At 60.6% G+C, this 57671-nt stretch carries 50 protein-coding genes and 1 pseudogene (1 of these 51 running past the window's edge); 15 read left to right on the top strand and 36 right to left on the bottom strand.

Features of this window, described 5'->3' with window-relative positions:
• On the top strand, positions 1-1356 hold the 3' portion of the coding sequence (locus P3T18_RS11950) for a collagen-like triple helix repeat-containing protein (protein WP_429300139.1). It extends 234 nt beyond the left edge of the window; only the last 1356 of its 1590 coding nucleotides appear in the window; the start codon falls outside the window, past its left edge; its stop codon occupies positions 1354-1356.
• A 233-nt stretch (positions 1357-1589) separates the two neighbouring features.
• Positions 1590-2858, top strand: a complete 1269-nt coding sequence (locus P3T18_RS11945) for an isoprenylcysteine carboxylmethyltransferase family protein (protein WP_429300138.1) — start codon at positions 1590-1592, stop codon at positions 2856-2858.
• Between the two features lie 71 nt (positions 2859-2929).
• Here the strand turns inward: P3T18_RS11945 and P3T18_RS11940 are convergent, their stop codons facing one another.
• Entirely contained in the window at positions 2930-3814 is an 885-nt protein-coding gene (locus tag P3T18_RS11940) for an EAL domain-containing protein (RefSeq protein ID WP_429300137.1), read from the bottom strand.
• A gap of 427 nt (positions 3815-4241) precedes the next feature.
• Between P3T18_RS11940 and P3T18_RS11935 the strand changes: the two genes are divergently transcribed.
• On the top strand, positions 4242-4526 hold the full coding sequence (locus P3T18_RS11935; protein WP_429300136.1) for a transposase: 285 nt from the start codon (positions 4242-4244) through the stop codon (positions 4524-4526).
• Between the two features lie 128 nt (positions 4527-4654).
• Here the strand turns inward: P3T18_RS11935 and P3T18_RS11930 are convergent, their stop codons facing one another.
• Both P3T18_RS11930 and P3T18_RS11925 read right to left on the bottom strand, forming a co-directional pair.
• Positions 4655-4903: a hypothetical protein gene (locus P3T18_RS11930; RefSeq protein ID WP_429300135.1), complete on the bottom strand. Its 249-nt coding sequence runs from the start codon at positions 4901-4903 to the stop codon at positions 4655-4657.
• Positions 4904-5050: 147 nt separating this feature from the next.
• Complete coding sequence (locus P3T18_RS11925) at positions 5051-6097, bottom strand: phytoene/squalene synthase family protein (RefSeq protein WP_429300134.1); 1047 nt, start codon at positions 6095-6097, stop codon at positions 5051-5053.
• A 447-nt stretch (positions 6098-6544) separates the two neighbouring features.
• Here P3T18_RS11925 and P3T18_RS11920 point away from each other — a divergent pair, with 447 nt between their 5' ends.
• The 3 genes from P3T18_RS11920 (at position 6545) to tehA (ending at position 9578) form a co-directional block, all read left to right on the top strand.
• Positions 6545-8023 carry an RAD55 family ATPase gene (locus P3T18_RS11920; RefSeq protein WP_429300133.1) on the top strand — a complete coding sequence of 493 codons (1479 nt, stop codon included), beginning with the start codon at positions 6545-6547 and terminating at the stop codon, positions 8021-8023.
• A 10-nt stretch (positions 8024-8033) separates the two neighbouring features.
• Positions 8034-8384 (top strand): response regulator, encoded by a 351-nt coding sequence (locus P3T18_RS11915; RefSeq protein ID WP_429300132.1) that lies wholly within the window; start codon positions 8034-8036, stop codon positions 8382-8384.
• A 162-nt stretch (positions 8385-8546) separates the two neighbouring features.
• Positions 8547-9578 carry a dicarboxylate transporter/tellurite-resistance protein TehA gene (tehA, locus tag P3T18_RS11910; RefSeq protein WP_429301071.1) on the top strand — a complete coding sequence of 344 codons (1032 nt, stop codon included), beginning with the start codon at positions 8547-8549 and terminating at the stop codon, positions 9576-9578.
• A 1-nt stretch (position 9579) separates the two neighbouring features.
• Here tehA and bla read toward each other — a convergent pair whose 3' ends face one another.
• Entirely contained in the window at positions 9580-10482 is a 903-nt protein-coding gene (gene bla, locus P3T18_RS11905) for a class A beta-lactamase (RefSeq protein ID WP_429301070.1), read from the bottom strand.
• A gap of 132 nt (positions 10483-10614) precedes the next feature.
• On the opposite strand from bla, the gene P3T18_RS11900 reads away from it, so the two are divergent.
• A complete protein-coding gene (locus tag P3T18_RS11900; RefSeq protein WP_429300131.1) occupies positions 10615-11481 on the top strand; it encodes a LysR family transcriptional regulator in 867 nt (288 codons plus the stop codon).
• Positions 11482-11517: 36 nt separating this feature from the next.
• Here P3T18_RS11900 and P3T18_RS11895 read toward each other — a convergent pair whose 3' ends face one another.
• On the bottom strand, positions 11518-11766 hold the full coding sequence (locus P3T18_RS11895) for a hypothetical protein (protein ID WP_429300130.1): 249 nt from the start codon (positions 11764-11766) through the stop codon (positions 11518-11520).
• 60 nt (positions 11767-11826) lie between these two features.
• The gene (locus tag P3T18_RS11890) at positions 11827-12330 is read right to left on the bottom strand and encodes a lecithin retinol acyltransferase family protein (protein WP_429300129.1); all 504 of its coding nucleotides are present in this window, start codon (positions 12328-12330) and stop codon (positions 11827-11829) included.
• A gap of 438 nt (positions 12331-12768) precedes the next feature.
• Between P3T18_RS11890 and P3T18_RS11885 the strand changes: the two genes are divergently transcribed.
• Together P3T18_RS11885 and P3T18_RS11880 are read left to right on the top strand one after the other, a co-directional pair.
• Positions 12769-13056 carry a hypothetical protein gene (locus P3T18_RS11885; protein ID WP_429300128.1) on the top strand — a complete coding sequence of 96 codons (288 nt, stop codon included), beginning with the start codon at positions 12769-12771 and terminating at the stop codon, positions 13054-13056.
• 5 nt (positions 13057-13061) lie between these two features.
• Positions 13062-13832 carry a PP2C family protein-serine/threonine phosphatase gene (locus tag P3T18_RS11880; protein WP_429300127.1) on the top strand — a complete coding sequence of 257 codons (771 nt, stop codon included), beginning with the start codon at positions 13062-13064 and terminating at the stop codon, positions 13830-13832.
• Positions 13833-13846: 14 nt separating this feature from the next.
• Here the strand turns inward: P3T18_RS11880 and P3T18_RS11875 are convergent, their stop codons facing one another.
• From P3T18_RS11875 to P3T18_RS11835, 9 genes are all read right to left on the bottom strand, one after another.
• The gene (locus tag P3T18_RS11875) at positions 13847-15196 is read right to left on the bottom strand and encodes a sigma-54 interaction domain-containing protein (RefSeq protein WP_429301069.1); all 1350 of its coding nucleotides are present in this window, start codon (positions 15194-15196) and stop codon (positions 13847-13849) included.
• Positions 15193-18249, bottom strand: coding sequence for a peptidase domain-containing ABC transporter (locus P3T18_RS11870; RefSeq protein ID WP_429300126.1), 3057 nt, complete (start codon positions 18247-18249; stop codon positions 15193-15195). Before P3T18_RS11870 ends, P3T18_RS11875 begins: the two co-directional genes overlap by 4 nt.
• A 54-nt stretch (positions 18250-18303) precedes the next feature.
• Positions 18304-19056 (bottom strand): peptidylprolyl isomerase, encoded by a 753-nt coding sequence (locus P3T18_RS11865; protein ID WP_429300125.1) that lies wholly within the window; start codon positions 19054-19056, stop codon positions 18304-18306.
• A gap of 43 nt (positions 19057-19099) precedes the next feature.
• On the bottom strand, positions 19100-20473 hold the full coding sequence (locus P3T18_RS11860) for an HlyD family efflux transporter periplasmic adaptor subunit (RefSeq protein ID WP_429300124.1): 1374 nt from the start codon (positions 20471-20473) through the stop codon (positions 19100-19102).
• Positions 20451-23054 carry an FHA domain-containing protein gene (locus P3T18_RS11855; protein ID WP_429300123.1) on the bottom strand — a complete coding sequence of 868 codons (2604 nt, stop codon included), beginning with the start codon at positions 23052-23054 and terminating at the stop codon, positions 20451-20453. Before P3T18_RS11855 ends, P3T18_RS11860 begins: the two co-directional genes overlap by 23 nt.
• Before the next feature lie 253 nt (positions 23055-23307).
• Positions 23308-24687, bottom strand: coding sequence for an efflux transporter outer membrane subunit (locus P3T18_RS11850; RefSeq protein WP_429301068.1), 1380 nt, complete (start codon positions 24685-24687; stop codon positions 23308-23310).
• A gap of 348 nt (positions 24688-25035) precedes the next feature.
• Positions 25036-25317 (bottom strand): hypothetical protein, encoded by a 282-nt coding sequence (locus P3T18_RS11845; RefSeq protein ID WP_429300122.1) that lies wholly within the window; start codon positions 25315-25317, stop codon positions 25036-25038.
• A gap of 284 nt (positions 25318-25601) precedes the next feature.
• Complete coding sequence (locus P3T18_RS11840) at positions 25602-26036, bottom strand: DUF4399 domain-containing protein (RefSeq protein WP_429300121.1); 435 nt, start codon at positions 26034-26036, stop codon at positions 25602-25604.
• A gap of 57 nt (positions 26037-26093) precedes the next feature.
• On the bottom strand, positions 26094-26501 hold the full coding sequence (locus P3T18_RS11835) for a DUF4399 domain-containing protein (protein WP_429301067.1): 408 nt from the start codon (positions 26499-26501) through the stop codon (positions 26094-26096).
• A 422-nt stretch (positions 26502-26923) separates the two neighbouring features.
• Between P3T18_RS11835 and P3T18_RS11830 the strand changes: the two are divergent.
• Both P3T18_RS11830 and P3T18_RS11825 read left to right on the top strand, forming a co-directional pair.
• A pseudogene (locus P3T18_RS11830) lies at positions 26924-27712 on the top strand (caspase family protein); the annotation flags it as partial.
• Entirely contained in the window at positions 27698-28888 is a 1191-nt protein-coding gene (locus tag P3T18_RS11825) for a formylglycine-generating enzyme family protein (RefSeq protein ID WP_429301066.1), read from the top strand. The pseudogene P3T18_RS11830 and the gene P3T18_RS11825, both read left to right, overlap by 15 nt.
• Positions 28889-28897: 9 nt before the next feature.
• On the opposite strand, the gene P3T18_RS11820 is transcribed toward P3T18_RS11825, so the two are convergent.
• Positions 28898-31036, bottom strand: a complete 2139-nt coding sequence (locus P3T18_RS11820) for a protein kinase domain-containing protein (protein WP_429300120.1) — start codon at positions 31034-31036, stop codon at positions 28898-28900.
• A gap of 415 nt (positions 31037-31451) precedes the next feature.
• Here P3T18_RS11820 and P3T18_RS11815 point away from each other — a divergent pair, with 415 nt between their 5' ends.
• From P3T18_RS11815 to P3T18_RS11805, 3 genes are all read left to right on the top strand, one after another.
• Complete coding sequence (locus P3T18_RS11815; RefSeq protein ID WP_429300119.1) at positions 31452-31742, top strand: hypothetical protein; 291 nt, start codon at positions 31452-31454, stop codon at positions 31740-31742.
• Positions 31743-31830: 88 nt separating this feature from the next.
• The gene (locus P3T18_RS11810; protein ID WP_429300118.1) at positions 31831-32121 is read left to right on the top strand and encodes a hypothetical protein; all 291 of its coding nucleotides are present in this window, start codon (positions 31831-31833) and stop codon (positions 32119-32121) included.
• A gap of 207 nt (positions 32122-32328) precedes the next feature.
• Positions 32329-32547: a hypothetical protein gene (locus tag P3T18_RS11805; protein ID WP_429300117.1), complete on the top strand. Its 219-nt coding sequence runs from the start codon at positions 32329-32331 to the stop codon at positions 32545-32547.
• A gap of 192 nt (positions 32548-32739) precedes the next feature.
• Here P3T18_RS11805 and P3T18_RS11800 read toward each other — a convergent pair whose 3' ends face one another.
• The 10 genes from P3T18_RS11800 to P3T18_RS11755 form a co-directional block, all read right to left on the bottom strand.
• Complete coding sequence (locus tag P3T18_RS11800) at positions 32740-33645, bottom strand: isocitrate lyase/PEP mutase family protein (RefSeq protein ID WP_429300116.1); 906 nt, start codon at positions 33643-33645, stop codon at positions 32740-32742.
• Between the two features lie 93 nt (positions 33646-33738).
• Positions 33739-34359 carry a 3-isopropylmalate dehydratase small subunit gene (gene leuD / locus P3T18_RS11795; RefSeq protein WP_429300115.1) on the bottom strand — a complete coding sequence of 207 codons (621 nt, stop codon included), beginning with the start codon at positions 34357-34359 and terminating at the stop codon, positions 33739-33741.
• Positions 34356-35780 carry a 3-isopropylmalate dehydratase large subunit gene (gene leuC, locus P3T18_RS11790; RefSeq protein ID WP_429300114.1) on the bottom strand — a complete coding sequence of 475 codons (1425 nt, stop codon included), beginning with the start codon at positions 35778-35780 and terminating at the stop codon, positions 34356-34358. The genes leuD and leuC overlap by 4 nt, the downstream gene beginning before the upstream one ends.
• Positions 35777-36667, bottom strand: a complete 891-nt coding sequence (locus P3T18_RS11785; protein ID WP_429300113.1) for an isocitrate lyase/PEP mutase family protein — start codon at positions 36665-36667, stop codon at positions 35777-35779. The genes leuC and P3T18_RS11785 overlap by 4 nt, the downstream gene beginning before the upstream one ends.
• 13 nt (positions 36668-36680) lie before the next feature.
• Positions 36681-37457, bottom strand: coding sequence for an ABC transporter permease (locus P3T18_RS11780; RefSeq protein WP_429300112.1), 777 nt, complete (start codon positions 37455-37457; stop codon positions 36681-36683).
• Complete coding sequence (locus tag P3T18_RS11775) at positions 37454-38212, bottom strand: ABC transporter permease (RefSeq protein WP_429300111.1); 759 nt, start codon at positions 38210-38212, stop codon at positions 37454-37456. The genes P3T18_RS11780 and P3T18_RS11775 overlap by 4 nt, the downstream gene beginning before the upstream one ends.
• On the bottom strand, positions 38209-39072 hold the full coding sequence (locus tag P3T18_RS11770; RefSeq protein WP_429300110.1) for an ABC transporter ATP-binding protein: 864 nt from the start codon (positions 39070-39072) through the stop codon (positions 38209-38211). Before P3T18_RS11770 ends, P3T18_RS11775 begins: the two co-directional genes overlap by 4 nt.
• A 7-nt stretch (positions 39073-39079) precedes the next feature.
• Entirely contained in the window at positions 39080-40063 is a 984-nt protein-coding gene (locus tag P3T18_RS11765; RefSeq protein ID WP_429300109.1) for an ABC transporter substrate-binding protein, read from the bottom strand.
• A 220-nt stretch (positions 40064-40283) separates the two neighbouring features.
• A complete protein-coding gene (locus P3T18_RS11760; protein ID WP_429300108.1) occupies positions 40284-40979 on the bottom strand; it encodes a GntR family transcriptional regulator in 696 nt (231 codons plus the stop codon).
• A gap of 175 nt (positions 40980-41154) precedes the next feature.
• Positions 41155-42042, bottom strand: coding sequence for a LysR substrate-binding domain-containing protein (locus tag P3T18_RS11755; RefSeq protein WP_429300107.1), 888 nt, complete (start codon positions 42040-42042; stop codon positions 41155-41157).
• A gap of 151 nt (positions 42043-42193) precedes the next feature.
• Here P3T18_RS11755 and P3T18_RS11750 point away from each other — a divergent pair, with 151 nt between their 5' ends.
• On the top strand, positions 42194-42961 hold the full coding sequence (locus tag P3T18_RS11750) for a glutaredoxin domain-containing protein (RefSeq protein ID WP_429300106.1): 768 nt from the start codon (positions 42194-42196) through the stop codon (positions 42959-42961).
• Between the two features lie 72 nt (positions 42962-43033).
• On the opposite strand, the gene P3T18_RS11745 is transcribed toward P3T18_RS11750, so the two are convergent.
• From P3T18_RS11745 to P3T18_RS11700, 10 genes are all read right to left on the bottom strand, one after another.
• Positions 43034-43423: a hypothetical protein gene (locus tag P3T18_RS11745; protein ID WP_429300105.1), complete on the bottom strand. Its 390-nt coding sequence runs from the start codon at positions 43421-43423 to the stop codon at positions 43034-43036.
• Positions 43424-44338: 915 nt separating this feature from the next.
• Positions 44339-45415 (bottom strand): glycosyltransferase family 4 protein, encoded by a 1077-nt coding sequence (locus P3T18_RS11740; RefSeq protein WP_429300104.1) that lies wholly within the window; start codon positions 45413-45415, stop codon positions 44339-44341.
• A 399-nt stretch (positions 45416-45814) separates the two neighbouring features.
• Positions 45815-48556 carry an oligosaccharide flippase family protein gene (locus P3T18_RS11735; protein ID WP_429300103.1) on the bottom strand — a complete coding sequence of 914 codons (2742 nt, stop codon included), beginning with the start codon at positions 48554-48556 and terminating at the stop codon, positions 45815-45817.
• A 111-nt stretch (positions 48557-48667) separates the two neighbouring features.
• Positions 48668-49759: a hypothetical protein gene (locus P3T18_RS11730; RefSeq protein ID WP_429300102.1), complete on the bottom strand. Its 1092-nt coding sequence runs from the start codon at positions 49757-49759 to the stop codon at positions 48668-48670.
• Between the two features lie 82 nt (positions 49760-49841).
• On the bottom strand, positions 49842-50837 hold the full coding sequence (locus P3T18_RS11725; protein WP_429300101.1) for a glycosyltransferase family 2 protein: 996 nt from the start codon (positions 50835-50837) through the stop codon (positions 49842-49844).
• A 77-nt stretch (positions 50838-50914) separates the two neighbouring features.
• Entirely contained in the window at positions 50915-51970 is a 1056-nt protein-coding gene (locus P3T18_RS11720) for a glycosyltransferase (protein ID WP_429300100.1), read from the bottom strand.
• Between the two features lie 27 nt (positions 51971-51997).
• Entirely contained in the window at positions 51998-54202 is a 2205-nt protein-coding gene (locus tag P3T18_RS11715; RefSeq protein ID WP_429300099.1) for a polysaccharide biosynthesis tyrosine autokinase, read from the bottom strand.
• A gap of 14 nt (positions 54203-54216) precedes the next feature.
• Positions 54217-54717 carry a low molecular weight protein-tyrosine-phosphatase gene (locus P3T18_RS11710; protein ID WP_429300098.1) on the bottom strand — a complete coding sequence of 167 codons (501 nt, stop codon included), beginning with the start codon at positions 54715-54717 and terminating at the stop codon, positions 54217-54219.
• A 1-nt stretch (position 54718) separates the two neighbouring features.
• On the bottom strand, positions 54719-55888 hold the full coding sequence (locus P3T18_RS11705; protein WP_429300097.1) for a polysaccharide biosynthesis/export family protein: 1170 nt from the start codon (positions 55886-55888) through the stop codon (positions 54719-54721).
• Between the two features lie 757 nt (positions 55889-56645).
• A partial coding sequence (locus P3T18_RS11700; RefSeq protein WP_429300096.1) for a UDP-glucose dehydrogenase family protein occupies positions 56646-57671 on the bottom strand: 1026 nt, incomplete at its 5' end.

Genomic DNA, 57671 nt, shown 5'->3' with positions numbered 1-57671 from the left:
TCGTCTTCCGGTTCTTCGTCGGGTTCGTCTTCCGGTTCTTCGTCGGGTTCGTCGTCCGGCTCATCGTCAGGCTCGTCGTCCGGTTCGTCTTCCGGTTCGTCCTCCGGCTCATCGTCGGGTTCGTCCTCCGGCTCGTCGTCGGGTTCGTCGAGCTCCGGCACGTCGGGCGTTTCGTCGACGCCGATCGGCACCGTCGTCACCCAGGCGAGCAACCTCGTCACCGCGGTCGGCACGACGGTCTCCGACACGGGCAGCAAGATCGGCGGCACGTCGATTCCTGGTGTCAACAGCGCGACGACCACCAACCTCGGCGCGGCCGTCACCGACCTCGGCAACGGCGTTCAGGTGCTCGGCAACGGTGCGGCGGCAGGTCTCGGCACCTTGGGCACCTCGGCCAATCCGCTCGGACCGACCCTCACGTCCACCTCGGGTCTCGTGAAGAACACGGGCTCGGCCGTGTCCGCGGTCGGCGGCGTGGTGACCAGCCTCGGCAGCGGTCCGCTCGCGCCGCTCGCCCCGGTGACGTCGGCACTCGGCGGTGCAGTCGATACGGTCGGCAAGGGTGTGGTCGCCGTGGGTTCGGGCCTGAATACCGCGCTCACGAGCGCACCGGTCCAGCAGATCGAAACGCAACTGAGTTCGGCGATCAACCCGATCACCACCACCATCTCGAACACGACCCAAACCATCGGCAACACCACCGGTCTGGGCTCGCCGCTCAACACGCTGCTCAGCACGCTCGGCAACGGCATCGACGCAGCCGGCGTCAAGGTCTCCGGCGCGACCGGCGACCAGGTCGGCAAGGACGTCGGCGGCGTGGTCAGCCAGTTGGGCAAGACGGTCACGAGCACCGGCGGCCTCTTCACCGGCGCGACCACCAACCCGCTCGCGCCGATCACGGGCCTGCTCGGACCGCTCGGCTCGCTCGGCGGCGGCACGGGTAGCGGCGGCGTCGCCATCCCGCCGTTGACGGGACTGCTCGGCAACCTCGGTTCGCTCGGCGGCTCCAGCGGCACGGGCACGGGCGCGGCAGGCGGCCTCGGCACGCTGCTGACACCGCTCACCGGTCTGCTCGGCAAGGCCGGTTCGCTCGGCGGCACGTCGGGTTCGGGCAACCCGCTCGCGCCGGTCACCACTGTCGTCGGCACGCTCACCGGCACGTTGACTACCGTCGTCAGCGGCGCGGCCTCGCAAGGCTCGACGGCCGGCAACCCGGTCACGGGTCTCATCAGCGGCCTGACCGGCGGCACGACCAGCACCGGCACCGGTTCGGCCGGCAAGAATCCGCTGGCTCCCGTGACGAGCCTCGTCGGCGGATTGCTGGGCGGCGTGACGAGCGGCGTGAGCGGCAAGTAAGCAGTCGATCGGCGGCACGTGAACGTGCAAGCGGGCGGTCAGTGAGCGGCATCCAAGCGTCGGTTGCGCCAGGTGTGATCTGCGAATGAGCCGCCAGCGAGCCGCCACGACGCATGCAGAACGCGGCCTGTGCCGCGAATCGGCGACACGCCGATGCAGCAATCAGGCGCGGCGGCCGGGCACAAAAAAATCAGAAGCCCGGCCGCCTTCAATGTCATGACGACGAGGCTGACATGAATTCCACGATCCATAGCGTCGCGCAGGTGCAGGACCCACGGCCCGCGTCGGCGACACCGTTTTCGGTTGGCCTCTTCGGCATCGCCGCGGGACTGCTGACCCTCTGGCTGCTGCGCGACAGCAGCACGATGAACGGCGCGGCGCGCAGCACGGCCGCCTGCCTCGCGATCATCGCGACCATCGCCATCTACGAGCTGTTCGTGGCGCGCGTGTATCTGCGCCCGAGCGCGGGACTCGCCGGCAATGCGGCGCGGCCGCTGAACATCGCGCGCGTCGCGTTGCGGCTCACCGCGCTGGCTTCGGTGTACGGCGCAATCAGTTTGCTTTACTGGCTGTTGCCGGAGTATCACGGCGCGTTCTACAACCCGTTCTGGAATCTGATCGCGACACTCGCGCCATTTCTGCTGGTGGCGACACCGTTCTACTTCGCGTGGATGGACACCCATCAACGCGACGTGGACGACGCCTATCTGCAATGGGGACGCCTGCTGTTACGCGGCGAGCGGCCGGCCAACTGGCGCCCGATTCGCGAAATGCTGGCCGCCTGGATGGTGAAGGCATTTTTCCTGCCGCTGATGATCGCCTATCTCTCCACCGACGCGGATCATCTGGGCGCCTCGCTGGCGAACGCACTGAATGCGCCGTTCTCGCTGTCCACGTTCCGCTTCATGTACGACCTCTCGTACACGATGGATCTGATGTTCGGCACGGTCGGCTATCTCTGCACGCTGCGCATTCTCGATAGCCACGTGCGCAGCGCAGAGCCGACCACGCTCGGCTGGCTGGTCGCGCTGATCTGCTATCAGCCGTTCTGGTCGTTGATCTCGAGTCAGTACATCCATTACGAAGGTTCGATGTTCTGGGACAACTGGCTGATTTCGATGCCCGTTCTTCGCATCGTCTGGGGCACGGTCATCATCGCGCTGCTGATCTGCTACGCGCTCTCGACGATCTCGTTCGGCCTGCGTTTTTCGAACCTGACCAACCGCGGCATCATCACGTCGGGACCGTATCGCTTCACCAAGCATCCCGCCTATATCGCCAAGAATCTGTCGTACTGGATGATCTCGGTGCCGTTCATCGAACCGCTCGGCTGGAAACTGGCGCTCGCCCATTGCGCGGCCCTGATCGCGGTGAATCTGCTGTACTTTCTGCGCGCGAAAACCGAAGAGCGGCATCTGATGAACGATCCCGACTATCGGGCCTACGCCGAGTGGATCGCGCGTAACGGCATCTTCGCCAGGCTCACGCGGAGCGTCCGGTGAGACGCATCGAACGGCATGCACGGCACGACCTTGCGTCGCGCCGTGCTTCTGTTTTTATTTCTTTTTTTGCTTTACTTCGTCGAGCGGCCCGCGAACAAAGTCGCGAGGTCCGCGTTGGCACGCGGGAAGGCGAAACCCTGCACGAGCAGATCGGGCCACGCGCGCAGCCACTGCAACTGCGCTTCGGTTTCGACGCCGCTCACTACCACGCGCACGTCGAGCGCGCGCAACATGTCGAGCAAGGCGGTCATCACGACGCAGGCGCGCGGATCGCGCGGCACCGACGCCATCAACTCGCGCGCGACACCGACAGTGTCCACGTCGAGCACCCCGAGCATGGCCAGCGACGACGCACCGTTGCCCCAGTTGCCGATCGAAATGCCGACACCTGCATCGCGCAAACCGGCCGTCAACGTACGCAGCGAAAGCAGACGCGCGGCGTCCGCGCTGTCGGCGACTTCGATGTCGATCAGCGTGGCCGGCACGCCGTATTCGCGTGCCAGTCGCATCAACTCTGTCGCGAACGCATCGAGAATTGCGATCGGCGCCGGCACGGTGATCGCGATGGGTTGCACCGGCAATCCTGCCGCCAGGCAATCGCGCAACTCGCGGCACACGCCCTCGACCACGAAGGTTGCTACCTCGAGTGCAACCTCGGCGTCGTCGATCGGCATCAGAAAGATGCCGGGCAACAAAAGGCCGTATTCCGGATGCGTCCAGCGGACTTGCGCCTCTACGCGCGCAAGTGTGCTGTCGTTCGCGCGATACGTCCCCTGAAACACGAGATGAAATTCGCCTGCGCGCAGGCCGTCGCGAACACGCGTTTCGAGGTCGCTCAACGGCACGGCGTTGTTGTCGTGAGCATCGTTGGCTCCAACGGCCCAGTCGGCGCACAAGGCAGTGTTGCCGAGCGTCCTGGCGAGCGAGAGCGTTTTGTCATAGTCGAGCGTGTGCATGGCGTCAATTTCTGTTTAAGCGCACATAGGTATGCACAGGTCGTGCCAGTCAAAACTGCCGAATGCCACCAAACGCAGTGTTGCGCCACTAAACCTTGCACACAATGCGGTTCGCGGATCGATTCGAACACTCGACGAAACAATTTGTGTCGTCAAACGTTTGCGAACATGCGGACGTTACGTAGCGTCGAACAGGGCGTTACGTTGCGTGATTCATGGCGCATAAACTAATTTGGACTAACTAGTACGAACGTTCGTGGTGAAAACTAAGATTCGCCGCGCGAGCAGAAAAACCCATGAAATAAGCACTATTTACCGTGTCGCATAGCAACACGAATATTTGACCGAGATTAAAAGTTTCACTAAAGTGTCGGCAGAACTGCAGCGAAGACTGCCGAGTGTCTTCCACAATTTCTGAGAGTCGCAGATGTTAGCCATTCCACTGAGTGATGCCGATTGGGCTCGTGTCCAGAGCCTCTTTCCCGATGTTCAATCTACCCGCGGCCGACCACGCCGGAGCGACCGCGAGATTCTCAATGCGATCTTGTGGCTACAGCAGCGAAACGAGAAGTGGCACCGATTGCCCGCCACTTTTCCGCCGCAGCAGACCTGTTATCTGCGCTACATGACGTGGAAAAAATCGGGGGTGCTGGAACAGGTGAACGAGCGCTTACCTGTTTGCGACGTCGAGGTCGAAGCAGCAACCTGCTGAAGCGCGACTGCTTCGGAGGCCGTACCGAAACACCCATAAAAAAAAGCGCCGAAGCGCCCTTTTTTCTCGCTGCGCCGCACCAGAATGCTAGGTGCAGTGCAGCATAAAATTGTCGACCGGTTCGGCGATCAGTCTCGCGCGACGAGTTCGCCAATCTGCCCACGGCCAGTCACGAGACAACTCGACAGGAAATTTTCGCCCTGGCTGCTCGCGGCCATATCGCCGAAACCTTTCTTCAGCGCGTCGAGTTTAGTCAGCTGCGCGCCTTTCTGGCACGTTATCGTCCCCATCTCGCCTGCTTGCGCGCGCATGAGCGCCCTATCCGCCAGCAGATAGCCCAGCAAAAGCACCACGGCAATATTGAACACTTGTCGCATGGTTCGTCTCCTGTTTTGAACAGACTAACGCGAACCATGGAAGGGTGGATGCTAGGGGTTTCCCGATTTTCCGCCAGAGCTAGTACGAACCCCAGGTGTCGACTTCGCAGCGCGCCGCCGGCGCGCCACGGGTGAAACGCGGCGCCGTCAGAAGCGCGCTTCGATCAGCCGGATGCGCTTTTCGACAGCCGCCCGCACCAGTCCATTCGACGGCACCAGCACCAGCGACGACGCGATGATCCGGTAGACGTCGTTGCGACGAACCTTGGACACCTGAGCCGGATCGAGCCACGCGCGGTTGTCCACGAGCAGCAGCAGCGTGTCGAGACCGATCAGAATCGGCCATAGACACGCAAGACGCAATCGTACGGACCACGCGGGAATGGCGAGCGTGTAATCGAGCGCCTCGCGGAAATGCGCCAGCGTCTTGCGCACGAGTTCGATCATGAGCGGCCGCGCCCGCACGGAATTCGCGGGCAACAGCAGATCCTGCGCGCTCAGGTTCAGTTCGACCAGCATCGATTGCGGCAGGTAGCAGCGGCCGATTCGCAAGTCCTTGCCGCAATCGCGCAGTACGTTGGTGAGTTGCAGCGCTTTACCGAAACGCACGCCGCGACGCTGCATCGTGGCGGGTTGCTCCTTGAGCGTGCCGGGCATATGCGCGTAGGTCATGGTCGTCCAGAATTCGCCGACGCAACCCGCCACCAGATACGTGTAGCGATCCAGTTCGTCGTAGACGTTCAGCGCAGCGATTTCACCGGACTGCTCGTCGGGGAAAGTGCGAAGGTCGAATTCCATGCCCTCGGTCAGCGTCGTGACGATGTCGCGCACGGCCTGGCGATCCGAGTCGCTGAGTTGCGCGAGAACATCGAGCGCGGGTTCGAGCGATTCGAGCAGCAGCTTTTCGTCCGACTGCTCCTGCTGGGCCGCAACCTCGGCCGCCATGCGCTGGAACAGGGCGGAGTCGCGTGGCGCGCCGTTGACCTGCTCGCGCAGCGACAGCAGCAATGCAAGGCGCTGTTGCGGCGAGATCAGCGAAGTATCGGCAATCGTATCGGCGGCGCGCGCAAGCAGATACGCGAGTCCGATTGGATCACGCATGCCGGCGGGCAGCACGCGCAGCGTGAGATAAAAGGAGCGTGAAACGCCTTTCAGGAGCGGGCCGAGAAGAAAGGCCCGGGTCGGATTCGGCATGAATGGGATCAGGTAAGAATGGGCGAAAACTGGCGCTGCCGAATTGTATACGGTGAAGCACACTGCCCGTGCGGCCCTGGTCCAATGCGCATGGCGTCGCGCGGCTGCTCGCACTCCTCCCGGCTTTACATTGCGATCCACATTTTTCCTGACGGATGACTCGCTTCGATCACTCGCTTCGCTGTGCCGGCTTTGCCGTTTAGCGAAACATCGTCCGCTTCAGGAGCTTGCCCGTCGCCACTTCATCTACGCTCATCCCGCGTAAGCGCCGCGCGGCGGCACGCCGTTCGCCAACCGCGGCGCCGACCGCTAGAATGCCGGATCATCCGTCGCCGTCTGCGGGCCGCCGAATCGCGACGGGAACGCGGATTGCTGCCTCGAATGGGTTAGGCGTACACGGCCGGCGCGCGTTGCGTCGAATGCCGGCACTTTGAACGACACACCACAATGACTATCCACGAATCTCAGACGTCTTCTTCCCGCTCCAACGTGGAAACGGGCGTGCCGGGTCTCGACGAGATCCTCGGCGGAGGTCTGGTCAGCGGCGGCGTCTATCTGCTCGAGGGCATGGCGGGCGCCGGCAAGACGATTCTGTCGAGCCAGATCGGCTTTCATCGCGTGAGTCGCGGAGAAAAGGTGCTGTACATGACCTTGATTGCCGAATCGCACGACAAGCTGCTGGGCCACCTGAAAAACCTCAGTTTCTTCGACGAAGCCGCGGTCGCGCAGCAGATGCTGTTCGTCTCGGGCTATCACGAGTTGATGCAGGACGGCCTCGACGGTTTCCTCAAGCTGATCGCGTCGAGCATCTACGACTACCGTCCGAGCCTGATGATCATCGACGGCTTTCGCAGCGCGCGTGAGTTCAGCGAAACCGAGTTGTCGCTGTCGAAGTTCATTCACGAACTGAACGCGCTGGTCGCGGCGCTCGATTGCACCACCTTGCTGCTCGCGCCGCTGTCGGGCAACGAGCCGCATCCCGAGCACACGCTCGTCGACGGCCTGATCGAACTGAACCGCTACAACGACGGCATGCGCCGCGCTCGCGAAATCGAAGTCCACAAGATGCGCGCGCGCAATCATCTGATGGGCAAGCATTTCTTCCGTATCGCCGAAAGCGGTTTGCTGATGTTCCCGCGCATCGAGGCGCAAGGCGCTTCCATGCCGGGCCCCGTGGACCTCAAAACGCGCCTCGGGTTTGGCCTTCCGCATCTGGACAATCTCCTCGGCGGCGGCTTCGCGCAAGGCTCCACGACGACGCTGATCGGGCCGTCGGGTGTCGGTAAGACACTGCTCTGTCTGCAGTTTCTCGCGGCCGGCGTGGCGCGGGGCGAACGCTGCGTCTATCTCGGCTTCTACGAAGGACCGCAACGGTTGATCGGCAAAGCCGAGGCCGTCTCGATCGGTCTCACCGAAGCCTACGAAAACGGCAGCCTCTCGATTCAGTGGCAACCCGCCATCGAACTGGCGATCGACGAACTCGCGGCAACCGCGCTCGCCACCGTCAAGCGAACCGGCGCGTCGCGCATCGTGATCGACGGCGTGGAAGGATTCCGCGATTCCGCGCTGCGTCCCGAACGCTTCGGGCTATTCCTGAACGCATTGCTGCATCAGTTGCGCGAAGCCTGCGTGACCACGCTGATCACCGAAGAATTGCCGCTTTACGCCGATCCTGGCCATGGAAAAAGCGTGCGGGTTTCGGCGTTGACCGAGAACCTCGTCCTGCTGCGCTACGCGGAAACGGATGCGGGTCTGCGTCGCATGATTTCGGTGGTCAAGCAGCGCGAAAGCGCGCACGACACATCGCTGCGCGAACTCGTGATTTCCTCGCAAGGGCTGGACGTGACGGAAGTTTCGGGGCATCCGGCAAGCATGGTGGCGGAGCCGGGTCTGTCGGCCATGTTGACTCCGCAACGAAAGGTATAGCCGGGCGCCCATGAAAACCATTCTGGTCGTGGACGACGAGTTCGACATTCTCACAGTCTGGCGGCTGCTGCTGGAGCGGCACGGCTATGTGGTCCTCACCGCCTCCAACGGACGCGCCGCGCTCGAGCAGATCCGCATGACGCGGCCGGACATCATCGTGTCGGATTGCATGATGCCGGTCATGTCGGGGCTGCAATTGTGCGCGGCACTGTTCGCCGATCCCGATCTGTGCGCGATTCCGATCATCCTGTGCAGCGCTGCCGCGGACATCCCGCGTCAGCCGAATCCGCACATTCAATACGCGCGCAAACCGCTTTCGTTCGACGCCCTGCTCGACCTGATCGCCGGTTTCGAGCACTGACCGGTCGCCGGTTCGTCCCTCGTCGAACCGGGGAACATTGAACGATTGCGCCATTATTCGAGACGCGCCCACATTCCCGCTTTCTCTCCTGGCCGTTAAAGTCACGCATGGCTCGCGCAGCGTTGACATCGCAAAGCGCGAATCGGCTTGTGGAGATTCATGATGAACAGCAAACGTGGGGCCGTTCCGGCCTCTTTTTTCGGCATCGCGGTGGGTGCCACGGCGTTCGCCAACCTGTGGCGCGTGGCAATCCGGGTGTGGCATCTGCCCGCGTCCGTGGGCGACGTGCTGACGGTCGCGGCGCTCGCAATCTGGCTCGCAATGCTGGCCGCCTACGCCCACAAATGGCTGACCCGCGCGGACGAAGCGCGCGCCGAAATGCAGCATCCGTTGCAATCGTCGTACGCCGCGCTGGGTCCGGTGTCGAGTCTGCTCGTGGCACAACTGATCCTGCCGTACGCCCACACCTTCGCACTCGCCCTGTTCTGGATCGCGACCGTCGCGCAACTGGCGCTCGGCGCGTATCTGCACGGCCGTTTCTGGCAGGGCGGACGCAAGCCCGAACTGGTCACGCCCGCGATTTATCTGCCAACCGTCGCGCCCGGCTTCGTCGCGGGCACCACGGCGGCGGCACTCGGCTTTCATCAGCTCGGCGGACTGTTCTTCGGCGCCGGCCTGCTGTCCTGGCTCGCCATCGAATCGCTCATCCTGCATCGCGCCGCCGTGCACGAACCGTTGCCGGAACCGCTGCGTCCGCTGCTCGGCGTGCAGCTCGCGCCGCCGGTCGTGGGCGGCATCTCCTATCTCAGCCTGACGACCGGCGTACCCGACCTGTTCGCGCTGGCCCTGCTCGGCTACGGCCTGTATCAGATGCTGATCCTGCTGCGCCTGCTGCCGTGGATTCGTCAGCAGCCGTTCACGCCCGTCTACTGGGCGTTCAGTTTCGGTGTCGCGGCTTTGCCGACCATGGCGGCTCGCATGGTCGAACGCGGCGCGGGCAGCCCGCTCGACTGGATCGCGCCGGTTCTGTTCGTGGCCTCGAATCTGGTGATCGGCATCCTTGCCGTGAAGACGCTCGGGCTGCTGATACGCGGCAAGCTGATTGCGCCCGCTGACGTGCAAACCGCAGTACAGCCCACAGCGCAAGCGCCCCAACCGATCGCGACCGACCCGCGCGGCACCAGCGCCGGCTGATTCACGCCAGCGAAGCGGCCAGCGCCCCGACGTTCGCAATCGCCGCATTGCTGCGGGCCGCATCCGAACCCGCTCCCGTCAGATAAACCGACACGAGGATCGGCGCGCGCTGGGGCGGCCAGAGAATCGCGACGTCGTTGGCCGTGCCGTGCTCGCCTGTGCCGGTTTTGTCGCCGACGCGCCAGTCTTTCGGCAGCTTCGCGCGAATCCGCGCGCCGCCGGTTTCGTTCGCGACGAGCCACGCGGCCAGTTGTGCCCGCGAGGCGGTCGACAAACGCTCGCCCAGTAACAGCTCGCGCAGATTGGCGAGCATCGCGTCGGGCGACGTGGTGTCGCGCGGGTCGCCGGGAATCGCTTCATTCAGCGTCGGTTCGTTGCGGTCCAGACGCGTGACGGTGTCGCCGAGCTGACGCACGAAAGCGGTCAAACCCGCCGGTCCGTTCAGGGTCGCCAGCAGCAGATTGGCCGCCGTGTTGTCGCTGAGCGTGATGGCCGCCTTGCACAATTGCGCCACGCTCATGCCGGCGCTGCCCGTGCGCTCACGTGTGTGCTGACTCGTGGCCGGCGAATTCGCCACCAGCTGGCTTTTCGAAAACACCACGCGACGCGCGAGGTTTTCCTCGCCACGGTCCGTGCGCGTCAGCACGGCACCGGCCAACAGCAGCTTGAACGTGCTGCACATCGGAAAACGTTCGTCGCGGCGCGAGCCGGCGCGAAAACCCGTGGCGGTGTCCAGTATCGACACACCGAGCCGACCGCCGCTGTCCGTCTCGATCTGCATGATTTGCCGGCGCATCTGCTGCGCCTTCGCGGAGTCGGCCGGGCTTGCGCCGGCGGCATTCGACGCCGTCGCGCCAAACGCGCCGGCCGCGCCTGACGCAACTCCAGCTATCGCCCCACCCATCACCGTCCCTACGAATTTCCGTCTCGTGATCATCGCCGCTCCTTGTGTCGAGCCGCTACTATCGAATTTTCGCGAGACGCTGACAAACGATGATAAGTTAGTCAGTCCAATAGAAAAACTTATACCTGAATCATGAGACCTTATCTGCCGCTGAACGCGCTGCGCGCCTTCGAATCGTCCGCGCGGCATTTGAGTTTCACGCGTGCCGCGCTCGAACTGAACGTGACCCAGGCGGCCGTCAGCCAGCAGGTCCGCAGCCTCGAAGAGCGCCTCGGCACCACGCTGTTCAAACGGCTGCCGCGCGGCCTCGCGATGACCGACGAGGGCCTCGCACTGCGGCCGGTGCTGAGCGACGCGTTCGATCGTATCGAAGCCGTGCTCAAGCAGTTCGAGGGCGGCCATTTCCACGAGGTGCTGACGGTCGGCGTGGTGGGAACATTTGCGGTCGGCTGGCTCATGCCGCGCCTGAAGTCGTTTCGCGAGGCGCATCCCTTCGTCGAGCTGCGCCTGCTCACCAACAACAACCTGGTGGATCTCGCCACCGAAGGCCTCGACTTCGCCATCCGTTTCGGCGACGGCACCTGGCCCGGCTCGCTCGCCACGCGTCTGCTCGACGCGCCGCTCGCCATCCTGTGTTGCGCGGACATTGCCGCGCGTCTTGCGGGGCCCGCCGATCTCGCCGGCGAAACGCTGCTGCGCTCCTATCGCGCCGACGACTGGATGAACTGGTTCGCCGCCGCCGGCATCGCACCGCGCCCGATTCGCGGCCCGGTATTCGATTCGTCACGGCTGATGGTGGAGGCAGCCATGCAGGGCGCGGGCATCGCGCTCGCGCCGGCGCTGATGTTCGATCACGAGATCAATACGGGGCGCCTCGTGCGTCCGTTCGATATCGAAGTGCATTCGGGCAGCTACTGGCTGACCTGGTTGAAGACCCGTCCCATGACGCCGGCCATGCTGCTGTTCAGTCAATGGATCACTCGGGAAGCTGCGGCGTAAGCGGGCCAGTAGTGCGCGCGTGTTTGCCTGTACCCGTCACGCGGCGGCACGCCGATGTCCGTTCATCGCGGGGCGTTCGGCCTGCGGCGGAAACACGTTCCATGAGCCGTCGTCGTGACGGAAAAAGAAGATCGACAGCAGACCGCCCGGCCGCAACGCTTCGACGCAAACGTAGCGTTGATGCGCGGCGCGGTGGCAGAACTGCACGACGCGCGCGGGCTTCGACGGTGTGGGCGCGAGCCATTTGTCCACGGCCCAGTGCAGGCTTTTTTCGGCGGCAACCATGATGCTCTCCTCGACTTCGATCTATTCAGCCGCGTGCGGCTGCAATTCACTACGACGCGTTCAGGCGGTCTGCACGGCCACGCGCTGAACGGTGCGGCCGTTTTCCACGAAAGCCTTGACGAGACACATGAGCGCCAGCATGCCGGTACGCGGATGACGCAGGCACCCATGCACCTGTTCGCTGCGGCTTTCGCCGAGCAGACACCACGAACAGAAGTGCTCGCAATTGTTGGTCAGCAGGCGATAACGGTTTTCGCCGAGACGCGAGCGTGCGCGCTGCACCGCTTCATCGCCGACATAACGCGCGCTCGGCGTCGTGCGAATCGTCAACGGATGGCCCGCGGCGAAACGCGCGAGTTCCACTTCTTCGACTGGTCCGCGATGCGCCGAACTCGCAAAGCCCGCGTAATGCACCACGCGTCCGTTGCCGACGTAGATGCCGTGATGTTCGTAACCCCGGCGCTGCGTGACGAGATGCGCGCCGATCGGCAGGTCGATGGTCGACGAGGCATGGCGGCTATCGTTGCGCACGGCTTCGTTCGATTCGGAGAGAAGGGTGTTCATGGCTGGCCTCGTTTCGTTTCCAACACTGTTGCGAGGTCTTTTGCATCATCCGGGCCAGTGCTCGAAAAGCCTTGTCTGGCGGGCTCGAATGACGTGAAGCGCTAATTTCTGGCAGGCAGATGTTTGTCACAGGCCGACAGAATCCGATCCGATGTGTTGGCCCATGACGATCATTTTTTCGCTTTAAAAATGGCGAGAGTCTGTCCGTTCAATGTGTTGGGTCTCACACCGCTCGATGCATGCTCGTGTTGGCTGGCCGCCGACCTTCGTGGACGCGCTGCACGTATCGCGCGACACGTGGTTCCCCGCAATCGCACGGCTATCAACGCATCACCGCAAATCGCGCGCGCGACGCGCAATTTGGCATGCCACTTGCAACTGGATGTTCACCAACCTTTGAACCGTGCGCCGCTTCCGGGCGGCCAACCGGAGAACGACATGGCTACCATCACAGTGAACGATCTCTCGATGAATCTCGCGCTCGACCGCCGCGCGATGGCATCTATTCGCGGCGGCGGCGGTGCGCCGTGGGTGTACGGCTGGATTCAGCCTTATGTGCGGGAAACGCCTAGCATCGGGCCGGTCGTCAACCTGTACGAGGTGTCGAACAACTTCTATGCTAACCAGATGATCAACACGTTCCAGTCGGTCGACGTCCGCAATACCGGCGCGAACGCGTCCATCAGTGTCGCTCCCGACGTCAGCAGCAGAAACGATACGGTGTAGCCGTTGTGAACTGTGCAAGCCAGTTTCGATGGACCTCGTCCGCGCGTTCCGACGCCGGACGCGTCCGCGAGATCAACGAAGATGCCTGCCTCGACCAGCCCGAGTCCGGACGCTGGGCCGTCGCCGACGGCATGGGCGGACACGCCGTGGGCGACGTGGCGAGCCGGCTCGTGATCGACGCACTGAGCCGTCTCGCGTCACCCGCCGGCATGAGCGCGACCCTCGCGCAAACGCGCGCGAGTCTGCAAGCCGCCAATCGTCAGTTGAGAGACGAAGCCATGCGCCGGCAGGTGCAGCGAATCGGCTGCACCGTTGTAGTGTTGCTCGCGTGCGACCGATTCTGCGGCTACCTGTGGGCAGGCGATAGCCGCATTTATCTGCTGCGTGAAGGCGCGCTGCGTCAACTCACGCGCGACCACAGTCAGGTGGAAGAACTCAAACTGCTCGGTGTTTTGACGGAAGAAGAAGCGCGCCATCATCCGGCCCAGCACATGATCACGCGCGCGGTAGGCGCGACCGATCTGCTCGAACTCGACGACGACGCCATCGAAGTGGCCGACGGCGATATCTTTCTGCTTTGCAGCGACGGCTTGTCGAACGAAGTGAGCGACGAGGAAATGCTCGACGTGCTGACTCGCGCGGCGTGCGAGCGCGCTTCGGAAGACCTCGTGGAACTCGCGCTCGCGCGCGGCGGTCGCGACAATATCACGGCCGTGGTGGTGCGCGCCGAAGACCCGAATGCATCCGAGAAGACGTTGCTGAATCCCGCGCCATGACTGCGCCGTTCGCGCTAGTCCGCGTCGTCTTCGTCGTTGTCGGGCGCGCCGTTCTTGCCGGGCTGTGTTTGCAGATTGCGGTTGCGGAAGTCTTTCGAATGCAGGCCGTGCTTCTTCAACAGCATTTGCAGATGCGAGCGGTTCATGTCGATACGGCGCGCGAGTTCTGCCACCGTGCCGCTCACCTCGCGTAATCCACGCTCCAGGAAGGCTTTTTCGGCGTCGTCGCTTGCGGCGCGTTTGGCGTCGCTCAAGGACATCAGGTTGGCCACGCTGATCGGCTCCTGTCCGCTTTGCGCCGCTGCCGGCGAGCCGGGCGCCGCGGGCCGCATGTCCACCGGCAAGTGGTCGATGTCGGCCATATCGCCCGCGAGGCACGACACGCGGTACATCACGTTACGCAATTCGCGGATGTTGCCAGGAAAGGCGTAGTTGAGCAGAAAGTCCCGCAAACGTGGGGTCAATCTGACCGGCCGCCGTTTCAGGCTGCCCGCCGCTTCGTCGCCGAACCATGAGATGAGCAGCGGAATCTCGTCGCGCCGCTCGCGCAGCGGCGGCAACGTGACGTGGATCACACTCAACCGATAGAACAGGTCCTCGCGGAATTTGCCTTCTTCGCTGAGTTGCCGAAGATTGCGATTGGTCGCCGCGACAATGCGCGTATCCACCGCGATGGTTTCGTCGGAACCCACGCGCTGAATCTCGTGGGCTTCCAGCACGCGCAGCAGTTTCACCTGACCAGCCAGCGGCAATTCGCCGATCTCGTCGAGAAAGATCGTGCCGGTATGCGCGCTTTCGAACTTGCCTCTGCGATCGTTCGACGCTCCCGTGAACGCGCCCTTGCGATGCCCGAACAATTCCGACTCCAGCAGATTGTCGGGAATCGCGCCGCAGTTCACGGAGATGAACGGCTTGTCGGCACGAGAGCCGTTGGCGTGCACGACCTTCGCCATCAGTTCCTTGCCCGTGCCGCTTTCGCCGTCGATCAATACGGGCAAATCGGTCGGCGCCGCTTTCTCGGCAATCTCCAGCGATTCGAGCAAACGTGGATTGTCGCCGAACGTGCCTTCGAAGATGAAGCTGCGTTCGAGCAGCGCCTTGCGACGCGCGCCACGCGACTGGTCGGCGCCATCGTCACGATTGGCCTCGGCGGCCGAGGCGGCCTGCACGAAACGCTCCTTGTGCGACAGCTGCATCACTTCGTCGCGCAAAGACGTGGCCTGGCGCAGCAGCTTGTCGATATCCGCGCGTTCGAGGCGCGACGACCAGCGCAGCGTGGAGCGCAGAATCTCGATCTTCTCGATCAAGCCTGCATAGGAAATCGCCGGGCTGGCCTCTTCTATCTGGTCGAGTATCTTCATCAGGCGCTCAACTGTTTCTGGACCAGCTGGTAGTACATGCCGCCGCGCTGGATCAGTTCATCGTGACGACCCTGTTCGACAATCGCGCCTTCGTACAGCACGAGAATTTTGTCGGCGCGCATGATCGTGCTGAGCCGGTGCGCGATGATGACCGCGGTCCGGCCCTTCAGGATCTCGTGCATATTGCCGAGAATATTGCTTTCCGATTGCGAATCGAGCGAGGACGTCGCCTCGTCGAATACCAGCAGACGCGGATCGTGATACAAGGCCCGCGCAATGCACAGGCGTTGAATCTGGCCGCCGGAAAGACCGACGCCGCGCTCGCCGACAATCTGCTCGTAGCCGAGCGGCATCTTGGCGATGAACGCGTGCGCGTCCGCCATCTTCGCGACTTCTTCGATACGCCGCCGGTCGGGCGAATCGTCGCCGCTCGCGATGTTCTCGGCGATCGTGCCCGAGAACAGCAGATTGCTCTGCATCACATAGCCGATCTGCGAGCGGAAATAAGCTTTATCGACCACGCCGAGATCGTAGCCGTCGATCGTCATCTTGCCTTCGGTGGGCGTATAAAAGCCAACCAGCAACTTCGCGAGCGTCGTCTTGCCCGACCCGCTACGACCGACTATCGCCACCATCTCGCCAGGCTTGATATCGAAGCTGATGTTCTCCAGCACGTACGCCGAGTCGTTTTCGCCGTAACGGAAGTACACGCCGCTCAAGCTGATTTCACCCTGCAATTCCGGCAACATCACGCGCGACGGCAAATCGGCCGGCTTCTGCTCCGGTTCGATATCGAGCACGTCGCCAAGACGTTCCATGGCCACGCCCGCATCGTTCACCATGCTCCACAAACCCACGAGTCCCATCAACGGGCCGAGCACGCTCCCCATGAAGGCATTGAATGCAATGAGCTGGCCAATCGTCATTTCGCGCGCCAGCACCAGATTCGCGCCCACCCAGAGAATCGCAATCGTGGTGGCGGCATTGAGCAACTGACTGCCCAGGCCGACGAGAATACCGAAAGCGTGCGCACGATACTGCACTTCCAGCGCTTTGGCGTACTTCTTCTCCCAGCGCAAGCGCACCGGCCGCTCGATGCCCATGCCCTTCACCGTTTCGACACCCGCGAGCGCCTCCATCAGAAACGCTTTCGAATCCGTCGACGCCGTGAATACCTCGCGGGCGTAGTGCTTGATACGCGGCGTGGCGATCGCGGTCAGCCCCATGATCGGAATAACGAAGGCAATCAGCACGAGCGTCATCTTCACGTTATAAACAAACATGATCGTGAAGTAGATGAACACCATGAGCAGGTTTAAAGCCGTCGTCACCGTGGATTCGGTGAGGAACGCGCGGATCGTCTGGTTCTCCTGGAAACGCGCGAAAATGTCGCCGGTCTTGCGTTTGGCGAAGAACGAGAACGGCAGCGACATCGTATGTTTGAAGAACTGCGACATCATCGCGAAGTCCATGTTGCGCACCATGAAGTTCGCCAGATAGGCGCGAATCGACGACATCAATTGCGAAAACACATTGGCGATGATGAGCCCGCCAATCAGCAGATGCAGCAGACTCACGTTCTGATGCACGATCACGCCGTCGAGAATGTTCTGGATAATCAGCGGCGGAATGACACCCAACACCTGAATCACGAATGTCGCCAGAAACAGGTGACCCAGAATCTTCTTGTACGGCCGCAGATACCCCACGAAACGGATCCACGGCGAACGCGCCGCGGACATCTGCAACATGTTCGGACCGCCCGTGAACAGCAGACACGTGCCGCTCCAGCCGCGCTCGAAGTCTTCGACGGTGAGCTTTCTGAAACCGAGCGCGGGGTCGGCGATCCACACATAGTCTTTGGAGACGCCGTAGATCACCACGTAGTGATAGCCTTCCCAATGCACGATAAAGGGCAGATCGAAGCCGCGTAGCGAGTCGAAGGTGCATTGCACGCCGCGCGCCGTGAAGCCGAGCGATTCGCCGGCTCGCGCGAGACTGTCGAGTGTGGCGCCCTGGGTCGTGACGTTGGCCAGTTCGCGCAACTTGCCGAGCGTCATGGGAATGCCGTAGTGGCGGCACACCATGGCAAGGCAGGCCGCGCCGCAATCCATTTCCTCGGCCTGCTCCACCAGCGCAAAACGCTTGATGAGCTTTTCGCCGAATTCGGGTTTGCTTTGCAGGTCGAGCATCAACGGCAATTTGCGGCGTTGCTCGACGCGCTTTTGCCGCTGCAATTCGCGGTCGCCGAAACGAATGCGCTCGTCCAGTACTTCGCGCAGTTTCGGATTGCGCTCCAGAATGAAATGGACCGTGCGTTCGGGAATGACGAGTAAGCGCGTGTCGACGCTCGCGACGGCCGAGGCCATCTGCTCCTGACGCATCAAACAGGCTTTTTCGCCAAAGATTTCGCCCTCACCCAAGGTTGCCAGCGTGTAATCGCGACCTTCCTCGTGGCGCACGATACGTACTTCACCCTGGCGCACCACGTAAAGCCGCCGGTCTTCACGGCCGTCCTGCCTGAGAATTTCCTTGCCCGCCGCCACGCGCTTCACGCCCACACTGCGCACGTATTCTTCGAGTTCCGCCTTGTTGAGCTTGCCGCGCAGATCGAACAACTGCGCAACGAAACCGCCCGCCGAGTTGATCGCCACGTAGCTCGCGACAAACGCGAGTGCCGCCTGATTGCCCGCGATCACCGGTTCGATGACCGCGCGGGGAATAAAGAGCAACTCGGTTTTCGCGGAAGACCGCACCGACGCCTCGTGGACATAGGCGCGCAACATCGCGATGTCGGCGAAAATCTCGCCCGACTTGCGCACGCCCATGCTGGTTTCCTTGCCGTGCTCTTCCGTGAAAATACGCACGGAGCCCGAGCGAACCACGTACAAACCGTCGGCCGTCTCACCTGCCGAACAGACGGTCTCGCCGAACGAGTAAAAGCGCGCTTGCGCGAATTCGGCAAGACGGTCTATCTCGTCGCGCGAAAAAGGCGAAAGGATCTCCACCGAACTCAGGAATTCGGCGGCGGAGGGCGCGGTCTGGGGTGCATCCATGAGCGGTCCGGTTTCGTTACGAGGCGGGCGTTGAGCGGAAACGATCCAGCACGCCTAGCGCGCTTCGATCACATGTTCCTGGGCGCGGGCAATCAGCCAGCTCTCGCGCAACAGGCGGCGCACTTCGGCGGCCACGTCGGCGTCGAGCGCGGCGGGATACTTCGCCGTTACCGCAAAAATCTCGAAGCACGAGCGGTCGGCGGACGCGAACGGGCCGAGCAGATCGCCCACCGAGGCGTTGAAAATCTTCGCTTCGATATCGGGCTTCAGCGAGCCGCGCAGCACCTTGCCGATCACGCCGCCCGCTTCGCGCGTGTCGGCGATGGAGTGCTCGCGCGCCATGTCGGCGAAACTGTCGGGGTCGTCGTGCAGATACGAGATCATTTCCTTCGCCTTGCCTTCGCTATCGAGCACGATATGGCTCACTTCGATCGCGTCGAACTTGGGCGAATTGAGTGCGAAGTAATCTTTGATTGCGGCCTCGTTGCCTACCGCGTCGAGCATCTTCTCCTGATACAGGCCGTCGGTGATGAACGCCTCGAATTCGTCGAGACTCACGTTCAGCGCGTCGAGATACTGATTCATATCCGCCGCGCGATGCAGGCCGCGCACGCGACGAAACTGATCGGCGCGCTCCTGCACTTCGTCGGCACTGACGGCAATGCCCTGCTTTTTCGCGGCATGCACCGTGAGCTTGTCGCGCACGATCTGCTCGATCAGGCTTTCGAACTGGCCGGTCAGTTTCAGCAGACGGATAAACTCGCTCACGTCTACCACTTCGTCATCGATTCGCACTATCGCGGTCATGTCATCCGCTCCTTGAATGGGCGTGTCAGCGGCGTGGCGGCACTCAACCCGCCACTTGCCTGAATGGATCGAGTCCGAGATCGATCAGGCGCCGTTCGCGCACCACGATCTCCGCGTTCGCCGTCATGCCGTAACGCAACGGGTAGCGTGTATCGGCAATCTGGTAATAGTTTTTGTCCAGCGTGACGCGGCCTTCGTACACCGGCTGCTTGTCCTGCGCGGACGGCTTGGTGGCCGGCGAGATATAAGCGAGCGTGCCGCTAATCAGGCCATAACGTTGATACGGAAACGCGTTGAACTTCAGCTTCACCGGCAGGCCTTCGTGCAGAAAAGCGCGGTCGTGTTCGGCGATCTCGATCTTCAGGACGGGCCGTGCGTCTTTCGGCGCAATGCCGCCGAGCGGTGCGTTCGCCTGAATCTTGTCGCCGCGCTGCGTGGAGGTCACATCCGTAATCACGCCCGAAACTGGCGCGAGAATCAGCAGGAAGTTGTCTTTGTCGATATTCTCGAAACGGATGCGCGCCGCCGCTTCCGACACCAGCCGCGCGCTTTGCAATTGCAGGCGCACCTTGTCTTCGGCGTCGGTAATATCGCGCACCGCCGAGTCGTACTGGAGTTGCAGATCCGTGGTTTGCTGGCCGCTGGTTTCGAGTTGCGCGTTGGCTTGCGCGTATTCGTGGCTCAGACGGAAATCCAGCTCGGCGAGTTTCGACTGAGCGACACGATAAGCGTTGTCCGCTTCCATCGCGGCGGTACGTTTCTGCTCCACCTGCAATTCGGCAATACCGCCGCCGCCCGGCTGCGCGAACAGACGCGAATAGCGGTCGAGTTCCTGGCGCGCCGCTTCGCGTGTGCGGCGCGCGTTGTCGAGCACGCTGCGCGCTTCGTCGAGTTCGGCTTTCTGCCCTTCCGCGAGTTTGGTCGTGCCCTCCGACACGCGATTTTCGTGCTGGCGCGCCTCCACTTCCATTTGCGCCTTCAATGCAGCGGCCTTGCGCTCCATCAGCGCTTTTTTCTCAGGAAACTGTTTCCAGTCGCGCTCGGCGTCTTCGAGTTTGAGTTGCGCCTGCAGCGCATTGCTGGCCGCTTCGATTGCGCCACGTGCGTTCAGCCGCGCGAGCACGTCGCCCTTTTGCACCGGCTGACCCTCGGCGATATACAGGTCGGCGAGTTCACCGTCGATCGGTGCGTAGATGCGGCGCACTTCCGATTCCGGCGACAAGGTGCCCTGCGCGCTCACGATCACATCCGCGCGCCCCACGAACGACCAGAGCAGGCCCACCACCACGAGCGCGACCATCGCCCAGATCAGCGCGCGGGCGATCTTCACCGGCTCGGCGGTCAGAATCGCAATGCCTTCGACGCTGTGATCTTCCAGCGCCTCGGAGAGCGATTTAAGGTGACTGTCGCGTTTCACTCTGATCGCCTCCAATCAATGCCAGCTTCGCCTTCAGCAGCCCCGGATCGAGCACCATGCGCAAATCCGTCAGCGAACGGCGTTGCAGGTTCACCTCGGCGTCGATATCCGCGAGCAGACGGTCGAAATCGGCGGGATGGTCCGCCTTCAGTTGGGTGTAGATACGCATTCCCTGCTGCGCGGCCGTCTGAGCCTCGGACAACAGACGCGCCTCGCTGCGAAAGCCGCCCGAGATGCCGCCTTCGAGCCGCTGCGTGCCGCCGATTGCGCCGCCCGCACGGTACTGCTTCCACAGGCTCTGCGCGCGCAGCAGCAGGTCTTGCGCGCGGGCCAGCGCCGAGTCGTGCAGCGCGGAGACGTCTTTCTGGATCGACTGCAAAAACCACGCGTCGGTCTGCGGATCGAGGCTGGCGTAGAACGACAGCAAACGCTGGCTATCGTCCTTGCTGCCGCGCGTTTTCTGCAGATCGGCAAATTGATCGAGCAAGGTCTTCTTGTGCGCGGCTTCTGCCGCCAGCACGTCGGACCACGGTCCCGCCGGCATGGCCTGCAAACCGGCCAGCGCCTGCTGCCCGTCGCCGCGCAGCCAGGCCGCGCTCACGGCATCGTGGCGCTCGATTACGTCGGTGGACGGCAAACGCGTGGTGGCGAGCTGATGGAATTGGGCCTGAAACGGCGGCGTGGTCAGACGCAAGGTTTTCAGCAAGGCCAGCAGCGTGACGAGCTGACGGCCGAGCGTTGCGTTCAGCACGCCGGTGTACTGGCGCAAATCTTCGCGTACGCGGTCGAGTCCGGCGAGACGCGGATAGCGTTGCGCGTAGTCGTCGAGTACCGCCGGCAGCGCATCGGGTTTGTCGCGTGCGAGCTCGGTCCGGATCGTGCCGTTCAGCCGGTCGATGGCGGCGACATACACCGAGTCGTCGCTTTCCAGTTTGCGCAGATGGCTGAGCGCCTGCGCGTACGGATCGGCAAATGCGGGCACGTAGGCCGCGATACGATCGAGTGCCCGCTGGTGGCTTTTCGCGTCGTCGTCCCAGCGTTGCAACAGGCGGGTGATCGTCGTTTCGTCCGCGTACATGCGGATCGGGGCGTCCACGCCGCCGCGTCCCACGACGAAACGCTCCAGATCGCCCACCCACTGCAATTCGCCGATCAGCGACGCGGCGTCGGCGTTGTTCGCACTCGATGCTTTCATGTCCTTGAGCAGCGCGTCGGCATCGTCGAACTGGGCCTTTTCGAGCGCGTTCAGCCAGCCCGGCACTTTGGCCTTGAGTAGCGCCTCGCTCGCCAGCGCACTGACTTTCGTGTCGCCGGGATGACCCGCCAGATAGCCATTTGCCGACACCACCGCGCTGCTGTAATCGCCGCTGGCAAGCAGAGTTTTTAGTTCACGCTCGGAAGAACCGCGCATGTACAGCGCCACCCCGATCGCCACCAGCACGACGAGACCCGCGCCGCCGCCCCAGACCAGGCGGCGCATGTGATGGCGATCGGCGCCGGCGAAAGCCTTGTTCAGTTCGCCGGCGAGCAAGCGCCAGCGCTGCGTGCGTCGCCTCGTCGGGATCGCTGCGCCGTTGGCGGGCTGCGTGCCGTTCTCGCCGCGCGCCATTCTGGCGCTACCCGAACCATCGTGTTTATCCGACGCCAACGGCTGCTGTGCTGCCTCGTTGATTTCGTCTTCGCGCTGCAACGCCGGATCGACGCAGAAGATATCGAGGAACGAATGCGCGGCGGCGACGAAGGTGGTTTTGTCGGGATCGGCGGCGTCGCCGATGGCGGGGTTGAGCATGAGTTGGGTCACGGTCGGCTCGACTTCGGCGGGTTGTTGCAACGTCACCCTGTAGACGAAGTGGTCGCCGCCAAATGCAACGACGTCGCCGTCGGCCAACGGCAGCGCCGATTCGTCGAGCCGCTTTCCGCCGACGAATGTCCCGTTGGTGCTGCCCAGGTCTTCGACATACAACTGCCCGCTCTTCACGAAGATGTGCGCGTGCCGCCGTGAAATGTAATTGACCTGATGCGGATAGCGATCCTTGTAGCGCGAGAAAATCTCATCGGTTTTGCTGACGAGAAACGGAAAAGCCGTGACTTCGATGGGCAGCAATTCGAGGTCGTCGCGTTGCGGCACGAGCAGCAGCGCCGGCGCGAGCGCCGCGCTGGAGGCCGCGACGATACGTGCGCGCGGTTCGATGCTCACCCGGTAGCAGAGTTCGCCGCCGAAGCAGAGTTCGTCGCCGGCACGCACGCGGGCAGGCGTGGTTCGCACGGCCACGCCGTTGACGGTCGTGCCGTTCTTGCTGCCGAGATCGGCCACGTACACCGCGCCGTGTTCCGTGAAAATACGCGCATGACGGCGCGACAGCCGCGACAAACGGTCGGCCGGATAATCGGTGAACGGCGCTTCACTGCGCCCAATGGCAAACAGACTGTCGACGATACGGATCGCGTCGAGTGCGGGCCGTGACACGGCCTGCGACATACCACCCGCCGACGGCGCCGGTTCGAGCGGCGAGAGCACCACGTCGAACACGGGACCGGCTATCGTACGCATCTCGGCAATCGGAGCTTCGCCGGTGGTCATTTTATCTGGATCACTAATCGTTTACCCGCTGCGGCGAGAACGCAGCGAGATAGAGGAACATGAACCACGGCGAGTCGTGCTGTTTTCAGGGAGCGGCGCAAACGTCGGCTCCTTACAGATTTTAAGTCACGCATGGCGAGTGTCAATTTCCGGAATGCCGCTGACGAAGCGGATAAGCGCGTCACAATGCAGGCGAAATACGCCACTTTCATCGACGCGCCGCAGATTGGCCGTGTGTTCCCTGAGTGCTTCATTACTTTGCCGTGGCTTCAGCTTGCACGTCCACGCTCGGCCAGCCACCACCCAGCGCTTTATAGAGCAGCACGGTGTCGGACAGAATCAGCTGGTGATTGGCCAGCAGGTCCTGCTGCGCTTCGAGCAGGGTCCGCTCGGTTTCGAATACTTCCAGTTGCGAGACGAGGCCGAGCCGAAGTTGCGATTCGATCTGATCGGCCACGATCTGCAAACGCGCAACCTGCTGCTCGAGTTCCACGCGCTGCGCCTTATGCGAGTTCAGATTGACGAGCGCGTTCTCCACTTCCTCGAATGCGCCCATCACGGCCACGCGATATTGCTGTTCGGCCACGGTCGACTGCGCCTTCGTCACCTTGACGTGCGCCCGTACGCCGGGATCGAGCAGCGGAATATTGATGCTTGGCATGAAGCCGTAGGTGAACGATTTCAGCAGATCGGTGAGTGCGAAGCTGGCGGTGCCGCCGTGGCCCGTCAGACTGATACTCGGCAATTGGGCGAGTTTCGCCTGACCCACCAGATCGTAGGCTTCGAGTACTCTGAACTCGGCCGCGACGACGTCCGGCCGACGCGCCAGCAACTGCGCGGGCAAACCATCCGGCACCGGCGGCAACTGCACGCGTTGTTGCAGATGTCCCTTGGGCAACTGGAATTCGCCGGCCGGCACGCCGAGCAGCGTGCACAGCGCGTTGTTCGCGACGTCGCGCGAGCGGCGCAGTTCCAGCAACTGGTTAGTCAGGCGATTGATTTCCGCCTGCTGGCGCAATACCTGAGTTTGAGGCACAAGTCCGTTGCGACGCTGGCCGTCGTAAATGGTCAGAATCTGGCGGTTAGTGACGAGTGTTTTCTGTTGCTGCTCGATCTGGTCGTCGAATTGCAGAATCTGAAAATAGGTGCTCGATACATTCGACACAAGCTCCAGATAGCCCGCGCGCCAGTCCGCTTCGCTCGCGTGAAATTCGGCTTTCTGTGCCTGGACGCCCTTCTCCACCTTGCCCCAGATGTCGATGTCCCAATTCACCTGGGTCGCGAGGTTGTACTGTTTGGAAAAGGTCTGATGCGTCGTCTTTTCGAAATCGGCGCCGGCGCCGAGATCCATGGTCGGCAATGCGCCAGCTTTGGCTTCGCTAATCTGCGTGCCGGCCACGTCGATGCGTGCGGCCAGTACCTTGATGTCGAAGTTGCCCGCGATCGCTTTGGCGATCAGCGTGTCCAGATAGGGATCGCGAAAGCCCTTCCACCAGTCGGGCTCGATCGTGGCGCTCGCCGATACCGGCGCGCCCTTCTGATCCGACCACGATGTTTTCTCCGGCGTGTCGGGCCGCTTGTAATCGGGCATGCCGACGTCGATACAGGCGCTGAGCAGCGCGGCGCACGTCATTGCCGTGCCGATGGCGCGTAGCGTGGCAACCTGCCGGAGTGCACGCCGCGGCCGCGAGCCGGTAAAGCGCCGCGCCGCTGCATGAAGCGAAAGCGCGAGTGACGAAAAGTCGAACGACGCTGACACGATATTCTCCGATGACGCAGGCGGCCTTGCACAAGGCGCGCGCTCTTCAAGTAAAGCAGGTCCTGCACGGCTTAACCATCGAACCGTGCGAGGAGATGAACGCGGAAAACAGGTGCGGGGCGCGGCGGTCGTGACGAAAAAACGAACGGATCACCACGCTTTTTGATGGACTGCGGCGGCGGCACGCGGAGGCGGTCAGGCCTCCGCGGCACCGGATACGACTCAGGCGTAGATGTTGTTGCTGGCGCTGACGTGCGGGTTGATCGACGAGTCGATACCGGACACGAAGGCGGCGTTGTTGCCGTTCGCGTTCTGGATGTTCATGACCGTGCTGATCATTTGCGTGGCGTCGACCGTCTTGCTGTTGTTCGGCGCGCACACCGGCGTGAAGTTGAAGTACTGCGAGCTCGGATAGCAGTAGCCCGTACCGCCGCGCACGGCGCTCATTGCCTTGCTGTCGAGTTGTTCGGTGATCGAGAGGTCTTTGATGGTCAGCGTGTTCATGGTCAATCTCCTGGAAAGGGTAGCTGCACAGTGTTTCGGTTGGGTTCGAGCAACTTGTCTGCTCGAGTGTCACTAATGCATGGGCTGTGCCAGTTTTGCTTCCCGATCCTAAGAAATTTTGTGAACGCCGTCGGATAAAGGGTTTCGCGCGTGTCGATCCGTTATTCGCCGTGTCACCGCTCGCTTCCTGCCTGCTTTCCTGTGATGCGGTTGGTGGCTCGGAGCCAACAGCTCGATGGTTCGTGTTGGCTGCCGCGAAACACTGCAAAAAATCGCGCAACGCGTTAGCGCGCAATCACGGTGATCTTCTTCGAATACACCGGCGGGTTGTGCGGAACGTGCGCGTCGTCGCCCATTAGCAGCTGAAGCGTGTGCTTGCCGGGCGGCAACTGGATCGTCGTTTCCGTTTCGCCCGCGCCGAAATGCAGATGATTGCGGTCGGAGGGAATTTCCTGATCCATCGGCGGCAGATCGGTATCGATTAACAGATGATGATGGCCGGTGTTCGGATATTTGACGCCCTTAGGCGCGACGCCCATATAGCGCAAGCCGAACCACACGCGAAACGGTTTATTGGCGGCCACGACCTGGCCGTCGTTGGGATAGCCGATATAGGCGTAGGCGCCGGCGGGGGCCGGCGTCGTTCCTGCGTCGGCCGTACCCGGCGTGGCCAATGCCGCAATGGCCGCCAGCGCGATGGCCGCGATGATTCTTTCCATGATGGTCTCTCCGTCCTGACAAACCCGCTGTGAAAGGCTGTGAACGAGCGAAGCGCGCTAGTTCTTGAGCACGGTGATCGTGATCTTCTTCGAATACACGGGCGGCGAGTGCGGCACGTGATCGTGATCGCCGAGCAGCAATTGCAGCGTGTGTTTGCCTGGCGGCAATTCGATGCGCGCATCGGTTTCGCCCGCACCGAAATGCAGATGATTGCGGTCGGACGGAATCTCCTGATCGAGCGGCGGCAGATCGGTATCGATCAACAGATGATGGTGGCCCGTGTTGGGAAACACGACGCCTTTCGGACACACGCCCATATTGCGCAGTCCCATGCGGACCCACAGTTTGCCGCCGTGAATCACCGCACCATCGGACGGCCAGATGATGTACTCCTCGGCGCCGGGCGGCGACGTGGTGGGCGCGGCGAGCGCGCGGGCGGAGAAGGAGAAGATGCCCAGCAGCATCAGCAGACCGCTGCCGCAGAGCTTGCGACGCGTATCGCAAAGTACTGCCTCGTCTTGCTGCATGCCGGAAACGCCAGGTCGTTGAGTTTTTCGCATTGCGCACTCCCAGTAGAGTGGTCATGGCCGCATCGGCTGCGCAAGGGGCAAGCGCGCTCCGTCTGGATGCGCGGCTAGGTGCCAGTGGAATAGCCGCTCTATCAAGACGGCCGTGCTACGTCACTTTGTGAATCAGCTTAGGTCGTAACTTGCCAAAAAGATACGCGACACTCGTTAACCGTATAACGCGTTCGCTATTCGTCGACGATTACGACCTGCAAAGCGCGTGCTATCGTTGTTCACAGGCCGTCGATAACAAACGGATCGCGGTGCCGGAGTCGGTCGTCGAATACCTAAGTTCTGTCCGGAACAAACAGGATGTGAATATGTGGCGAATATTCCTGCTGGTGTGCATGGCCGGGGCAATGCAGGCGCAGTGGCGCGATGCCGATGCCGCGCCGCAACGTGAAGGCACCACGATCGATTCGATTGCCCCGGTCGCGCAGGACGCGAATGCACGCGACGTCCGACGTACCGCGCTGATTATCGGCAACGGTGCGTATGGTGCGAGCGGAGCAAACAACGCGGCCGACGCGCCACTCGCCGGCAACGCGCCGCGCGACGCCCTGGCGATGCGCGACGCGCTGCGCGCGCGCGGCTTCGATGTCATTCTGCGTATCGACGCCACGCCACGCGCCATGCAAGAAGCAATCGACGAATTCCGCCAGCGTCTGCAAGCGGGTGGCGTCGGTCTCTTCTATTTCGCCGGACACGGCATGCAACTCGGCGGCCAGACATTACTCGTCCCTGCCGGACTCGACGTGCGCTCGCCGGCGAGCCTGGTCAGCAGGAGCGTCGATCTCGATAGGGTGATGCGAGCGATGGCTGCGCCTCGCGCCAACCTGCTCAACCTCGTGATTCTCGATACCTGTCTGAACAATCCGTTCAGCGGCGATGTCGCGCAGCAGAATGGCCCGCTACCGGAGAACACGCTGGTTGCCTATGCAACGGCACGCGGCCAGTTCGCAGCAGACGGCGCACGTCACGGCATCTATACCCAGGTACTGTTAAAGGCGCTGAACGGCGCGCCCACCGCCGAGCTTCCCGCGCTACTCACACGAGTTGGCGCACAGGTACGCCATTCGAGCGGTGGACAGCAGATGCCGTGGATCGCCTCGACGCTCGACACTGAGTCGCCCAACGTCGTGCTCGCAGCGAACGCAGCGAACGTAGAGGACACGCCGATTGTCGCGCCTCATAGCCGTGGGCTTCTGCCGAAAGACAGCAGCGAGCAATACGAAATCACGTTCTGGGATTCGATCAAGGACAGCAACTATCCGAGCGATTACGAGGCTTATCTGAAGGCGTATCCGAACGGCCGCTTCGCCACGCTGGCCCATGCGCGTATCGAACGCTTGCGCGCCGCGGCGGCGTCGGCGAGCGCGCCGGCCAATCCGCCGTCGAGTACGCCAGCGGCGCATGTCGGCAAACCGCCGCCCGTCGCGACCAGCAATGCGCCGGCTGCGCCACGCGCGTCAGCGTCCACGCCAGCGCCTGCACCGACACCCGCACCCGCAGCCGCAGCCGCAGCCGCCGCGACCGTCGTGCAGAAACCTGCGGCCCATGCGCCCGCTGCGGGAGAAAGCCGCGATTGCCCGACCTGCCCGATCATGATTCCGTTGCCCGCCGGTTCGTTCGCAATGGGCAGCGCCACGGACGACCCGTCCGAGAAGCCGGTCCACCGCGTCACCATCGCCGCGCCGTTTGCGATCGGCAAATACGAGGTGACGGTCGAGCAATGGAACGCGTGTGTCGCCGCGAACGCCTGTCAGAAGTTGACACCGGAAAACAACCCGAACGCCTCGGCGCCCGCTCGCGATCTGAGTTGGGACGACGCGCAAAGCTACGTGAAGTGGCTAAGCAAATTGACCAAACAGACTTATCGTCTGCCCACCGAGGCCGAGTGGGAATACGCGGACCGCAGCGGCACCACCACGTCGTACTGGTGGGGCGACGAGATGCGCACCGGCAAGGCCAACTGCAAGGATTGCGGCGAGCCATGGCACAAGGAAGGCCCCGAGGCCGCCGGCTCGTTCGCGCCGAATCCCGTGGGCCTGTACGACATGAACGGCAGCGTCTGGGAATGGGTCGGCGATTGCTGGCACAACACGTACCAGGGCGCGCCCGCCGATGGTCACGTCTGGGACAACCCCGGTTGCGACATGCGCGTGATTCGCGGCGGCTCCTGGCGCGAAGCGCACAACTACATGCTCAGTGCGACGCGCTTCAAATACAGCGCGGGCGTGCGGCAATCGCAGGACGGCTTCCGGGTGGTGAAAGAACTCAAGTGAATCGCTGGCTCAGGGCGTGCGCGGCTTCGTCGTAATCGGGGCGAAGTCCGCGACGATGTGGTTTTGCCCTGACTTCGCCGCGATCTGCGCGAGCCGCGTATCCAGCGCACGCAAATAGTCCGCGCGCGCTTCGCTTTCCGGACGCGGCTTGTCGAACAGCGGCGCGGGCGTAATCAGCAACACCACCATCTCCGAACCGAACGGCTTGGCGATGACCCAGTCGCCGCCGCTGCCGATCGTGGCGGCATAGTGCGGCGGCGCCTGATTGTCGCGCGCACGCGGACCCGGCACCATATGCACGACGCTGCCGTCGAGCTGGTAATAGTCCACGTTCACGTACGAGTCGTAGCCCGGCGTGGTCACGTCGACAATGAGCGGATCGCCATCGCGCAACTGCCCGCCTGCCGGGCGCACGTTCAACGACGCCGCACGGCCCGTCTGCCAGTTACGCACCCAGTACGGCGCGAGCACCTTGAGCGTGTCGCATTTGTCCTGAGCAACCGGCTCGACTTCACTGGTCAGCGTGTCCACACCCGGCAGGGCCGACAACGTGTCTTTCAGATGCGCGGCGCCGTAGCGCTCGGACACGTAACCGCGAACCGTCAACGCATGATCCTGGACGGATGCGGCCAGCGCCGAACACGGCACCTGCGCGAGTACGGGCTCGACCGTTGCCAGGGTCAAGGCCGGTTTAGGCGCGGCGGCTTGCGCTACGGGCGGCGCAGATTGTGGTGTGGACTGCGCTGAAGACGGTGCCGCGGGCGGCGCTGCGGATTGCGCCGACGATGGCACGACAATGGGTGCAGCAGGCACCGACGAAGCCTCCTGTGAGGCCACGGCCCCCACTTCCGCCGCTGCCGCCGGCTTGCCGCTCCTGTCGCGATCCGGTGCGGCACGAAACGCGAACACACCGACGGCCGCCGCACACACCACGGCCAATCCACCCAGGCCCACTTTCGCCAGCGTGCCGGACTTCTCCGCGCGCGCTTCGTCGTCGAATTCGGCGATGAAGCGCACTACGCTCGGCATGCGCTTGTCGCGCTCGAACGAGAGCGCCGAGTGCAAGGCGCGCCACTGCCTCGCGTCGATATTGGGCGGACGTTGCAGCTTGAAATTGGCATTGCGCGCCTGCGTCGCCGACAAACGGTCGAACGGATGATGCCCCGTCAACAACTCGTAGGTGATGCAGCCGAGCGCGTAGATATCGTCGCGCGGATCGGGCTCGCGATGCTCGATCATTTCCGGGCTTGCATAGGCCGGCGTGAGCGCGCCCAGGCTGCCCGGATCGAACACGGTGGCATCGCTCTCTTCTTCCGGACGCTGGAAAACGCGGGCAATGCCGAAGTCGATCACCTTCACTTCGGCATTGGTGGTGAGAAAGACGTTGGCGGGCTTGAAGTCGCAATGCACGAAGCCGCGCTCGTGCGCGTAGGCGAGCGCGCTGCACATGCCGCGCACAATCGGCAGCGCGGCGCGCACGGGCATGCCTTTGTAGCCCGGCGTGCGCAATAGCTGGCTGAGCGGCTTGCCGCTCAGATATTCCATGGTCAGGTAGACGATCGGACCGTCTCGGTCGAAGTCGTACACCGTGATGATGTTGCGATGCGCGAGCACTTGCGCCTTGCGCGCCTCGCGTTGCAGCGCGACGAGCGAATTGGGATTGCCGCGAAACTGGACGTTGAGTACCTTGATCGCGAGATAAGGCTTGCGGTCCGAGGCTTCGAGCTTGCGCAGATCCAACGCCTTGTAGACGGTGCCCATGCCGCCCACGCCCAGACACTCTTCCAGCACGAAGCGGTTGTTCAGCGTGTCGCCCGTACCCTTGATCTGATCGTGACCCGCGGGCGGTGCTGCATTTGAAGCGGCACTCGACGACCGCACCGATGGTATCTCCACCGTGGTCTGCATGCCGGTTTCGTCGCCGCCGGCCGCCACGTTCGAGACGCGCAACTGTTCGATGCGACGCCGCACTTCGACGTAAAGGTCTTCGGGCAGCGGCGTTTTACGCTGCACCGCGCCGAGCATCTCCAGCAGTTGGGCGGGACCGAGGCCGTCGGTCGTCAAGGTGCTGTCGAGCTGCGCGACGAACTCGTCGCGCGACAGCTCGCCGCTCTGATACTCGCGAATCACATGCGCAAGGCTAGCCATAGGTGCGAAGCGCCGCCGCTGCCGTTGGGGCGGATCGCGTGCGACCCGAGCCCGTCGAGCTGAATAAAAAGCTGTCGTAACCAGTTACATGTGCCGCTTCGATACTAGCCCCCGACCCGACATTTCGCAAACCAGGATTGCCCCTCCTCGGCCGCGGCGCGCGCGTGTTGCGCGAAGTCCAACAGTTTGCGTCGCACTGTCTGCGCCGCTCCGTCACTACGGCATCGCGTAACTGGTCGCGCGTGCATGCGCCGATCGGCGAGAGATGCGTGAAAAGCTCTTGCAGCAAGGCTCCATCGAATTTCTTAGGACAATGGAATAAGACTGGCACAGCCCATGCATTAGTGACACTCGAGCAGACAAGTTGCTCGAACCCAATCGCACCGTTGAGACCTTTTCCTCCAGGAGATTCACCATGAACACGCTGACCATCAAAGACCTGTCGATCACCGAACAACTCGACAGCAAGGCAATGCGCTCCGTGCGCGGCGGCACCTTCTCCGGTTACGGCTACGGCCCGTCCGCTTCGTATTTCAACTTCAGCCCGGTCTCTGCGCCGGACAACAGCAAGAAGGTCAACGCCACGCAACTGATCGACAACCAGCTGAACATCCAGAACGAGAACGGCAACAACGTCGCGTTCGCGTCCGGCCTTTGCTCGTCGATCGTGCCTTGCATCTCCACGAGCAACAACATCCACGTCTAAAGCGGGCAAGGGGGAAGCAACCGGCTCCACGGACTCGCGCGCTTCGCCCCGCTCATTTCGATCCTTCACGCTTTTACGGAGAATCATCATGTCATCCCTCATGATTCGCGATCTGTCCGGCACACGCGAGCTCGACCGTCGCGCGATGTCGGCGGTAGCCGGCGGTACCGCCAGCGGCGGCGCCATTCCCGGCCTGCCGTCGGTAGCCGGCCTCGGCACGCTCGCCAACGTCAATGTCTCGGTGAATCAGAATCTCACCCAGATGCAGTACGTCAATGTGGCCGCACTCAACAATGTCGGCGTCATCGGCACGGACTTCACGCCCTTGCACCTGAACGTCAGCCCGTCGCTGTGGGCCGGCAACTACGCCACCGTGTGATAGCGCGCGGCCGCATGGGACCGGGGACCTGGCTGCTGCGGCTCGCGCAATTGTGAAAGACACACGGCGAACAGATTTCCTATACTGATAGTGCGAGGAGACCTCAGCGCACGAGCAGATGAACTGGCAAACGCATCTGCACCCATACCCGAACGGCGGCCGGCATTTCATCCCGGCCGCCCGTTCTTTTTTGTCGACGGAGTCAGCATGGCCAAGCTCGTGATTCAGGATCTCTCCGACAGCGTCGAACTCGACCATGAAGCGATGGCCGCGATCGTCGGCGGCGCACGTATCGGCGCGCGCACGAGCGGCCTGCTTCAGGCGCAGCCGGACACGACCCGCGTGGTCGACTTTCCGCCGGGATTTCCTGCTGCCCACCAGGCTATCGTGAAGGCTGCCGCAAGCAAACGGTCGACGCGCGGCTAGCTGTTCTGTCAGGGGAAATTGCGCCATCTTGCACGGCTGATCGGGAACGCCTGTCTATAGGACGCGCGAGCCGGCCGTAATTGGAAAAATGCGAAGTGGTGCGCGGCTGTGACTAGCCGCTCATTGCGCAGACGAATGAAAACGGCGCGTGCTCCGGTACAGAAGCACGCGCCGCTCTAATTACAACGCAGCTTACGCAGCGTCGGCATCGCGCCGCGCGCCGCCGGCATCGAGATTGAACGAGGCCTCTTCGGCCACCGCCTGATCGAGCCCGACAAAGCGGTTGAATTCCTCGAACGAAGTCATGCGATCGGCCACGGCGTCGGTCGACCCTTCGCGCATGAAAATCTCCATCATTTCCTTGACCGCCTTGTGCATCGCGAACATGGGTTCGATCGGACACAGCGCGTAATCGAAGCCGAACTTGTACACCTGATCCAGCGTCAGATACGGGCTTTTGCCGGAACGCGCCATGTTGAAGAGAATCGGCTTGCCGAGCGGCTTCAGACGACGCGTGATTTCCTCCATCTGCTCGATGCTCTCCGGCGCGTCCGCATACAGGCCGTCGGCGCCGGCCTCGGCATAAGCCTGCAGGCGTTCGATCGCATCGTTCAAACCGGTCACGGCGATCGCATCCGTGCGAGCCACCACGAAGAAATCCGGATCGGTCCGTGCGGCAAGCATGGCGCGCAATTTCGCCTGCATCTCCTCTTTCGGAATCACCTGTTTCCCGGCGAAATGGCCGCATTTTTTTGGCACGGCCTGATCTTCGAGATGCAGCACCGACGCCCCCGCTTCTTCCCACAGACGAATCGTACGCTGCACGTCGAGGATGCCGCCGTAGCCGGTGTCGGCGTCGGCAAAAACAGGTAGCGAGGTCACGCGGCAAATCCTGCGGATATGCTCGAACATCTCGGTCTGCGTCAACAGGCCGACGTCGGGCTGACCGGCCACGATCGCGGACGCGGCAAAGCCGCTCACATAGATCGCTTTGGCGCCCGCCTGTTCGGCGAGCTTGGCGGTAACGGCGTCGTGCGCGCCGAGGCACACGAAGGGCGGCGACTTCAATAATTCCCTGAAACGGGCTGAGCGGCTCACGGTAGGTTTCTCCTCATCGAATCATTGGGCGAGTCTCGCCGGGCGCAGGGTGAAGTGCGCCGCAGGCTGTGTGGTGTGTGCAAACCGTGTGGACTAGCGCGGCATGTAGGCCCAACTGCGCCGGGTCCGGTCGGCGCGGCGAAAGGCGTCGATGTCGTCGGCGAGGCGCAGCGTCTGGTCTACCTCGTCGAGTCCTTCGAGCAGGATGGCCTGGCGCGCGGCGTCGAATTCGAACGGGATCGGCGCGAGGCCCGGCGCGCGAATTTCCAGCTTGCGCAGATCGACTTCGAGCGGCGCGCCGTCGGCGGCGGCCGCGGCCAGCCGGTCGATAGCGGCGGCGTCAAGCGTGACGGGCAGCAAGCCGTTCTGCAGGCAGTTGTTATAGAAAATATCGCCGAACGATGGTGCGATCACGCAGCGTATGCCGAACTCTTCCAGCGCCCAGACGGCCATTTCGCGCGAACTGCCGCAGCCGAAATTCGCGCCGCCAAGCAGAATGCAGGCGTCGCGAAACGCCGGCTGATTGAGCACGAAGTCTTCGCGCTCGCGCGGCGTCGCGCCGTCTTCGCGGTAACGCAGCGTTTCGAATAGCCACGGCCCGAGTTGTCCGCGTACCAGTTGCGAAATCCGCTCGATCCGGATGATGAGGTCGGTATCGACGTTATTGCGCAGCAGCGGCGCGGCCGCGCCTTTGACCACGGTGAATGGCTTCATCGCATCTCTCCCGCACCGCGCGCCGCGGGCGCCGCGATATGGCCGGCGAGCGCGCTGGCCGCGGCCACGGCCGGACTCGCCAGATGCGTGCGCGCGCCCGGTCCCTGGCGTCCGACGAAATTGCGGTTCGACGTGGACACGCAACGCTCGCCATGACCGACCACGTCGCCATTCGCGCCGACGCACATCGAACAGCCCGGCTCGCGCCAGTCGAAGCCCGCCGCGCGGAATATCTGCGCGAGCCCCTGCGCCTCCGCCTCGCGCGCCACGCTCAGCGAGCCGGGCACGACCCAGGCTTTCACCCCCTCGGCCACGTGATGCCCTTCCACCACGCGCGCCGCCGCCTGCAAATCTTCGATGCGGCTGTTCGTGCACGAGCCGATGAATACGCGGTCTACGTGCAGTTCGTCCAGATGCTGACCGGCGTGAACGCCCATGTAATCGAGTGCGCGCTGCAACGCTTCGCGGCGCGCCGGATCGGATTCGCCGGTGGGATCGGGCACGGCGGCGTCGATTGCCATGACATGCTCGGGGCTGGTGCCCCAGGTGACCTGCACGGGAATCGCAGCGGCGTCGATCTCCACTTCGCGGTCGAAACGCGCGCCGGGATCGCTCGGCAGTGTGCGCCAGTCCTGCACGGCGGCGTCGAAGCGCTCGCCCTGCGGCGCGTAGGGACGGCCGTGCAGATAAGCGAACGTGGTGTCGTCCGGTGCGACGAGGCCGACCTTCGCGCCGAGTTCGATGGTCAGATTGCAAAGCGTGAGACGCGCTTCCACCGACAGCGCCTCGACCGCCTCGCCCGCGAACTCCACCGCGTAACCGCTACCGGCGCCCGCGCCCAGCACGCCGATCACATAGAGGATCATGTCCTTCGCGGTGACGCCCTCGGCAAGCCGGCCATCGAAACGGATACGCATGGTGTGCGGCTTCTTCTGCCGCACCGTCTGGGTGGCGAGCACATGCACGAGTTCGGTCGAGCCGATGCCGAACGCCAGTGCACCCATTGCGCCGTGCGTGCAGGTGTGGCTATCGGCGCAGACGATCAACGTGCCAGGCAGCGACAAGCCCAACTCCGGCCCGATCACGTGCACGATGCCTTGCTGTCCCTCGGCGCCGATGTCGAACAACGGTATGGCGTAGCGTGTCGCCTGTTCGCGCATGGCGTCGACCATGGTGGTGCTCCAGTCGGCGTCGCCGGCGCGGCGGCCGGGCTGCGTGGAGATCACATGGTCGAGCGTGGCGAAGGTCAGTTCGGGACTGTTCACCGGCAGCTTGCGCGCTTCCAGCACGCGCACGGCTTCGACGCCGGTCAGTTCGTGCATCAGGTTGCGGTCCACCTGAAGCAGATCGACGCCGCCCGGCAGCTTCGCGATCGTGTGGCTGTCCCACAGCTTGTCGAACAGCGTGCGCGGCGCATTCATGATGCGGCCTCGGCTTTCTTTGCGTAGCGCTTCTCGAACTCCCACACATCGGGGAAGCCGACGAGTTCGTGCAACTGATCCATCGTGAACGACGGCACCTGCAAGTCGAGCGAATCGCCGTGATCCAGCAAATGACGATACGCGCTATCTAGCGCCGACGTGGCGGCGGCCATGCCGATCGACGGATAGATGGCGATGCTGAAGCCCCACTCCTTGAGCTGCGTGCTCGCCACCACCGGCGAGCGTCCCGTGGGCACCATATTGGCGAACACCCATGCGCCGCAGTCCGCCAGTTCGCCGCCGATGCGCTTGAATTCCTCGGCCGTTTCGGGCGATTCGACAAACACGATATCCGCGCCGGCGCGCGCGAATGCCTTGGCGCGCCTGATCGCCTCGTCGAGTCCGAGGGTGGTGCGCGAGTCGGTGCGAGCGATGATGAGCATGTCGTCGCTGCGGCGCGCTTCGGTCGCCACTTCGATTTTCTGCAGCATGTCGTTCAGCGGCACGACCTGGCGACCCTCCGTGTGGCCGCATTTTTTCGGCATGACCTGATCTTCCATCTGGATCGCCTGCACGCCGGCCGCTTCGTAACCGCGCACGGTATGGCGCACGTTGATGAGTCCGCCGAATCCGGTGTCCGCGTCGGCGATCAGCGGCTTGCTGATGCCTTCGGCAATCTGCCGCGCGCGGCCCACCATGTCCGCGTAACTCACGAGGCCCGCGTCCGCTACGCCGAGGTAGGAGCCCGACACGCCGTATCCGGTCATATAGAGCGCGGCGAACGGCAGACGGTCGGCCACGCGCGCCGAGAACATGTCGAATACGCCGGGAGCGACCACGAAGCGGCCGCTTTCGAGAATGGTTTTCAGCTTGTCGGTCGTGCTCATCAGACTCTCCGGCTCAGTTGCTATGTGTGAGACGCCGTTGCCAGGCCAGCAACAGCAGATTGACGAGTGTCGCGAAGACGAACAGCATCAACGCGAGCGCCATGATGGTGCTGGTCTCGCTGCGGTTCATCGCGATCATCAGCATGTGGCCGATGCCGCTTTGCGACGCAAACATCTCGCCGATCAGCGTGCCGAGCAGCGTCAGCGAAAAACCGATCCGCAAACCCGCCACCACTTCCGGCACGCACGCCGGCAGCAGGACGTGCCGCGCAAACGCAGCAGGACTCAAGCGGTAAGTGCGAGCGGCGCGCGTATAGATGGGCGGCATGTTGCGCACGGCGTTCATCGTGAAGATGGTGATCGGCACGATGCCGTGCATCACGCCGAAGACGATCTTCGCCCACAAGCCGAGACCGAAGGCGAGCAATACCACCGGATATAACGTGACTTTTGGAATCGAATAGAAGCCCATCATCATCGGTTCCATCACTTCACCGGCGAGTTTGCGCGCGCCGAGCAGCATGCCGAGACACACGCCGCCGATCGCGGAAATGAGAAAGGCCGAGCCGAAAGCGAAACCCGTCACGTAGAGACTCGCGGGAAAATCCGGGTCGCTGACGATGCGCCCCGCGCGTTCGATGGTCCGCCAGGGTGTGGTCAATGTGTCCGGTCCGAGCCATTCGCTCAGCACTTGCCACAACACCACCAGCACGACGACCAGCACCACGCCATCGAGCCAGCGTCTCGCGTGCCGCGGCCTCGCGGTATGGGCAACGACGATCGTACTCATGCGGCCTCCCTGCGAATACGCCGGTAGAGCCGCGCTTCGGCCGAACGCAGCAAGGCGTTGAGCGTGCCGACGAAGAGCAGCATCAGGACCATCAGGCCATACATGGTCGGGTTGTCGAAGTTGTTGTAGGCGAAGGCGATCTGATAACCGAAGCCCGAGCCGGACAACACGAATTCGCCGGCCACCACCGCGATGAAGGCGTAGACCACCGTCAGCTTGATACCCGTGAAAACGAAGGGCAAACTCGACGGCAAGGTGATGAGGCGGATTTCATCGAAGGTATTCAGGCGGCACACGCGCGCCGTGCGCATCAGCACGCGTGGCACGCGCTCCAGGCCGTTGAGCGTATTCACGGCCATCGCCACCACCGCGAACAGAAAGCCGATGCCGACCAGCGGCCAGCGGTTCAGGCCCAGCAGCACGATCAGAATCGGATAGAGCACGAACACCGGCACCGCGTAATACGAGAGCAGCAGCGGGTCCAGCACGCGGCGCACACGCGGCAGACGGAACAGCAACACGCCGCCGACGAACCCGACCACCACGGCGAGCGCGACGGCGAGCAACGCGCTGCCGAGCGTTTGCAGGATGTCGCGGTTGTATTCGCCGGACCACAGCAGTTGCGCGGCACTGGCAACCATCCGCGACGGCGGAATGAACGAGACCGGATTGATCCACGCGGCGCGGCTCGCGATTTCCAGCAGAACGACCAGCCCGACGATCAGGCCGATCCGCCAACGCGCGGCGAGATTCATTGCTGACTCCCCAGCGCTTTCAACGCTTCTTCGCGCAACAGGCCCCACACTTGCGCCGTCAATTCGCCGAAACGCGGGTCGAGCGCCTGCGTGCTGTCGCGCATACGCGGCCAGCCGGTTTCGATCGTGGCGATAAAACGGCCGGGGCAAGCCGACATCACGCCGATGCGATCGGACAGCAACACGGCTTCGTCGATCGAGTGCGTGATGAGCAGCACGGTGGCGCCGGTATCGCGCCATAGCTTGAGCGTTTCGTCGCCCATCAGCAGACGCGTTTGCTGGTCCAATGCGCCGAACGGTTCGTCGAGCAACATGAGACGCGGGCGCACCACCATCGCGCGGGCGATGCAGGTACGCTGACGCATGCCGCCCGACAGTTGCGCAGGATAAGCCTTCGCGAAGGCCTTGAGACCCATGAACGACAGCGCATGATCCACGCGTTCGCGCACTTCCGTTTCGGCCACGCCGGCCTGACGCGCCGCGAAGGCAGCGTTGTCGAACACGTTGAGCCACGGAAAACTGGCGTCTTCCTGAAACACGACGGCCACGCCGTCCGGCACTTCCGCGCCGACCGGCTGACCTTCGAACATCACGGTGCCACCGCTGGCCGGATTGAGGCCGGCGAGCACGTCGAGCAAAGTGGATTTTCCACAGCCCGACGGCCCCACCACCGAGAAGAACTCGCCCGCACGCAACTCCAGACTCACCGGACCCAGCGCGTGAAACGGCGGCTTGCCGTCGTTGCCCGGATAGATGCGCGTGACGTCGGTGAGTGTGGCCTGAATGCGTTTGCCGTCGGACGACAGCGCACTCGGTGCAACCACCGACATATTGCCTTTGTGACGTGACAGAGCGCTCATCGCTTCCTCACTTCTTCGTACGCAGGTCGGCCGGCAACATGGATTCGTCGACGATCTTCGGCCAGTCGAACGGACCTTCCGGAATCGCCTTGACCAGCACGAGTCCCTTCAGCACTTCGTCCATGCTCTTGTAGTCGAAGCTGCCTTCGCTCCAGTACTTCGGATCCGAATCGAGTACGTTATTGATCGCGGACGCCGCGACGGCCGGGTCCATCTTGTACTCGCGCGCGAGAATCTGCGCGGCCTCGGCGCGATGCGTCGCCATGTAGACCACCGCTTTACGGCGCGCCGCGATAATGCCGCGAATCACTTCGGGATGCGCTTTCAGATAGTCGGTGCGGACAATGCCGACGGTCTGCGTTTCATTGGGCACGACTTCCGTCGAGCGAAACGCGATACGCAGGCCGTCTTTCTTCGCGCTATACGAGGGCTCGGTCATGTAGCCGACATCCACCGCGCCCTGTTGCAACGAGGTCAGCATGCCGCTCGAACTGCCCACCGGTTTGCGCTGCACCTGACCGAGCAGCCCGACGCGATCGAGTGCGATGGTCGAGATCATGTCGGTGGTGGATTTCGGACTGCTGTAGCCGATCGTCTTGCCCTTCATCTGCTTGATGTTGGTGATCGAGCCGTTCTTCATTTCGACCCACACCAGATCGCCGAGGCTTTGCACGCCGCCGTGAACGATCGTCAGATCGACGCCCTGCTTCACCGCCGCGATGGCCGCGGGCAAGGCCACTTCGCCATAAGGAATGTCGGAGGCCATCGCGTTGCGGATACTGGTTCCTCCGCCTTCCGACGTGATGAAGCCCGTCACGTCCACCTTCTCGTCCTTGAAATAACCCTTGTCCAGCGCCACCGCGAACGGCACGCCGTACATCCCGTCGCCCCAGTGCGTGACCGTCAACGAACTGGCCTGAGCACCCGTTGCCGCCAGCCCTATCAGCGCGCTCAGACAGATACCTCGCGCAACCTTGCGAATCGCATCCATGTGGTTTGTCTCCATCCACGATTGACGGTCGACTAGCCGTCATTCTCGTTATGTCACCGTACGCGTTACGCCGGCGACGGGTCAGCAAACGGGCGCTTCGAGTCGTCTATTCCCGATTACTGCGTAAGTTAATGTATGCATTAAATCGCGAAAAGTACAGCATGAGTTCGGCGTTTCGCGGCTGGGTTTACCCGCCGTCACGACGCCGGATCGTCAGCGTTCAAGCATGGCTGATGCCGTATTGCTGCAGCACCGCAGTCTGTTCGCGCCAGCCGCGCTCGCGGTGTGCGCGATATAGACGACTGGCGCGCGCTGCATCGCCGCGACGGATCGCTTCGATAATTTCGTAGTGCTCCGCGATCGACTTTTTCGGCTGCGGATGAGGCCGGAGTTGTTGCGTAAAGCGGCGTACGCGATGAACCTGGTCGCGGCAATTCATGACGACCTGCGCGAGCCGCGCGTTGCCGCCCAGATGAACGAGCGCTTCGTGGAAGGCTTCGTCGGCGGCGGCCCAGGCGTGCATGTCCTGCGCCTCGAACGCTTCCGTCATTTGCTGGCACGCGTATTCCAGCGGGCCGAGGTCGATGCCCGCGCGTTCCGCGACGAGACCCGCCGCGGTGGACTCCAGACTGATGAGTACCTGATAGATATGGCTGATGTCCGACACCGACGTGGGCACGATGCGAATGCCGTGACGCGGCACGATCTCCACCAGCCCTTCGCCCTGCAGACGGATCGCCGCCTCGCGGATCGGCGTACGGCTCACGCCCAGCATGAGCGCGAGTTCCTGTTCGAGCAGATGCGAGCCCGGCGTCAATTCGCTTTCGATGATCTTGTGCCGCAGCTGCTCGTAAGCATGCTGGGATGAATTGCCATTGCGCGGTTCGGACTGCGCGACTGGTTTGCGTTCTGACACGACAGTTCCCCCCGCGACGCCGGACCGGCGCCGCAAACTGCATGACGGTTGCGCATTGCTCATCACGACAATGCGCGATGCGCCGACGCTACGATGCTAGCACTGCGTCTCCCGCAAAAACATGAAGGGAAACGCTTAATTCAACGCACTTTTTCATCGCACATTGCGCCGGGCTTCATTCTCCGCGCAAATGCGTGACGAGCATACGACACGCGACCGGCAACGCGTCCAGCGAGCGCACGGCGATCAGCAGATCGCGATCCACCCACGCATCGGTGAGCGGCACCAGGGTGAGCCCGAGCGTCGACGCCTGCTGTTGCGCGACGGTTTGCGGCATGACGCCGAGCCCGAGGCCGGCGGCAATCATCAGACATTGCGCGTCGTAGCTCGTCACCTGAATGCGCAGGTTGACCGCTCGCGCCTGCGCGTGCGCGGCGCGCGTGAGCTGCTGACTGATCGCCGTTTCCGCCGGCAGGCCGACGTATTCGAAATCCAGGGTTTGCGCGAATGCGATAGCCTCGTGCTGCGCCAGCGGGTGATCGTCGCGCATGACGAGCGTCAGGCGATCGTTGTGATACGGGAACGTCTGGACCTCGTAACCGTGCGGCACCGACGTAAAAATGCCGATATCCACGGCGTTGTCCGCGACCGCTTTCACCACGGCGGTGCTGGGTCGTTCGTCGAGATGAATCTGGATGCGTGGGTGTTGCGCGGCGAACGACTGAATGTCGCGTGGCAGAAATTGCGCGACCGACGAGACGTTCGCGGCAATGCGGATCAGGCCGCTGACGCCGCTCGCGTAGTCGCGCATCTGCACGGCAATATCGTCGAGTTGGTGCAATGCGCGATGCGCGAGCGCCACCAGCCGGTCGCCTGCGGCAGTGGTCTCGACGCCTTTATTGGTGCGACGCAAAAGCGGCACGCCGAGCAACGCTTCGATCTCGCTGATGCGCTTGCTGACCGCCGCCGCCGCGATGTGCTCGCGCTCGGCGGCAGCGGCGATCGTGCCCGCGTCGGCCACGCTGATAAAAAGTTTGAGCGAAAGCGGATCGAGTGTCGGCATATCGTCCCGAGACGGTAGACAGGCGGTTTCCGCCATCGTGGTTCACGATGACGGCATGGTCAAGCATTGCTTTGCACCCGCGCGACGACGAGAAACAATGAAGTCGTGCGGCGCGTCACGCGACGCCGGAAACGTCCACAAGGAGCGAGCGATGCAAACCGCGACCCACGCAAAGATCAAAGTGTTCTGGCAACCGGGCTGTTCGTCGTGTCTGCGCACGAAGGAGTTTCTGACCAAGCAGGGAATTGAGTTCGAATCGATCGATGTCCATAACGATCCGGCGGGCGCCGAGCAACTGGCGGCGCTTGGCGCGCGCAGCGTGCCGGTGGTGTCGCTGGGTTCAAAATATACGTTTTGCCAGTCAATCAACGACGTCATCAAGTTTCTGGATCTGAAGACGAAGGTGATGGAGCCGCTCGCGCCGGCCGAACTGGTGAACCGGCTCGAACTCGTGCTCGAATCGAACGCGCGCTATACGCTGCAATTCAACGGCGCGGCATTTCGCGAGCCGTTCAGGAATCGCAATCGCACGCCCGCCGGGCTGACGTTCCATGTCTTCCGTGTGGCGGAGATGGGAATCGAGGCGGCGCAGCAAATCGAATTGCGCTTCGAAGGTTTCGATGATGCGCCACCCGCAGACTGGGGTCCGGAAGAAATCGCGGCGTGGGGCGAAACGATCCGCGCGCGATTGCGCGCATGGTGGGCAGCGGAGACAGACAAGACCCTGGCGTACGATGTGCCCACTTATTACGGGCGGCGGCCGATGCACGAAGTATTGGAGCGCACGGCCTGGCACAGCGCGCAACATACGCGGCAGGTTATGTTGATGCTCGAAAGCGAGGGTGTAAAGGTAGACCGGCCATTGACGGCGGAAGATCTGGCCGGGCTGCCGGTGCCGGACGAGGTTTGGGACAGGTAAAGAATGGATGGACGGATAGCGGGATGAATGGCGCGATCGCTCGCGCCATTTTTTTTGCGTGGCCTAATTGAATCAGTGCGCGGCGCGGACGCGGCGGGCCGCTCTGAGGACGGACGCGCGATGCACTTTATCGAGTAGTTGCGGACTGTCTGCGGCAATAATCGAGAAGGCGATATCGTCGATATCCGCGAGTTGCTGATAACGTTCGGCGCATTCGACGAACGCTTGCGACAGTTGCGCGTAATCGCGCGCTTCGACGCTATTGGCGGGAATATAGGTTTGAATGGTGCGCGCTAGTGCGGCAAGATTGGCAAACTGCGTAAGGTGGCGTTTGCTCGATTCGGCAGCGGCTTCTGCGATGCGTTTGATGCTTTCGTTGGGGTTGCGGTTGGCGTTGCCCTTGTTGCTGGCTCTGCCGTTGCGCGACTGAGCTGGCGTGGGCGTGACTGGCGATTGGCTCATGATGCGATTCCCGGTTGCTGCTTCGTGGATCGCCCGACACTCGCTTTTTTAGAAGGGGTGAGCGGGCACGTGGCAAGGTTGACAGACCGGGCGTTAAACCATAACCGGCGGACCTTGCGGTCCCCTCACCACGGCCCGCCCATTGAAAGTTTGCGCACGTAGCTGGGCACTACCCACTTTCGCAGGTAGTGCGGTTTAACGCTGACAGGCTGTCAAACCTGCGCCGTCTTGTCTGACGGCAGAAGCAATTTAGACCATTATTTTTTCGGGACGAGCTTTCAGTTTGCTTGATTGCCCGGATTATAACTATTCTTTACATCGGCCTTTGATGGTGGTCGGTTTGGTGCTGGTTGGGCCGCGTTTCCTGTTCGTGTCATTCTCGTTGCTCGTGATGGTTCGTGCTGATGGGTGTACGCAAAATGCGGAGCGCGAAACGACGTCGATCAGGGATCCCAACTAGCTTTCATGGCTTGACCGATCCATTCTGTTTTTCTACTATTGGCGTCGCTGTCAGGTTGCCGATCAGGCAGTCACACTATAAAAATTTATTTTAACAGCGAGGGTTGACGGGGTTACTGCATGACAATGGATGATGACATCGCGCACGTCGCGCGTGTGATGGTGCCTTCGCTTAGTGCGTTTTGGGGGGAGCCAGTGATCCCGGCAACTTATTGGAGAAAGCGGCTGCAACGCTTTCAGGATGAGTTCCGGCTGACGGAGAGGCAGAGCGTTCAGGTGACGGATTTGTTGGGGGAGTTGGATCGGTTTGAGGCGAACCGCACGTGGGAATGACAGGTCGTGCACGGACGCTTCCCCGATTAGCTTGTCTTCGAGACGACGATTCGAAGACAAGCTGTCGATGCTATTTTTTGCCAGCGCGGTCAGGCCAGCAGACCGTCACCAACGAGAGATGACTCAGGCATTCTCATAGCAGGTCATCAGCGACTTGAAAAACTTATCGGCACGGAAAGCCTCGTCGAATACATGACGAGAGTTCTGCCCCATTCTCCGGCAGTCGTCGATCGACAGAGCATTTAGCTCACGTGCAAGACACTCACCGGTCAACTGCCGCAAAATGACACCGTTGTAGCCGTGAATCACCTGCTCCGGCAACGAACTCTCGCTTGACACCACGAGGACCTTCCCCGCGCGCATTGCTTCGATCGGCACGAGCGCAAGCCCTTCCCAACGCGAGGGCACGACAATGACGTCCATCTGTCGCATTGCTCGACGCGTCCCTTCCGGGTCAACCCACCCGTGATAGACGATACGCGAATCCTCGTTTTGCGCATTGATGCCACCTCTTACGCTAGCGCCAAACACGTGAATTTGCACTCCTTCGTCGAGCATCGGTATTGCGTCGACAACGATATCGAAGCCTTTTTGATAGTCGAGTCGGCCAAAGTAACCAACCTGAATTGGCTGGGCGACAGCAGGTAAACTCTGCGAGTCGCGAACGTCATGCTCAACGCTCGAATCCGAGGGAATACCTGTATAAACAAGCTCGATTTTGTCCATATCGATGCCGTGCTTTCGCGCAGCTCGCACTTCATCAAACGACATACAGAGTATACGACTCGTGCGCCGCGCAAGAATGCGCTCTATGGTTGCAAACCCAAATGCGGTTACACGCGTGATGTCTTTTTTCATGAAAGACCATGCGTGTGGGGTATATAAAATCTTTTGACCAGGTCCGGCGCACAGCCGAATGTAGAGTCCCGGATAAGAGCTGTGACAATGCACGATGTCGGCGTTAAGTTGTTGCAGCAACTTTTTTAAACGTCGCGCAATGAGAGGCACCTGCAGCGGATTTCGACTTGAAGCGTAGTACACAACTTCGACGCCATCTAATTCAAACGGCGCGTTGGAGATGTTCTTTGGATCGCAGATCAGGATGACTTCGTGACCTCGCGCCTGCTGTTCAGCAATAAGAGCCGTCACATAGTTTGCGACTCCGCCAATCCATGCCTCGACGACATGAGCAATTTTCATCCAAAACCCCGGTGACTAATTGGAAAGTTGGCTTTCCGTTATCGTTCTTTCCGTCGTCGCCTTAAACGGCTGTATCAACGGCACCGCTCAGCAGCGTATGAGCGTGCGCATAACGTAATGCACAAGCCGTGCCAAGAGACATGTTTTGAGTCGGCGGTCTCGATTGCACGATGGGTTGTGCGTTGCAGCGCTGCGAGGCGCTCTTGCCGCTATTCAATAGGTTCACTGTTACGCCGGAGTTGTGGACTGTGTCACGTTACGGGGCGTAACGTCGGATCGCTGTAACGGCGCACAAACGGGCTTAGGAGCTCAGCGAATGGAGTGAGCCGTTAGCCTGAAGCGCGGTCGACCTCTCTCACGAGCACCCAACATCCATCATCTAAATTTCGGGCGCACCACTCACGCAATTCCAACTCGCTCGAACAAGCGTTTTGCTTCGATTCGCACATTAAAATGCGCTTCGACAAATTCTCGCGCCCTGATCCGCATGGATGTCACATCGGCTTCGCCGGACGCAATCATCTTCAAAGCTGCTGCTAGCTGGATGTGGTCTCGCTCTGGGACCAGAAGTCCCGTTTCTCCGTTTTTGATTAACTCAGGAATTCCGCTATGGATCGTCGAAATAACGGACACGCCAGTGGCCATTGCTTCCATCAGCGCGACAGGTATGCCTTCCATGTCGCCGTTGCTAGCGGTCACAGACGGCAAGACGAATACGTCGGCATCTGACAGAAACTCGTGCACTTCGTCATGCGTACGCGCTCCGACAAATCGGATTCGGTTACTCAGCACGAGTTCGTCCGTTAGGTGGCGTAGCTGCCGATCAAGTGGTCCGGTGCCGATCACGGTTAGCGTGACGCTAGCCGGTAGCAGCGCCAATGCCCTCACCAGGTACTCGACCCCCTTCTTCTCCGTGAGTCGGGCGACAGTGAGAACTTTGAGATTGTCTGTGTTTCTGACTTTAGGCTGGAAAGCGAAGCGTTGCGCATCTATACCCATCCGGCAAACGTGTATCTGAGTAGCGTATGCTCCCCACCGATGCAACCGATCTGCGAAAAAGCCACTGACCGGCAATAGCCATTCTGACGACCTGAAAAGATCGACATAATGCGGTCGGTATTGCTCGACGACTTCCGCGCTCGTTAGGTCAAATCCGTGGAAAACGGTAGCCAGCCGGCCTTCAATTATTCCCGCCTGCTGAAGATAACTTGCTGAGACACCCACGTGCCCGAAGTGCGCAACGATAAGATCGGCGTGAAAATGAAAGTTGATATTCGATAGCGCAATGATATCTAACGCGGAGCCCGGTAGCCCATGTCTTACCGCACGCATTGCCGATCGAAGCTCCCGTATCTTGGAAGGGCGATGCCATCCGCGGACAAGAAACCGTGCCGCAGCCCAAAGTTGCGCCGCGCGCGAAGACGCATGAGGTCTCGTCAATACAACCCGGCAATCAATCTGCTTTTGACCAAACGTTGATATGCCATCGCCACTAGACCTTGCCAGCACAGTCACCTGCGCACCTTGAAGCGTAAATGCGTGAAGCTGCTCGATAACGAACGTTTCCGATAGCACCGGAAATCGATCGGCGACGACAAGAATCTGTCTCGCCGACTCGGACGGAGCGTCCACACAACCGGGCCGCAATTCCGAATCCGACTTTTCACACGTGCGGTGCGTTCTCCTTCTCAAGAGCTTCACGACTGCTGCAAGATCACCGTTAGCAAGCGTCAATCCGACCAGTGAAATCAACACCAATAAGGCTTTCACAATCAAACCTACGAGTGGGATCGCCGGATGAGGACTCCATCGACTCACTGCCAACGCCAAAACAAAAAATAGAGAAGCGCCAAGAATGAAACCTCCGGACCCCGCCAGCAAATCTGAAACTGGGCGATCGAATCCCTTTCGCACCAATACGTAAAACCCTTGAATTGCATTGACTGCGAAGCTTGCCACCAGCAACCAGCACAGTAGCTCTATGTCGTGTGCCGCGACACCGACGCCAATTGCGGCGCAGGTCGTCACGGTAGAAACCAATCCCGTCTTGAATAAAAGATCCGTTCTTCCTAAAGATTGAAAAATCGAACCCGTTGAAGAAAGGACGACCTGGATCGCAATCGATAGACTTAATATGGAAAATATCGGCACCGCCGCCGCCCACTTTGCTCCGTAAACGATCTTTATTATTTCGCCGCTGGACGCTACACACAGTAGCCCCACGAAGGCGCCACCAACGAGCAAAAGTCTAAATAACTGCCTATAAGAGGAGAAGATGATGTCAGGTCTATTCTTGTGCTCGGCATAGACCGGTTGCAAAGCCGGCGTAATGACGTGAGTAAGATTAGAGACTGGCATAAGCATCAACCGATACGACATGTCGTATAGACCTAGCATTGACGCGCCGAAAAATCTTCCTATCAATATCTTGTCCAGATTTCTTGTAAAGTAATTCACAATACCAAACATGAACTGATACGCAGAATATGCGAACAGCTTTCTCATTCCTGAGATCGAAGGTCGAAGCCAAAACGGTGGCTTCGCTAACGCATAGCCAAATATGCATATCGCGAAAGCATTGAGCACGCTTTTCACTACAAGCGAGTACACGCCCCAGCCGGCGTACGCTGCGAATATTGCCGCCACGCCCGAAATAACCGCGGCGCTGACTTCCAGTCCTGCAATAGCCGAGAATCGTTGCTCACGTCGAAGTAATGCTAGCGGCACAATGGCCCAGCACGCCAGCGCCAGGTTGATCCCCATCCCTCTGGCGATACCCGTGTAAATCGCTGAATGATAGTAAGCGGAGATCGCCGGGCCGCACAGGGAGAAGAGTGTGCCGGTCAATGTTCCAATTATCACGGTTGTCCATAGCAGACCGGCAAGCTGGTTAGCGTTGATTTCCGTGAACTGGATAATTGCGGGACCTAGGCCCATCTCACTGAGAAAAACCAAGAAAACCGATAGCACGGAGACCGCGGCCATGACGCCAAAATCGCCAGGCGCAAGCGACCGTGCCAGAACAGCCGTCACCCCCAGCTGAATAACAATGTTCGAATATCGACCCACGACATTCAAAGAAATGCTGCGTCGCAAGTTTTGGTTCAATTCATTCATAAGCAGGCTTGGTTCGATTGCCAATCATTGACTCTTAGCCTTTTAGCCAGTGCGAATCCCAAATGCAGCCGCAAAAGGCATCGACTCCGGCGCACCAGTTCGATCTACCATCGACGCTTGCCGGAAAATGCAGGGCTAAATCGTGTCCGGCCTATTGAGCCAGACGCCCAACATCAGGCAATAAAACGGTGATAAGTGCCGGACATAGCTACCGTAGTCCGGTTCGAACATGCTTTGCACGGCGAGATACGAGATTACGAGGCAAGCGCACTCGAGAAGATGCGAATGGCTGCCCTGCCGAACCTCGCGACTGAATCCACGGAAAAAGTTGACATGCAGAAGCAGTATCAGCATGAAAATCATTATGTAATAGGGCGAACCTAACAAAAGCAACGGAACGGGAACTATCAACGTAAATAAAGTAATACAGACATTCAGGTAGCCAGCCATAAAACTACCGCCGCCAATAAACGGCATGATCATTGTCCGCGCATTGACATCTCCAGCCTGTACGCGTACATCGTTGATCGAAGTTCTGAACGAGTCCATGCTTACGCCGAGCTTTACCTGCATCACGAACGCCAGAGCGAACAGCGTGATGAATACAACCGGCCAGACCAGAATCGGCTTTCTTGAAATCGAAAAAAACACTCGCAAGGTCAAAAAAATCGCAATTACGATAAACCAGTAGGTTCGGAAATAATAACCATACAGTGATGCAAGACACAGCCACAGCACCAGCCACAACCATGGCCACCTGGCAGGCCGAACTGCAAACAACATCACCAAAATCAAAACAATGATATCTTTGCTCAGAACCGTCATGTAAACAATGGATAGCGCAAAGCAGAAGAGGACGATTGCCAGCTCCCCCATTCTGATCTTGTTGGCGATACTGGTAGTCAACCCCCACATATAAGCAGGAAGAATAACGGCGAAGGCCAATATGGGCAGAACCGCAGATGAATTTCTGAATCCAAATATCTGGAAAAAAGCCGCCGTACTGGCATAACTGTCAGCCGCTCCAAACGTCGCCCGCGCGGCGATCATCCCGTCGATTGTCGAGGCGTCCGAAAAAAAATACGCGGGCAATATAAGGGTTTTTATTTGCGAAAGAATAAAGAGCGAAACGAATATGACGAGCCAAATCACCCGCGTCGAACTTGCGTCCGTGTAGATGTAACCGTGCTTTCCTTTCGGCAGTAAAATCCGCGGAGGAACTCTCATAAATATCTCTTTTTATTCCAAAACTCTCAAAATTCGCACGGTGGGACAAGCAGTGCAACCCGGATTGCCGCGGCGCCTTCGATCATGTTGCCAGTGCAACACTTTTCTTTCTGCCGATTGTCTTAAACATGCGGAAAAGCTTCCAGAAGCGGACAAATGCTGTTTCACCGAACAAACGACGTAGCTCGTGTGCCACCAACGTCGCTCCGTTACCGCTTCTAATCAGCACGGCGCATTCGCGCAACGACAGTTGGACCGCCTTGTATCCGGCCAGTGATACCACGATGACCGCGCTTTCAGCGTGGGAACGGAATCCGTGCTTCTCAGCAAATCGTGCGGAGCCGACTCTTATTCTTTGCTCGGCCTGGTCGGAGATTCGCCCCTGCTCATGTGCAATATCCCAGACATAGCTTGGCTCTGGATTACCAATGAAGTCACCGTGCCGCTCGCTCATTCTTAGCCACATGTCCCAGTCTTGCCAGCAAGCCAGCGTGACATCGAACAGCCCCGCGTCAAGGAAGTTCTCTCGCGGAGCGAACACCTGATTACCGATCGAATTGCCGAGCCTTAATGTTTCACTCGCGACGCGGAGAGCACTTCCAAAAACCACAATCTCGTCTTTTTTCGAAACACGGACGGCTGCCGAGAACAAGCCGGCAATCCGGTCATCAGACGAGATGTCTAATGCTTGCCAGCGCTCAACGAATTGCTCTATCCGAAAGGCTAACAAATGATCGTCATCGTCAAGTCCTGTGACGAACTCGCCGGTCGACATTTCGATCGCGGCGTTTCTTGCCGCGCACGCGCCCCCGCTTTGCGGCATAAAGATCGCTTTCAGCCTGCCTTGATTTGCGAGCGAAGCTAGATAGTCTCGCGATCCATCTGTAGAGCCGTCATCAGTTACGATAAGTTCGATGTTCGGATAGGTCTGTTGAAAAACAGACTCGACAGCTCGTTGCAGCAATGCGAGACGGTTTTTGGTGGGGATGTAGATGCTAACGAGCGGCAAAGACGGACCCCGACCGACGCAAGATGCGTGGTCATGGTCAATGATAGATTGCGATTCAAGTACGGTCATTTTTTGTCGCCCACATCCGGCTCATGCTTGTTGTCTCAACGAAAAACGTTTCTCAGTTCGCGTGTTCGAAAACGCATTCAATCAGTTTTTCCCGCGATCGTCGTACGCTGAAAATGATTGAGTGTTTGCTGCATTTCCGCCAAGGAGAACACGCGCTGCGTCGCAGATTTTCTAATCGTCTCAAGAACCTGGGACTGTTTGATTACGGCCTGCCACGAACTGGAGCGCATCTTGTCGCGATCGTTTGGGCTTGCGGATACTCGATGACTTGGCAATACCTCGTCAAAAATATCCCGACCGGTCACGTGCGCAGAGATGCCGTAGCGACGAATCGCCTCCAGGTTCGAAGGCGCATCGTTGCAGACAATGCTTTTGCCTAGCGCTGCGTACTCGAGGAATTTCGTCGGTGTCTGGAAGCAATGCGGTCTGTGGTATGGGAAATAACTTACCGCGTACCGCGATTGCTTAACCACTTGCAGTGCTTCCGGCTGAGGAAGCTTCCCTGTAAAAACCAGACCTTTGATTTTTCCAAACTCAGAAAGCAGTTCCCGCTCCGCGGCACCTACCAACACAAAGGTTTCGTTACCACTACCCACGTGTTTTCGGAACGCGGACAAGAGCCGGTCGAATCCGCGTTCTCTGGAAATCTCGCCAACATATGAGAACGTATGTTCGGCTCGCTCGGCATGAGGTTCCTCTATGGTTAAGTCGAAGAGCCAATCAGGAACGCCCATGGGAAGAGTCAGCGTCGGAACGTTGTCGTGGAAATTCATTTCTGCCCGCATCGACTCATTCTGAAAAATTCGGAGATCCGGTTGCTGATTAACAAATCGCTTGATGCGATCTTTCAGCCATGACAACGGGCGCACAGATAGCGAACGATAGTCGTGGATAACAAACCGAGCGCGTAACGGATGTCGGTAAAAGCCCATGATGCACCATAGGATGCAATTGTCTTTACCGAGAAATCTCTCGTATTCCTCAAGCGTCCCGCTGTCGACGACAAAACCACGTTTGCCGAAAAAATCTTGATACGCTGCGATCTCAGGATAGTTGGCGCGTCCAGGATGCAATATAAAGATCGTAGGCGTGGCGTCTGACTGCAAAGCAAAGGCGGGGCTATTTGCTATCACGATTGATCACCTTTCCGCGTGCGATGGTTATTTGTCATTTCCGTACTCGTAATGCTTGTAGTCAAGGAAACCTGCAACGCGTTGTTCGATGGCATTGAAGATCACGCCGCGAACCTGCACGCCGGCGGCATCCAGACGCTGCGCTCCAAGCTGCAGTTCGCGTCCCGTGTTTTCGCCGAATCGAACGACCATTAAAGTAGTTCCGACATGGTTGCCAATAATCGACGAGTCCGTCACCGAGAGAATGGGCGGAGAATCAACAATCACCATTTCATAGGCTTCTGACATCTCGTCGAGAAACTGGATGAAACGCGGGCTCATCAGCAATTCAGAAGGATTGACCGGCACTCGCCCACGCGGAATAAAGTCCAGATTCTCGTGACCAAGACCTTTGCGGATTGCCTTTCTGGTATCGATTCGTCCAGCAATGAGTTCGGCCAGACCATCAGCCGCTGCTATACCCATCAGTTCATGGCCCGTACCACGTCGCATGTCAGCGTCCACGACCAGAACGCGCTGCCCAGCTTGCGCCATGACCGCACCAAGGTTGCAACTCACGAACGTCTTGCCAACGTCGGCACTCAGCCCTGTGATCAGGAATCGGTTATTCCCGCTGCCCGCGCCGGCAAAATAGAGACTTGTTCTCAGGCTGCGTAGCGCTTCGACCGCCAGATCGGCCGGGCTATCGAGTGCAACAAGCATGGAGCCGGATGCGCCACGTAGTCGACCCGCTTTTGTATCTGCCGAGAACTTGCTCATTGGAATGGACGCACACACTGTAAGTCCAAGCGACTCAATTTCCGCCGGGTCTTCAATGCCTCGGCTGACCATTTGCCGAACGAAGACAATAAGGCAAGCGATAACAAAGCCGCCCAGCAAACCACCGACCAACACAAGCAAACGCTTTGGTTTGACTGGATTCGTCGTATCGACTGACGGCGTATCCACCACACGGACACTGCCCACCGTCCCTGCGCGCGCGACATCCAACTGCTGGGCCTGGGCGAGTAACGCCGTATAAGTTTGCGTACTGACTTGAACGTCACGCGTCAGTTGCAACAACTCCTGTTGTGTGTCGGGTAATGCACCAATCTGCTTGCGCAATGCTGCTTTACGAGCGGTCAACTGGCTAACCTGATCGTCGAGCGTTCGCAGTGCGGGAAACCCGTCCTGGAAACGCCCACCGGCCTCCGTCTGCTTGAGCTTGAGTTCCTCAATGCTGCTGTCAAGGGCGACGATCTGATCTAGCAACGCTTTTGTTTCAAGGCTGAGGTCGACAGTGCTTGCGCTGGCCTGGTACTTTGACAGCTTCGATTGAGCCTTATCCAGGTCAGCCCGTACTTTCGGCAACTGCTGATTCACAAACTGAAGGCTCTTCTCAGCTTCTGCGGCGCTACGCTCGATATTCTGAGTGACGTAGGCTTCACTGATTTCTCTAAGCACTGCATTCGCGAAGGCAGGATCTTCGCTTTGGTAGCTAAGGGAAATGATCCCAGAGTCCTTGCCCTGCTCAAGCGTAACCAGATCGTTCTGCAGTCTTTGAATAGCGTTAACGTCCAAGCGGCGAGTTAAATCAAATCTCGTTCCGGTCGCGGCACGCATTTCGTCAACCTGGATCGAAATGCCATTTCCGCTGACCAGTTGCCCGACATTACCGCTCAATAGCGGAACACCATCGCTGTTCTTCAGCTCGAATGTATTGGGTGTACTAGCTGTCAGGCTATATCGGACGTTCAACTCTGTTTCGGGAACGTCGAACTTTGAAACTTTGATTCGCTCGCCACCCCATGCGTAGCTGCGCAACCCAAAAAGCGCCTTCGCGACCGGTTGTCCTTCCGTTGGCGTAAAACGACGCGCAATTGCACTTCCAATCAACGGAAAGGTATGCGGGGAAGCGTCGATTGCCATATGCAGATCGGCAACCGCTTTTCCAACCACGAGGCGAGACGTCAACAACGCAATTTCCGTTGTATCCGCTGATGTAGATGTTCCTAAAAGCTGGCTGACTTGCGCTTGACTCGTGCCGAACAGCGGCGAATGCTGTTCGACTTGAACCATCACATCCGATTGGTAGATTGGCGCCGCAAAGAATGCGTAGATCGCGCTAAGCATGAAGATGACGCTAGTCACTCCAAGGATTAGCCAACGATTGTCCACCAATGAGCCGTAAAGTTGGCGCAGGTCAATCTCGTCTATCTGTCGGCCGTCGTTCTGATTTGTATTTGTTTGCATATGTCGTCAAAAACCTAGAAGTGTCTGCTCCAGCTTTCGGCGGCGCGCTCGATCAGCGCGAAAACGTGCCTGTACATTTCTTCAGATTGCCTGTACGGATCGGCAATATCCTGGCCGCCGTTCCATTGGCTCATCAGGAAGACCTTCCCTCTGGTTTCAGGAAAAGTGGTAACAATCCACTGAAGTTGCGCTCTCTCCATCGCCAGAACCAGGTCTGCGCGATGCAGCATCGGTCCGTCGAGTTGCCGGGGTCGATGCCCCGCTTCCTCGAAATCAATGTGTCCGTTCTCACGAAGAATTTCCGCCGCAATCGGGCACATGTCGAGCCGAACAGCCGCCGCAAGACCAGCGCTCTCTATCTGCGTCTGTGTCCCCTTACTCTTTGCGCGAAGAACTATTTCTGCAGTCGGACTTCGACATATGTTTCCCGTGCAGACGACAAGCACGCGGCCTACGCGAGATTTCGATAGCGCTTGACCGCGATTGGCTTGTTCGATTCGAGTGTCGGTGGTCATATCACTTAGCTACGGTGAAAGTGTAGAGTCCCGCGTCAAGCGAAGGCAGGAGCAAACTGAGTATCCGGCTCAATCTCACCAGACCGTTTCCATCGACGTACACGACATCATTTGGCTGCAATGGGAAATCATTTGCCAAGGTCATCGCCACGGGCGAATGAGCATCGAGGTGATAGATATGAGGAGTCGCCGATTTGGCGCCTCGAATGACGTACAGTTGACGAGCGTCCGCTGTATTCGAATTAATACTGCCCGCTTGCGCCAGTGCCTGACTCAGCGTCAATCGTCCACTCTTTTCAGGAATGGCACGAAGCGGCTTTGTGACTTCGCCCATCACGAAAACGCCATTGTCTTCTCGACCGGCAACCTTAAGAACATCGGCCGGCTGCAGCACAATACTTGCTGGGTTGATACCGCGATTTACCAAAGCCGTCAGATCGATTGTGTAGGACTTTCCATTGCGCAAAAGCTTGAGTCGCCCCTGGTCTGCATCGGGCGTAAATCCGCCCGATCGGCTGACAGCCTCAAGGATCGTCATTGGAATATCGTTCAGCTGCTGCAACCCCGGTGCTTTGACTTCACCATCCACATAGACGGATTTCGCGCGAAAAGACGCGACACGAAGGGTAACTTGCGGGTCCTTGAAGGCCTTATTCAGTTGGTTGAATAGTGCTCTTTGCGCTTCCTCTGGCGTTAAACCAGCCACCAGCAAATTGCCGACGTACGGAAATTGGATGTTTCCTCTCTGGTCGACAATGAATCCTGGCGCCGCATCTGCGGCACGTCCCGGATTATTCTGATTGGAAATTGCCGTAACGAGTTCGGGGTGGTCCCAAACCGTTATCTGTAGGACATCGCCAGGCCCCAGCGTATAGGGGGCAGCGGGACTCATTAAGTGCGTCAACTGCGCAGGGTCGATCACACCGTCCGCCGATTCCAGCTGTGAAATCAATGAAACATCAATTTCGGAATACGGCACATTGACCTGGGTGACCGGCGCCGAGGGTGAAGGCCCAGCAACCGGCAGCGAAGTAGTTGGTTCCATGCGCATACCCGGCGCAATCGCCGAACACGCAGACAACACTGCGCACATGAAAATTGAGCCAACGAAAGCTGTGCGCTGAGCTGCGCGCTTACCACGATGTAACTTCTGTTTTATTCGAATGCTCATCGACTTCCCCGTGTTCGTTGCACAGTCAGTTTTATGGTCATGGCTGGCCATACTGCTTGTGCTTGTTATCCACTCCAGCCAACGCTCGCGTCCGGGAATTCGATCAGCAACGCTGATCGACCGCAGCAAGCGAACGTGGTGCGCACGCGGACGTTAAGGTGGAAAGCGCCTCTATCCGTCACGGCGGCAAGCGGCTTTGGCCTTTACCTCTCGAATCCGATTTCCAAGGCCGCACGAAAGTGTTTGGATGGATACCAGATTGCTTTTTTCTCTATAAAGCAACTTCCAGGCCAATTGCCAAATCGGTGATTAAAGTTGACGGGTTCGGCACGTCCGCACCTAGACACGGGGAGGGTTCAGACAGACGGCGTTCTTGATGGCGACGCCTACGGCCAGGGGGAACGATGCCAACCTGTTTAGGAGACAACTCGGAGTCGCCCGGCCAGCTTGGCGTCGCGCCGACACGAGAGGATTTCGACAAGCCTGCGGGTACGTCGGCCAACCATTCGGCTTTTTAAACGGCCGTAATAATCCAAGGTTCCGGAACGCAGGCGAGCGCCCGTCGCGGGGGGCGTCTCGCGCGTCCGGCTTGGCCTTAGAACGTGGTCATTTAATCGTTTGTTACGTTACGGCTACGTCGTCCACCGATCACGTTCCCGTAACGTCGAAACGCCTGCTGCTAGCACACGGCAAAGAACAATAAGGCGCGAAGAAATCCATCGAATACGCATTGCGCCGGCGATGGACAATTCGCCGGTCATCGCAGCGTGCCCGCTAGTTCAGACGGAGCCAGCAATTCGTTTATATCGATTGCCGGCCGCGCATTGCGCAGCGCATGCTGACGGCCGATCGCGTGATACTCGATACCGAGTTCGAGCAGCGCGTCCGGTTCGTACAGATTGCGGCCGTCGAAAATCAGCGGCGTCTTGAGCATGGTTTTCAGCGCGTCGAAATCCGGGCTCTTGAAGACCTTCCATTCCGTCAGGATCACGAGGGCATCCACGCCTTCGGCGGCTTCCATTTCTTCGTTGACGAACTCGAGGCGCGCGTGCTGTTGCGGCACGTCCTTCAGATCCAGTGCGAAGACGCGCTTCGATTCGTCGATCGCGACCGGGTCGTAGGCCTTCACGCGCGCGCCGCGACGCAGCAGCTCGGCTATCAGCGGACGGCTCGGCGCTTCGCGCATGTCGTCGGTGTTCGGCTTGAACGCCAGACCCCACACGCCGAAGCTGCGATCCGAGAGGTCCTCACCCAGGCGATCCACGATCTTGTGGGCGAGAATCTTCTTCTGCGTATCGTTCACGGCTTCCACCGCTTCGAGAATGCGCAGATTCGCTTTATGGTCTGCGGCCGTGCGGATCAGCGCCTGCACGTCTTTCGGGAAACACGAACCGCCGTAGCCGCAACCGGCGTACAGGAAGTCGTAGCCGATACGCGGATCGGAGCCGATGCCGCGGCGCACTGCTTCGATATCGGCGCCCACGATGTCGGCCAGATTCGCCAGTTCGTTCATGTACGAGATGCGCGTGGCGAGCATCGCGTTGGCCGCGTATTTGGTGAATTCCGCCGAGCGCACGTCCATGTAGAGCGTGCGTTCGCGATTGCGGTTGAACGGCGCGTAGAGGCGCTTCATCAGTTCGCGCGCTTTTTCGCCGGGCACGTCTTCGTCGCAGCCGAGCACGATGCGATCCGGGCGCGTGAAGTCTTCCACGGCCGCGCCTTCTTTCAGGAACTCCGGATTCGACACCACCGAGAACATGTGCGCCGCGTTGCGCGCGGCCAG

Source organism: Paraburkholderia sp. GAS199 (assembly GCF_050436585.1).
Lineage (GTDB): Bacteria > Pseudomonadota > Gammaproteobacteria > Burkholderiales > Burkholderiaceae > Paraburkholderia.
This window is presented reverse-complemented; position numbering and strand designations above follow the sequence as displayed.

What these genes read in the sequence shown, in the direction of transcription:
- P3T18_RS11945 (WP_429300138.1), top strand. Translation starts at nt 1,590, where the DNA reads ATGAATTCCACGATCCATAGCGTCGCGCAGGTGCAGGACCCACGGCCC.
- P3T18_RS11940 (WP_429300137.1), bottom strand. Translation starts at nt 3,814, where the DNA reads ATGCACACGCTCGACTATGACAAAACGCTCTCGCTCGCCAGGACGCTC.
- P3T18_RS11935 (WP_429300136.1), top strand. Translation starts at nt 4,242, where the DNA reads ATGTTAGCCATTCCACTGAGTGATGCCGATTGGGCTCGTGTCCAGAGC.
- P3T18_RS11930 (WP_429300135.1), bottom strand. Translation starts at nt 4,903, where the DNA reads ATGCGACAAGTGTTCAATATTGCCGTGGTGCTTTTGCTGGGCTATCTG.
- P3T18_RS11925 (WP_429300134.1), bottom strand. Translation starts at nt 6,097, where the DNA reads ATGCCGAATCCGACCCGGGCCTTTCTTCTCGGCCCGCTCCTGAAAGGC.
- P3T18_RS11920 (WP_429300133.1), top strand. Translation starts at nt 6,545, where the DNA reads ATGACTATCCACGAATCTCAGACGTCTTCTTCCCGCTCCAACGTGGAA.
- P3T18_RS11915 (WP_429300132.1), top strand. Translation starts at nt 8,034, where the DNA reads ATGAAAACCATTCTGGTCGTGGACGACGAGTTCGACATTCTCACAGTC.
- tehA (WP_429301071.1), top strand. Translation starts at nt 8,547, where the DNA reads ATGAACAGCAAACGTGGGGCCGTTCCGGCCTCTTTTTTCGGCATCGCG.
- bla (WP_429301070.1), bottom strand. Translation starts at nt 10,482, where the DNA reads ATGGGTGGGGCGATAGCTGGAGTTGCGTCAGGCGCGGCCGGCGCGTTT.
- P3T18_RS11900 (WP_429300131.1), top strand. Translation starts at nt 10,615, where the DNA reads ATGAGACCTTATCTGCCGCTGAACGCGCTGCGCGCCTTCGAATCGTCC.
- P3T18_RS11895 (WP_429300130.1), bottom strand. Translation starts at nt 11,766, where the DNA reads ATGGTTGCCGCCGAAAAAAGCCTGCACTGGGCCGTGGACAAATGGCTC.
- P3T18_RS11890 (WP_429300129.1), bottom strand. Translation starts at nt 12,330, where the DNA reads ATGAACACCCTTCTCTCCGAATCGAACGAAGCCGTGCGCAACGATAGC.
- P3T18_RS11885 (WP_429300128.1), top strand. Translation starts at nt 12,769, where the DNA reads ATGGCTACCATCACAGTGAACGATCTCTCGATGAATCTCGCGCTCGAC.
- P3T18_RS11870 (WP_429300126.1), bottom strand. Translation starts at nt 18,249, where the DNA reads ATGGATGCACCCCAGACCGCGCCCTCCGCCGCCGAATTCCTGAGTTCG.
- P3T18_RS11865 (WP_429300125.1), bottom strand. Translation starts at nt 19,056, where the DNA reads ATGACCGCGATAGTGCGAATCGATGACGAAGTGGTAGACGTGAGCGAG.
- P3T18_RS11855 (WP_429300123.1), bottom strand. Translation starts at nt 23,054, where the DNA reads ATGACCACCGGCGAAGCTCCGATTGCCGAGATGCGTACGATAGCCGGT.
- P3T18_RS11850 (WP_429301068.1), bottom strand. Translation starts at nt 24,687, where the DNA reads ATGACGTGCGCCGCGCTGCTCAGCGCCTGTATCGACGTCGGCATGCCC.
- P3T18_RS11845 (WP_429300122.1), bottom strand. Translation starts at nt 25,317, where the DNA reads ATGAACACGCTGACCATCAAAGACCTCTCGATCACCGAACAACTCGAC.
- P3T18_RS11840 (WP_429300121.1), bottom strand. Translation starts at nt 26,036, where the DNA reads ATGGAAAGAATCATCGCGGCCATCGCGCTGGCGGCCATTGCGGCATTG.
- P3T18_RS11835 (WP_429301067.1), bottom strand. Translation starts at nt 26,501, where the DNA reads ATGCTGCTGGGCATCTTCTCCTTCTCCGCCCGCGCGCTCGCCGCGCCC.
- P3T18_RS11825 (WP_429301066.1), top strand. Translation starts at nt 27,698, where the DNA reads ATGCCGTGGATCGCCTCGACGCTCGACACTGAGTCGCCCAACGTCGTG.
- P3T18_RS11820 (WP_429300120.1), bottom strand. Translation starts at nt 31,036, where the DNA reads ATGGCTAGCCTTGCGCATGTGATTCGCGAGTATCAGAGCGGCGAGCTG.
- P3T18_RS11815 (WP_429300119.1), top strand. Translation starts at nt 31,452, where the DNA reads ATGAACACGCTGACCATCAAAGACCTGTCGATCACCGAACAACTCGAC.
- P3T18_RS11810 (WP_429300118.1), top strand. Translation starts at nt 31,831, where the DNA reads ATGTCATCCCTCATGATTCGCGATCTGTCCGGCACACGCGAGCTCGAC.
- P3T18_RS11805 (WP_429300117.1), top strand. Translation starts at nt 32,329, where the DNA reads ATGGCCAAGCTCGTGATTCAGGATCTCTCCGACAGCGTCGAACTCGAC.
- leuD (WP_429300115.1), bottom strand. Translation starts at nt 34,359, where the DNA reads ATGAAGCCATTCACCGTGGTCAAAGGCGCGGCCGCGCCGCTGCTGCGC.
- leuC (WP_429300114.1), bottom strand. Translation starts at nt 35,780, where the DNA reads ATGAATGCGCCGCGCACGCTGTTCGACAAGCTGTGGGACAGCCACACG.
- P3T18_RS11785 (WP_429300113.1), bottom strand. Translation starts at nt 36,667, where the DNA reads ATGAGCACGACCGACAAGCTGAAAACCATTCTCGAAAGCGGCCGCTTC.
- P3T18_RS11780 (WP_429300112.1), bottom strand. Translation starts at nt 37,457, where the DNA reads ATGAGTACGATCGTCGTTGCCCATACCGCGAGGCCGCGGCACGCGAGA.
- P3T18_RS11775 (WP_429300111.1), bottom strand. Translation starts at nt 38,212, where the DNA reads ATGAATCTCGCCGCGCGTTGGCGGATCGGCCTGATCGTCGGGCTGGTC.
- P3T18_RS11770 (WP_429300110.1), bottom strand. Translation starts at nt 39,072, where the DNA reads ATGAGCGCTCTGTCACGTCACAAAGGCAATATGTCGGTGGTTGCACCG.
- P3T18_RS11765 (WP_429300109.1), bottom strand. Translation starts at nt 40,063, where the DNA reads ATGGATGCGATTCGCAAGGTTGCGCGAGGTATCTGTCTGAGCGCGCTG.
- P3T18_RS11755 (WP_429300107.1), bottom strand. Translation starts at nt 42,042, where the DNA reads ATGCCGACACTCGATCCGCTTTCGCTCAAACTTTTTATCAGCGTGGCC.
- P3T18_RS11750 (WP_429300106.1), top strand. Translation starts at nt 42,194, where the DNA reads ATGCAAACCGCGACCCACGCAAAGATCAAAGTGTTCTGGCAACCGGGC.
- P3T18_RS11745 (WP_429300105.1), bottom strand. Translation starts at nt 43,423, where the DNA reads ATGAGCCAATCGCCAGTCACGCCCACGCCAGCTCAGTCGCGCAACGGC.
- P3T18_RS11740 (WP_429300104.1), bottom strand. Translation starts at nt 45,415, where the DNA reads ATGAAAATTGCTCATGTCGTCGAGGCATGGATTGGCGGAGTCGCAAAC.
- P3T18_RS11730 (WP_429300102.1), bottom strand. Translation starts at nt 49,759, where the DNA reads ATGAGAGTTCCTCCGCGGATTTTACTGCCGAAAGGAAAGCACGGTTAC.
- P3T18_RS11725 (WP_429300101.1), bottom strand. Translation starts at nt 50,837, where the DNA reads ATGACCGTACTTGAATCGCAATCTATCATTGACCATGACCACGCATCT.
- P3T18_RS11715 (WP_429300099.1), bottom strand. Translation starts at nt 54,202, where the DNA reads ATGCAAACAAATACAAATCAGAACGACGGCCGACAGATAGACGAGATT.
- P3T18_RS11710 (WP_429300098.1), bottom strand. Translation starts at nt 54,717, where the DNA reads ATGACCACCGACACTCGAATCGAACAAGCCAATCGCGGTCAAGCGCTA.
- P3T18_RS11705 (WP_429300097.1), bottom strand. Translation starts at nt 55,888, where the DNA reads ATGAGCATTCGAATAAAACAGAAGTTACATCGTGGTAAGCGCGCAGCT.